Source organism: Atopostipes suicloacalis DSM 15692 (assembly GCF_900129085.1).
GTDB lineage: Bacteria > Bacillota > Bacilli > Lactobacillales > Carnobacteriaceae_A > Atopostipes > Atopostipes suicloacalis.
This window is the reverse complement of record NZ_FQUF01000013.1, coordinates 1-57,671: the sequence shown is the minus strand read 5'-3', so window position 1 is coordinate 57,671 and position 57,671 is coordinate 1. Positions and strand designations below refer to the sequence as shown.

General features: G+C 34.3%; 53 protein-coding genes (1 of these 53 running past the window's edge). 47 read left to right on the top strand and 6 right to left on the bottom strand.

Going from position 1 to position 57,671, the window contains the following annotated elements; all coding sequences use genetic code 11:
* Positions 1 to 1,299: the 5' portion of an FAD/NAD(P)-binding protein gene (locus BUB96_RS05215; protein WP_073297437.1), read on the bottom strand. 165 nt of this gene lie to the left of the window's left edge; the window shows 1,299 of its 1,464 coding nt (coding positions 1-1,299); the start codon lies at positions 1,297 to 1,299; its stop codon lies beyond the left edge, outside the window.
* A gap of 415 nt (positions 1,300 to 1,714) precedes the next feature.
* On the opposite strand from BUB96_RS05215, the gene BUB96_RS05210 reads away from it, so the two are divergent.
* The 8 genes from BUB96_RS05210 (at position 1,715) to BUB96_RS05175 (ending at position 8,410) form a co-directional block, all read left to right on the top strand.
* Entirely contained in the window at positions 1,715 to 2,071 is a 357-nt protein-coding gene (locus tag BUB96_RS05210) for a glycine cleavage system H family protein (protein ID WP_073297432.1), read from the top strand.
* A gap of 29 nt (positions 2,072 to 2,100) precedes the next feature.
* Positions 2,101 to 3,138, top strand: a complete 1,038-nt coding sequence (locus tag BUB96_RS05205; protein WP_073297428.1) for a lipoate--protein ligase — start codon at positions 2,101 to 2,103, stop codon at positions 3,136 to 3,138.
* 3 nt (positions 3,139 to 3,141) lie between these two features.
* Positions 3,142 to 4,143: a substrate-binding periplasmic protein gene (locus tag BUB96_RS05200; RefSeq protein WP_073297424.1), complete on the top strand. Its 1,002-nt coding sequence runs from the start codon at positions 3,142 to 3,144 to the stop codon at positions 4,141 to 4,143.
* A gap of 30 nt (positions 4,144 to 4,173) precedes the next feature.
* Positions 4,174 to 4,863: an amino acid ABC transporter permease gene (locus BUB96_RS05195; RefSeq protein WP_073297421.1), complete on the top strand. Its 690-nt coding sequence runs from the start codon at positions 4,174 to 4,176 to the stop codon at positions 4,861 to 4,863.
* A gap of 24 nt (positions 4,864 to 4,887) precedes the next feature.
* Entirely contained in the window at positions 4,888 to 6,246 is a 1,359-nt protein-coding gene (locus BUB96_RS05190) for a class-II fumarase/aspartase family protein (protein ID WP_073297418.1), read from the top strand.
* A 9-nt stretch (positions 6,247 to 6,255) separates the two neighbouring features.
* Entirely contained in the window at positions 6,256 to 7,158 is a 903-nt protein-coding gene (locus BUB96_RS05185; RefSeq protein WP_143274282.1) for a glutathione S-transferase C-terminal domain-containing protein, read from the top strand.
* A 185-nt stretch (positions 7,159 to 7,343) separates the two neighbouring features.
* Positions 7,344 to 7,772, top strand: a complete 429-nt coding sequence (locus BUB96_RS05180) for an acyl-CoA thioesterase (protein ID WP_073297409.1) — start codon at positions 7,344 to 7,346, stop codon at positions 7,770 to 7,772.
* Positions 7,773 to 7,867: 95 nt separating this feature from the next.
* Positions 7,868 to 8,410, top strand: coding sequence for a GNAT family N-acetyltransferase (locus tag BUB96_RS05175; protein WP_073297406.1), 543 nt, complete (start codon positions 7,868 to 7,870; stop codon positions 8,408 to 8,410).
* 64 nt (positions 8,411 to 8,474) lie between these two features.
* Here the strand turns inward: BUB96_RS05175 and BUB96_RS05170 are convergent, their stop codons facing one another.
* Positions 8,475 to 8,732 (bottom strand): DUF2188 domain-containing protein, encoded by a 258-nt coding sequence (locus BUB96_RS05170; protein WP_073297403.1) that lies wholly within the window; start codon positions 8,730 to 8,732, stop codon positions 8,475 to 8,477.
* A gap of 268 nt (positions 8,733 to 9,000) precedes the next feature.
* Positions 9,001 to 9,741, bottom strand: a complete 741-nt coding sequence (locus tag BUB96_RS05165) for an alpha/beta fold hydrolase (protein ID WP_073297399.1) — start codon at positions 9,739 to 9,741, stop codon at positions 9,001 to 9,003.
* Between the two features lie 142 nt (positions 9,742 to 9,883).
* Between BUB96_RS05165 and BUB96_RS05160 the strand changes: the two genes are divergently transcribed.
* Together BUB96_RS05160 and BUB96_RS05155 are read left to right on the top strand one after the other, a co-directional pair.
* Positions 9,884 to 10,915 carry an MBL fold metallo-hydrolase gene (locus BUB96_RS05160; RefSeq protein ID WP_073297396.1) on the top strand — a complete coding sequence of 344 codons (1,032 nt, stop codon included), beginning with the start codon at positions 9,884 to 9,886 and terminating at the stop codon, positions 10,913 to 10,915.
* 92 nt (positions 10,916 to 11,007) lie between these two features.
* Complete coding sequence (locus BUB96_RS05155) at positions 11,008 to 11,502, top strand: thiol peroxidase (protein WP_073297393.1); 495 nt, start codon at positions 11,008 to 11,010, stop codon at positions 11,500 to 11,502.
* A gap of 90 nt (positions 11,503 to 11,592) precedes the next feature.
* Here BUB96_RS05155 and def read toward each other — a convergent pair whose 3' ends face one another.
* Positions 11,593 to 12,159: a peptide deformylase gene (def, locus tag BUB96_RS05150; RefSeq protein ID WP_073297389.1), complete on the bottom strand. Its 567-nt coding sequence runs from the start codon at positions 12,157 to 12,159 to the stop codon at positions 11,593 to 11,595.
* A gap of 442 nt (positions 12,160 to 12,601) precedes the next feature.
* Here def and pdhA point away from each other — a divergent pair, with 442 nt between their 5' ends.
* From pdhA to cls, 23 genes are all read left to right on the top strand, one after another.
* Entirely contained in the window at positions 12,602 to 13,708 is a 1,107-nt protein-coding gene (gene pdhA, locus BUB96_RS05145) for a pyruvate dehydrogenase (acetyl-transferring) E1 component subunit alpha (RefSeq protein ID WP_073297387.1), read from the top strand.
* A gap of 2 nt (positions 13,709 to 13,710) precedes the next feature.
* Positions 13,711 to 14,691 carry an alpha-ketoacid dehydrogenase subunit beta gene (locus BUB96_RS05140; RefSeq protein ID WP_073297385.1) on the top strand — a complete coding sequence of 327 codons (981 nt, stop codon included), beginning with the start codon at positions 13,711 to 13,713 and terminating at the stop codon, positions 14,689 to 14,691.
* Positions 14,692 to 14,811: 120 nt separating this feature from the next.
* Positions 14,812 to 16,128, top strand: coding sequence for a dihydrolipoamide acetyltransferase family protein (locus tag BUB96_RS05135; protein WP_073297383.1), 1,317 nt, complete (start codon positions 14,812 to 14,814; stop codon positions 16,126 to 16,128).
* Between the two features lie 12 nt (positions 16,129 to 16,140).
* A complete protein-coding gene (lpdA, locus tag BUB96_RS05130) occupies positions 16,141 to 17,550 on the top strand; it encodes a dihydrolipoyl dehydrogenase (RefSeq protein ID WP_073297381.1) in 1,410 nt (469 codons plus the stop codon).
* Between the two features lie 309 nt (positions 17,551 to 17,859).
* Positions 17,860 to 18,645 (top strand): inositol monophosphatase family protein, encoded by a 786-nt coding sequence (locus BUB96_RS05125; protein ID WP_073297378.1) that lies wholly within the window; start codon positions 17,860 to 17,862, stop codon positions 18,643 to 18,645.
* Positions 18,646 to 18,810: 165 nt separating this feature from the next.
* Positions 18,811 to 20,646 carry a translational GTPase TypA gene (gene typA, locus BUB96_RS05120; protein WP_073297374.1) on the top strand — a complete coding sequence of 612 codons (1,836 nt, stop codon included), beginning with the start codon at positions 18,811 to 18,813 and terminating at the stop codon, positions 20,644 to 20,646.
* A 95-nt stretch (positions 20,647 to 20,741) separates the two neighbouring features.
* Positions 20,742 to 21,008, top strand: coding sequence for a DUF1507 family protein (locus BUB96_RS05115; RefSeq protein ID WP_073297370.1), 267 nt, complete (start codon positions 20,742 to 20,744; stop codon positions 21,006 to 21,008).
* 130 nt (positions 21,009 to 21,138) lie between these two features.
* Entirely contained in the window at positions 21,139 to 21,498 is a 360-nt protein-coding gene (locus BUB96_RS05110; RefSeq protein WP_073297367.1) for a DUF2129 domain-containing protein, read from the top strand.
* Between the two features lie 9 nt (positions 21,499 to 21,507).
* Positions 21,508 to 22,065 (top strand): 16S rRNA (guanine(966)-N(2))-methyltransferase RsmD, encoded by a 558-nt coding sequence (rsmD, locus tag BUB96_RS05105; RefSeq protein WP_073297364.1) that lies wholly within the window; start codon positions 21,508 to 21,510, stop codon positions 22,063 to 22,065.
* Between the two features lie 16 nt (positions 22,066 to 22,081).
* Positions 22,082 to 22,573 carry a pantetheine-phosphate adenylyltransferase gene (gene coaD / locus BUB96_RS05100; protein ID WP_073297361.1) on the top strand — a complete coding sequence of 164 codons (492 nt, stop codon included), beginning with the start codon at positions 22,082 to 22,084 and terminating at the stop codon, positions 22,571 to 22,573.
* A gap of 19 nt (positions 22,574 to 22,592) precedes the next feature.
* Positions 22,593 to 23,696 (top strand): SepM family pheromone-processing serine protease, encoded by a 1,104-nt coding sequence (locus BUB96_RS05095; protein ID WP_073297358.1) that lies wholly within the window; start codon positions 22,593 to 22,595, stop codon positions 23,694 to 23,696.
* 391 nt (positions 23,697 to 24,087) lie between these two features.
* Positions 24,088 to 25,827, top strand: coding sequence for an ABC transporter ATP-binding protein (locus BUB96_RS05090; RefSeq protein ID WP_073297355.1), 1,740 nt, complete (start codon positions 24,088 to 24,090; stop codon positions 25,825 to 25,827).
* Positions 25,824 to 27,572, top strand: a complete 1,749-nt coding sequence (locus tag BUB96_RS05085) for an ABC transporter ATP-binding protein (protein ID WP_084136878.1) — start codon at positions 25,824 to 25,826, stop codon at positions 27,570 to 27,572. Before BUB96_RS05090 ends, BUB96_RS05085 begins: the two co-directional genes overlap by 4 nt.
* Positions 27,573 to 27,791: 219 nt before the next feature.
* Positions 27,792 to 28,475, top strand: a complete 684-nt coding sequence (locus tag BUB96_RS05080) for a helix-hairpin-helix domain-containing protein (RefSeq protein ID WP_073297349.1) — start codon at positions 27,792 to 27,794, stop codon at positions 28,473 to 28,475.
* Between the two features lie 98 nt (positions 28,476 to 28,573).
* Positions 28,574 to 29,047: a ComE operon protein 2 gene (locus BUB96_RS05075; protein WP_073297346.1), complete on the top strand. Its 474-nt coding sequence runs from the start codon at positions 28,574 to 28,576 to the stop codon at positions 29,045 to 29,047.
* A gap of 20 nt (positions 29,048 to 29,067) precedes the next feature.
* Entirely contained in the window at positions 29,068 to 31,398 is a 2,331-nt protein-coding gene (locus BUB96_RS05070; RefSeq protein WP_073297343.1) for a DNA internalization-related competence protein ComEC/Rec2, read from the top strand.
* An 8-nt stretch (positions 31,399 to 31,406) separates the two neighbouring features.
* Positions 31,407 to 32,447, top strand: a complete 1,041-nt coding sequence (gene holA, locus BUB96_RS05065) for a DNA polymerase III subunit delta (protein WP_073297340.1) — start codon at positions 31,407 to 31,409, stop codon at positions 32,445 to 32,447.
* Between the two features lie 154 nt (positions 32,448 to 32,601).
* Positions 32,602 to 32,859 carry a 30S ribosomal protein S20 gene (gene rpsT / locus BUB96_RS05060; RefSeq protein WP_073297337.1) on the top strand — a complete coding sequence of 86 codons (258 nt, stop codon included), beginning with the start codon at positions 32,602 to 32,604 and terminating at the stop codon, positions 32,857 to 32,859.
* A 155-nt stretch (positions 32,860 to 33,014) separates the two neighbouring features.
* Positions 33,015 to 34,997, top strand: a complete 1,983-nt coding sequence (gene uvrB / locus BUB96_RS05055; protein ID WP_073297334.1) for an excinuclease ABC subunit UvrB — start codon at positions 33,015 to 33,017, stop codon at positions 34,995 to 34,997.
* Positions 34,998 to 35,172: 175 nt separating this feature from the next.
* Positions 35,173 to 35,442, top strand: coding sequence for a 30S ribosomal protein S15 (gene rpsO, locus BUB96_RS05050; RefSeq protein WP_073297331.1), 270 nt, complete (start codon positions 35,173 to 35,175; stop codon positions 35,440 to 35,442).
* Between the two features lie 194 nt (positions 35,443 to 35,636).
* A complete protein-coding gene (gene pnp, locus BUB96_RS05045; RefSeq protein ID WP_073297328.1) occupies positions 35,637 to 37,766 on the top strand; it encodes a polyribonucleotide nucleotidyltransferase in 2,130 nt (709 codons plus the stop codon).
* Between the two features lie 249 nt (positions 37,767 to 38,015).
* A complete protein-coding gene (locus BUB96_RS05040) occupies positions 38,016 to 39,677 on the top strand; it encodes a ribonuclease J (protein WP_073297325.1) in 1,662 nt (553 codons plus the stop codon).
* 89 nt (positions 39,678 to 39,766) lie between these two features.
* Entirely contained in the window at positions 39,767 to 41,230 is a 1,464-nt protein-coding gene (gene cls, locus BUB96_RS05035; RefSeq protein ID WP_073297322.1) for a cardiolipin synthase, read from the top strand.
* 81 nt (positions 41,231 to 41,311) lie between these two features.
* On the opposite strand, the gene BUB96_RS05030 is transcribed toward cls, so the two are convergent.
* Positions 41,312 to 41,632, bottom strand: a complete 321-nt coding sequence (locus BUB96_RS05030; protein WP_073297319.1) for a hypothetical protein — start codon at positions 41,630 to 41,632, stop codon at positions 41,312 to 41,314.
* A 286-nt stretch (positions 41,633 to 41,918) separates the two neighbouring features.
* Here BUB96_RS05030 and gmk point away from each other — a divergent pair, with 286 nt between their 5' ends.
* From gmk to BUB96_RS04975, 11 genes are all read left to right on the top strand, one after another.
* Positions 41,919 to 42,536 carry a guanylate kinase gene (gmk, locus tag BUB96_RS05025; RefSeq protein WP_073297316.1) on the top strand — a complete coding sequence of 206 codons (618 nt, stop codon included), beginning with the start codon at positions 41,919 to 41,921 and terminating at the stop codon, positions 42,534 to 42,536.
* Positions 42,537 to 42,767: a DNA-directed RNA polymerase subunit omega gene (gene rpoZ / locus BUB96_RS05020; RefSeq protein ID WP_073297313.1), complete on the top strand. Its 231-nt coding sequence runs from the start codon at positions 42,537 to 42,539 to the stop codon at positions 42,765 to 42,767. It begins immediately after the preceding gene.
* A gap of 241 nt (positions 42,768 to 43,008) precedes the next feature.
* Positions 43,009 to 44,223 (top strand): bifunctional phosphopantothenoylcysteine decarboxylase/phosphopantothenate--cysteine ligase CoaBC, encoded by a 1,215-nt coding sequence (gene coaBC, locus BUB96_RS05015; protein WP_073297309.1) that lies wholly within the window; start codon positions 43,009 to 43,011, stop codon positions 44,221 to 44,223.
* A 40-nt stretch (positions 44,224 to 44,263) separates the two neighbouring features.
* The gene (gene priA, locus BUB96_RS05010; protein ID WP_073297304.1) at positions 44,264 to 46,684 is read left to right on the top strand and encodes a primosomal protein N'; all 2,421 of its coding nucleotides are present in this window, start codon (positions 44,264 to 44,266) and stop codon (positions 46,682 to 46,684) included.
* A gap of 46 nt (positions 46,685 to 46,730) precedes the next feature.
* The gene (gene fmt, locus BUB96_RS05005) at positions 46,731 to 47,672 is read left to right on the top strand and encodes a methionyl-tRNA formyltransferase (RefSeq protein ID WP_073297301.1); all 942 of its coding nucleotides are present in this window, start codon (positions 46,731 to 46,733) and stop codon (positions 47,670 to 47,672) included.
* Positions 47,673 to 47,828: 156 nt separating this feature from the next.
* Positions 47,829 to 49,187 carry a 16S rRNA (cytosine(967)-C(5))-methyltransferase RsmB gene (gene rsmB / locus BUB96_RS05000; protein ID WP_073297298.1) on the top strand — a complete coding sequence of 453 codons (1,359 nt, stop codon included), beginning with the start codon at positions 47,829 to 47,831 and terminating at the stop codon, positions 49,185 to 49,187.
* Between the two features lie 97 nt (positions 49,188 to 49,284).
* On the top strand, positions 49,285 to 50,052 hold the full coding sequence (locus BUB96_RS04995) for a Stp1/IreP family PP2C-type Ser/Thr phosphatase (protein WP_073297295.1): 768 nt from the start codon (positions 49,285 to 49,287) through the stop codon (positions 50,050 to 50,052).
* On the top strand, positions 50,049 to 52,022 hold the full coding sequence (gene pknB / locus BUB96_RS04990; RefSeq protein WP_073297290.1) for a Stk1 family PASTA domain-containing Ser/Thr kinase: 1,974 nt from the start codon (positions 50,049 to 50,051) through the stop codon (positions 52,020 to 52,022). Before BUB96_RS04995 ends, pknB begins: the two co-directional genes overlap by 4 nt.
* Positions 52,023 to 52,043: 21 nt before the next feature.
* Entirely contained in the window at positions 52,044 to 52,943 is a 900-nt protein-coding gene (gene rsgA, locus BUB96_RS10560) for a ribosome small subunit-dependent GTPase A (protein WP_073297286.1), read from the top strand.
* 30 nt (positions 52,944 to 52,973) lie between these two features.
* Positions 52,974 to 53,627 carry a ribulose-phosphate 3-epimerase gene (rpe, locus tag BUB96_RS04980; protein ID WP_073297283.1) on the top strand — a complete coding sequence of 218 codons (654 nt, stop codon included), beginning with the start codon at positions 52,974 to 52,976 and terminating at the stop codon, positions 53,625 to 53,627.
* 1 nt (position 53,628) lies between these two features.
* Positions 53,629 to 54,279: a thiamine diphosphokinase gene (locus BUB96_RS04975; RefSeq protein WP_084136875.1), complete on the top strand. Its 651-nt coding sequence runs from the start codon at positions 53,629 to 53,631 to the stop codon at positions 54,277 to 54,279.
* Between the two features lie 55 nt (positions 54,280 to 54,334).
* Here the strand turns inward: BUB96_RS04975 and rpmB are convergent, their stop codons facing one another.
* Positions 54,335 to 54,523: a 50S ribosomal protein L28 gene (gene rpmB, locus BUB96_RS04970; RefSeq protein WP_073297280.1), complete on the bottom strand. Its 189-nt coding sequence runs from the start codon at positions 54,521 to 54,523 to the stop codon at positions 54,335 to 54,337.
* Positions 54,524 to 55,209: 686 nt separating this feature from the next.
* Between rpmB and BUB96_RS04965 the strand changes: the two genes are divergently transcribed.
* The 3 genes from BUB96_RS04965 to BUB96_RS04955 form a co-directional block, all read left to right on the top strand.
* Positions 55,210 to 55,575 carry an Asp23/Gls24 family envelope stress response protein gene (locus tag BUB96_RS04965; protein ID WP_073297277.1) on the top strand — a complete coding sequence of 122 codons (366 nt, stop codon included), beginning with the start codon at positions 55,210 to 55,212 and terminating at the stop codon, positions 55,573 to 55,575.
* A gap of 39 nt (positions 55,576 to 55,614) precedes the next feature.
* On the top strand, positions 55,615 to 57,276 hold the full coding sequence (locus tag BUB96_RS04960) for a DAK2 domain-containing protein (RefSeq protein WP_073297273.1): 1,662 nt from the start codon (positions 55,615 to 55,617) through the stop codon (positions 57,274 to 57,276).
* Between the two features lie 132 nt (positions 57,277 to 57,408).
* Positions 57,409 to 57,671, top strand: a 263-nt coding sequence (locus BUB96_RS04955; RefSeq protein WP_143274280.1) for a helix-turn-helix domain-containing protein, incomplete at its 3' end; no start/stop codon positions are given.

Below are 57,671 nucleotides of genomic sequence, written 5' to 3'. Positions count from 1 at the left end.
GAGACCTCTTTTATCTTTATCTAAAAGAAATCCTTTGTCTAAAAGTCTTGCAAGGAGAGGGTTATCATCGCCAATCTGATCAGTATTGAAATCAAAACCAGAAGCATTAATAACAACATCTGCTTGATAAGACTTACCACTTGCGCTCTTCAACATAAAATTTTCATGCTTTTTAATCTCCATCAAATCAGGTTCAATAAAAAGCTGATCTTGAGTCATGAGTTGATACATATTTGACACAGCATCAGGTGCTAATCGAACTTGGTAGTGGCTAAAGATTGCAGCATAATCTGAATGGTAGCGGGCTTGATCTTTCCTAGATAAGGACATATAAAGATCACCTAAATTCCCAGATAAAAGAGCAATATAGCCTTGAAGTTTTGAAAGCTCAGGATGGTCTTGTCCAAAATAAGTACGATAAGTACCCTTTAAATCAGTAGGATCATATTTTTCACGAATAGCTGCTAGGTCAATATGATTCGCTTTTAAATCCTTACCAATCACTTTGACCATCCGATTTAAGGGAATGACTCCTTTGTTTTTATGCCGTTCTTTTTCAATCCAATTTTTGTCTAAAGAATATTCAAGCGCAGGTCCTTGATAAGGAGGGACTCGCAGGGAATTAAAGTAAGGAATAATCGTAAAAATGCCCATTGGATATTTCAAATCTTTTTCATGGCTAAGGTAGTTCACTAAATCAAAAGCAGTTAGTCCGGATCCAATAATTGCAACTCTTGTTTCTTTGTTGATATGATTTAGTTTTTCGACAACTGGATAAGGATTATGTATATAATTTTTAAGACCCTGTAGATTATAAAAATCTTGGTAGGAGGGAGTTCCCAGTGCTAAAAAGAGATAATTATAAGAACCATGCGGTTTTCCATCAGAGTCTGTTAGTTGATAGACAGTAGCGGAATTTTCTTTTACTACAAGAGTGTCTATTATTTCTTTTTTATAATGGGTAACATTTTCTTCTTCTAATACAGGAATGATTCTTTCTTTGGCATATTCTCCAAAAATGGTTCGAGGCACTAAATCTACTTTTGCATCATATTCTGGGTAATGACGCGTCAGCCATTTTGAAAATTCAAATTTATCTTCAGGATTGATAGACATTGCGGTTGGAAAGGCATTTAGTAGAAGATGAGTATCGTCTTTTCCATAAGCTAAACCAACAGCGGGCTCATCCTTTGGATCAAAAATATCGACTTGTATATCAGTGTCTAATTTCCCTGAACTTTTTAGAGACATTAACAAAGCCGCTCCACTTATACCAAAACCGACAATCGCTATTTTCATTCATAATCACCATTTCTCTTTGTACTTATTCATTAGTTTATCATGAAAGCAATTTATTGTTAAAGTTATGCTTGTGATTACTCAACTACTATTCATAACTTTTCTAAGATGTAGATATGGATGACACATAAATAAAAGTTAGAGATGTAGTTACCAATGAGTATTTAAGTTAATTGGATAATTGAACCGAAAGAAGAAATGTTAATTATGTCGTTTCTTCTTTTTTAATTGACCAAAGATAGAAAAACTAAATTGTTTTTAATTCAGTAAGAAAATGGCTACAAATCAATCATTTCTATTTAAGGATTTTTTGCAATCGGTTAAAAAACCTCCGAAAAATTGAAAGTAAGATTCCTGTACGTATAATGAGACTGCTTGCTGAAAAAGTATTTATATAGAAATTGGAGGATTTTAAGTGAATAAAGTATTTACAGAAACAGGCTTATGGTTAATTGAATTTGAAACTGGAAAAATCAGAATTGGTTTGTCATCAAAAGGACAAGATGATTTAGGGGAGGTTAGTTTCTTTGATCCTTTCCCTATTGATACGGTCACTGAAGGAGAATCATTCTGTTCGATTGAAGCAGCAAAGGCTGTCACAGAAATGGAAGCTCCACTTACTGGAGAAGTTATTACATTTAATGAAGAATTGTTATCTGTTCCAGAGAATTTAAACGAAGAAGATGACGAGTTAAATTGGATCATTGAAGTATCTGTAGAAAATTTTGATAAAGAGGATTACTTGAAAGAAGATTTACCTATCGAAGAGTAATTCATATTTAATTGAAAGGATAGGACAATTTGTACTATATATTAAATGAGAGAAATGGCAAAGAGATTCATGATTCCAAAATAAACACAGCAACCTCTAACTATATTGTAAATCATTTAGATTTAGATGAGCCGGCTGTTTTCTTTAGTATTCATAAGCCGACAGTAATGGTAGGGCGCTATCAAAATGCATATGCTGAAGTTGATCAGCGGTATTTAGAAGAAAATAATATTTTCTTATTGAGACGCTTATCTGGAGGTGGGGCGGTCTATCACGATATGGGGAATATTATGTTTATGCTTACGGGACCTAGTGAAGGCTCAGGACAGAAGCATTTTGTAGAATATTCAAAACCTATTTTAGAAGCTATATCTGCTTTAGGTGTAGAAAATGTTCAAGCATCGGGTAGAAATGATTTACAAATTGGTGATCAAAAATTCTCAGGGACTTCTTTTTATTCGACAAAAGAACATTTTATGTTTGGAGCGACCATTTCATATGACTTAAATAAGGAAGTGGCTGAAAAGGTTTTGAAGCCAAACAAACGAAAATTAAAAGCTCACAGGACGAAATCGGTAAAGGGAAGAATGACGAATGTTAAAGAACATTTAGATTATCCCTATAGTGAATGGTCAACCAGTGAATTTCGAGATTATATTGTCTGTCATATATTTGATGTAGAGACTATTGATCAAGTAAAAACTTACGTCTTAACAGATGAAGATTGGGAACAAATTGATAAAATTGCGGATGAAACTTTTAATAATCCTGAGTGGAATTGGGGAAATCGTTCAGATTTTGAACTAAAGAATACAAGAAGATTTAAACAGGGTACCTTTGAATTTTATGCGGATATAGAAGATGGGAAAATTACGCGTAGTCAAATACTTGGTGATTTTTTTGCGAAAGAAGATTTCAATCGACTGACAATAGATTTGGAAGGAAAAGAATTTCAACCGTCTCAAATAGAAGAAGTCTTAATGAAACATGATTTAGAGAAGATTCTTTCAGATTTAACGGTAGAACAATTATTAACATTAATTTTTGATGAAGAAGAGGAAGAATAAAAAATGAATAGATTTAAAAAGATGGGTTTATTTACTGCAACAACCCTTATTTTAGCAGCATGTGGTGCTGAAGGAACTGAAAGTGAAGACAGAAGAGATTCAGCAGCAAATGAAGAGGTAGAAAATACACAAACAGTACAAGGTGGAACAAAAGCGACTGAAAAAGAAGCAATTATTGAATTTTCTGATGAAGATATCGACGCTTTAACAGCGGAAGAAGGCGAGGGCGAAGATCGTTTAGATACGATTTTAGAACGTGGTGTGATTAAGTTTGGTTATTCTGGTGGCTTTGCACCTTACAACTTTAAAGATCCAGAAACAGGTGAATTTACTGGTTTTGAAACGGATATTGCACATTTAATTGCTGAAGACTTAGGTGTAGAAGCAGAATTTGTGACGATGTCTTTCCAATCACTAGTTCCAGCAACGGATTTAAATGTTGATCATCCTGAGAGTATTGATGTGGCATTAAATAATCATGGACGAACTCCTGAACGTGCAGCAGAACATGACTTTACCTTGCCTTATTTAAACTCGGTATTTGGTGTATGGGTAAATGCAGAGAGTGATATTGAAACAGTAGAAGATTTAAATGGCTTAATTGCTGCCCAAAGTGCGACAGGATCAACAGGAGATGCAGCTAAAGAAGCTGGAGCGTTAGATTTTTTCCCGGTTACAACAGCGACAGACGGAAGAAAAATGGTAGAACAAGGACGTGCAGACTTCCATGTGATGGATTACAACGCAATACTTTGGACACTACAAAATAATCCAAATGATAAACTACGTGTCTTAGATGAAACACTTGAAAGACCTGATCCAGTAGGAATGGCGATTAGTGCAGGAAATCCAAAATTATTAAATGCGTTAAATAAATCCATTGAAGAACATACAAAAAATGGAAACTACAGCGAAATTTATGAGAAATATTTAGGAGAAGATATTTCAGTTGCTCCTGAAATGTTCGATTCATTTAAAGAACAAGCGAATATTTCTTGGGATTAATTATTTGTAAAAGTTGAAAGGAGCAAGGGTTTGGAAAGAAATTTGATGATACTTCGTCAAGCCATCGTTCCGATATTTAGAGGAATGGTCACTGTGACCATTCCTATCTCTATATTAAGCTCTCTAGCGGGATTGATGTTTGGAATTGTGTTAATTATCATGCGTTATAGTAAGTTTGGATTATTTCGTTTTATCTCAAAAAACGTTGTTTGGTTAATACGTGGAACTCCAATGCTTGTTTTGCTTTATTTTCTATTTTTTGGTTTAGCTGAATATAATATTTTACTTTCTTCATGGACGACGGCTTTAATTGCTTTTACTTTTTTTGGAGCAGCTTTTATGTCAGAAACGATTCGCGGTGCAATCCAAGCAGTAGACCAAGGGCAATGGGAAGCGGGACTTTCTTCCGGCTTACCTAAGTTTACCGTTTTTAGATGGATCATTCTTCCGCAAGCTATACCACCGATTATTTCTCCTTTAATAGGGCATTTTATTTCCACCATCAAAATGACATCTTTAGTCAGTAATATCGGTTTATCTGACATGTTATTAGAAGGTAAACAGTTTATTGATTTTTATTATGCCCCTTTTTTAATTTATGGGTTATTAGCTTTTTTCTATTTAATCCTTTTTGCGATTTTGACATTTATTCAAAAGAGAGTTCATCTCTATTTCAATAAAGAACGAGAAGATTTATTAGCGAAATTTTTAATGGAATAATGAAATTACGATAGGAGAATATACATGGGGTCTGGAGCACTAGGAATGGAAATGATGCAGAATGAATTTTCTGCTATTGGTATGCGAAACATTTGGAACGATGTGAATCGTTTAGAAAAAATCTGTGAAGTTGAGATTACTTTAGCAGAAGCACAAGCAGAGTTAGGAATTATACCAGCAGATAAAGCAAAAATTATTCGTGAACAAGTGAATGTAGAAAATATAGATATGCGGAAATTGCGGTTAAGTTATGGGAAATCAGGACATTTTCTTTCTGGTTTTGTGAAGTATTTTGAAGATATTCTACCAGATGATGCTGGAAGTTATCTTCATTATGGTTCGACCACACAAGATATTCTAGACACAGGCATGGTTTTACAGTTAAAAGAAGCACACGAAGATACATTAAAGCGATTAAAAAAGCTTATGCGACTCATTTCATCCAAAGCGAATGCATTAAGTGACGTTGTAGGAGTAGGTAGAGCACATGGAAACCATGCGATTCCTATTAATTATGGTTACAAATTAGCCATCTACCTGAATGAATTAATGGATCTATATCAACGATTGAAAGACTCAGAAGACTACGTGTTTACAAGTGCGATATCAGGCGCAGTCGGTTCTTATGCAGGATACGGTGACAAAGGCTTAGAAATGGCTGAATTAGTAGCGGAAAAATTACATCTATCTTTTGATAAAATTGGCTGGCACACCCAAAGAGGTCGTTTTGTAGAGTATACGCATATCTTAGCGATGCTTAGTGGTGTAATGGGGAAAATGGGCAAAAATTTGTTTGACCTCTCACGCTCTGAAATAAAAGAATTCGATGAATCTTATGGGAAGGGACGACAAGGTTCTACAGCAATGCCCACGATGCGTAATCCTTATTTATCTGAAGCAGTATATAATTTAGCAAATCTTATTCATAATGAAATGAACTTGATGTATCAATCAATGCTCGTCTCTCATGAAAAAGATACAATTGGATGGCGAAACCAGTGGGTAGCCATTCCTGAAATTACAATGTATTTATCCGGTCAATTTGCTTATTTAACAGCGGCCATGCAAAACGGAACTTTCCATTTAGAGGCTATCGAAAGAAACTTACACACGGAACAAGGAATGCTTGTTTCTGAACGGCTGATGATGGCTTTATCTTCAGAAATAGGGAAAAGTGCCGCTCACAAATTAATTTATAACATTGGAAATGAGAGTCGAGAAGAAAATACATCATTTGAAGAAAATGTAAGAGCAGATCAGGCTATTCAAAAAGCTTTATCAGATGAAGAATTAGATGAATTATTTAACGTTCATACTTATGTTGGACAATCAGAAAAATTAGGGAAAGAAATATTGAATAACTATGCGAATTTTAAATTTTAGAGGAGAATCATGTTGCTTGAAAAAATTAACCAAATAAATCTAACAAAATTTAATGAAAAGTTTTCTTTCAATCACACGATTCATACGACGAAAGAAGAGCTGCAGCAATTCATACAATTAGGAGATTTACAGTATGTTTGGTTGCCTGCTTGTCCACGAGCTAATCGGATTACCTCAGTCTTTAAATGGTATAAGCTAGATCATTCTATTACAGAACATCATTTATCGCCTTATTATAAATTAGGAGATAATTGGGTATTTGATGCAGAAGACGATATTTTTGAAGAGACATCGATTCAGGATTATTTTCCTAAAGATATTAAAGCGACACAACCTTTTTTATATGATCAATCAGAAAAAAAGATAATCTCAAATAATACGTATCATATGAGTATGCTAATGGCAGAACTAATGGATGAAATAAAAGATGTCGAAGCAGATAAAAGTCTATTTCCAATAGAGTATCGAGAAATGTTAAGAAAATGGAATGCCTGGCTTTATAAAAACGTGAATTTAAAAATTTATCAAGTGGCTTCAAAAACAGATGAAGATAAAAAAAGTGGAATGAAAGAACTTAAAACGGCTTATGATTTACTGAATAATTATTTATCAGAAACGGATTATTTATACGGCAATCAGTTGACAGAATCAGATTTTCGTTTATTCCATAATTTGATTCGACATCAAATTTACTTTAAACAGTTTAAAGTGTTTGATCGATCATTAGAAGAATGGACTTCTTTGGAACAATATGTTCAAAGAATTTTAAAAAAACATCCTAAGATATTTGATGATTTGTATTTTGATGAGATAAGAAAAACACATTTTCGATCAGAACATAATATTAAAAAATACGGTTTTGTTGAAGATATTCCTTCATTAGAAGAAGTTTTTCCATTTTCAGAAAAATAAATACCAAAGGAACGCCTTTTTAGGGGGTTCCTTTTTGATCGTTATCCATTTGTATAACTTATATTTGCTATACTAAAATATAAGGACATTTATCAAATGAGTATTAAATATATGGTAATATTGATTTCTTAGATAATAATAATTGTGATTTCAAAAAATATTATAAGGGAAAAGGATTGGATAAAATGATGAATTGGCAACATAAAGTTCAATATTACGAAACAGATCAAATGCAAATTGTGCATCATTCAAACTATATTCGATGGTTTGAAGAAGCTCGGACTTATTTAATGGATGAAATGGGCTTTAGTTATTTTCAAATGGAAGATGAAGGGATTATTGTACCTGTTTTGTCTGCATATGCTGAATACAAAAGTATGGTGCGTTTTGGAGAGACAGTTGAGATCGAAGCAAAAATTACAGAATTCACAGGCGTTAAATTAACGATCCATTATGAAGTAAGAGATATAGATACAAAAGAAATACGTTCGGTTGGTGAGACAAAACACGCTTTTTTAGATAAGGAAACGTATCGACCAATCTCTTTGAAAAGAAAACATAAATCTATATTTGAGTTGTTCAATCGCATGAGGGATATACATAAAGAAAAATAGAGAAAAGTAATAAATAGATTATATTGTCCTTCTTTTTTAGGTATTCTTCTCCTTAAATGCTAAAATATATTTATTCAAACGAAGAAAGGAATTGTATGTATAGAGATAATGAATTAATGATTAGACCTATAACGGAAAAAGATTTAATGGATATTTGGGAGCTTGTTTATAAAGAAGAAGCCCCTGAATGGAAAAAGTGGGATGCTCCTTATTATCCTCACACTACAAAATCATATGAAGAGTTTATGAAAGAAACAGATCATTGGGTTGGCCAGGAATCTCGATGGGCGATTGAAGTAAATGGTCATTTTATTGGGATGGTTTCTTATTATTGGGAAGATAAACCTTCTAAATGGTTAGAAATGGGAATTATTCTCTATCAATCAAATCATTGGGGAAAAGGGATAGGAACTCGTGCTTTAAAAATGTGGATGAATCATTTATTTAATACATTACCCATACAACGTGTTGGATTCACGACATGGTCAGGGAATAAACGCATGATTCAAGTTGGCGAAAAGTTGGGAATGAAGATGGAAGCTAAAATAAGAAGAGTGCGATATTATAAGGGTCATTATTATGACTCCATTAGGATGGGTCTTTTACGTGAAGAATGGGAAGATCGAAAAATATCTTAATCGATACAAAAAGTCAGATATTTTCTTCTGGCTTTTTTGTCTGAGTTCTGTATTTTAATAAGATTTACTTATCGTATTCATCTAGTTTTTCAATTTTTCCATGCTCATTATGGATAATTACTTTTGTACCAGCTTCTTTGGCTCTTTTTTCGGCTTCATCAACTGCTTCTTTTCGATCATCTGTTGTACAAACAGGATCCTCTTCGCCTTCTTTTTTTACTGCCCATTTCTTCTCATCACCAGGAACCACATGGAATCTTGCATCTTCTGTACCCGCTCTTTTTTCGAAATAATTTCCTCGTCCATCATCATGCTTTGCCATTTCCAATCCTCCTTGTATAATAACTTCACTTCATAGGCTTTTCTTAGATCAATTATTTATTTACATGAGAATCAATCTATTAACCTTATTTAGCCATTTTTACCTTTGAACTGTCAACTTAAATATCTTTGCTTTCTAAATTTTTGCTAACCTCTTCGTATTATGTATATAATTTTAGAAAGGGGATCTTTTCAAATTTAAATATAAAAATCCATCGTATTTATTAATACGGTGGATTTCATTTTTTATATAAAATTCATGCAAGAGATTAAAGCATGGCCTCTACAAAAAATTGCGTGATTTTTTCCATGGTCTCTGGACGAACAAGATGGGCTTCATCTTCTTCAATAAATTGAATATTTTCCTTGTCTCCATGTTCGGCTATAAACTCTACAACATGTTGATAGGGAACAACGACATCTTCTCGGCCGTGCCAAAAGAGAAGAGGGCGTCCATCTATTTTTTCAGGTTGTAAGGATAAATCGTATTCTGGAATCCATTTTAATAAAAGATTGTAATCATGAGGAAAGAAGCGATCCATTTGGCTAGCATGCTTGAAAATACGCTCTCGATAAGCAACTAGTTTTGGAGTACCCATTACACAAGCAGCAGCATCTATTTCGGGATGTTGTGTGAGCAAAGCAGTAGTTGTCATACCACCCATAGATAAACCACCTACACCGATTCTGTCATCGGCAAGTCCTTTTTTTTGTAAAAAATCTACAATATATCCAAATTCAAATAAATTGGTATGTATACTTTGCCAGAAGGTTAATGAAGGAATATCTGTCATCGGATTTTTACGTTTTCCATGATTAAAGGCATCCGGCAAGATGACTCGAAAACCTTCTCGAGCTAAATAACGTCCCTGTGTTAACGTGAGTTCTTTTGAAGACTGCCATCCGTGATAATAAATAATGAGTGGCAACGATTCGTGTTTGTTTTGTTCTGAAACAACTTCTAATATTGGAATGGTTCCTAATGTGTATTCTTCTATAGATAATTTCATTTCTGCACCTCTTTAATAGGATACCTAATTTTACCTCAAATTTCTACTTAGGGTATGTATAAGAAGAACTAATTTGACTTTGTAATCTCTGGCTCGCTATGATAATTAAAAGATAGCGCTTTAGTAAAGAGGGGGAGACATTTTGATAAAAGAAGTAGTGAAAGATATTTACACATTTCCAGTTACTTTACCGAATAATCTACTAAAAGCCTTAAATGTTTATGTTGTTAAAGGAGAAAATCGAATAGTTGTCTTTGATACAGGTTTTAATGCAGAAGCATCAAAGGAAGATTTGCTAAATGGATTAAAGGCTTTAGATGTATCTATAGAAGAAGTTGAAGTGATACTCACGCATTTGCATTCAGATCATGTAGGACTAGTTAACCTGTTTGCGGGTGCAGGTTGTAAAATCTATGCAGGAGAAGTAGATGGACAATTAATTAATGAAATGGTTACTCGAGAATATTGGGACTCTTTAGAAGCTTTAATTCCATTATATGGGATGGAAGAAGATGAGTTGATCACGGATGAGAATCCTGGATATAAGCACCGTTTAGAACGAACGATTGATTATATTGAACTAGAAATTGGCGAATATTTTGCTGTAGGGGATTATTGTTTTGAAATATTGGATTTAAGTGGACATACGCCGGGACATCTAGGATTTTATGATAAGGATAAAAAGATTTTATTAAGTGCCGACACAATTTTAGATCCGATTACACCAAATATTACTTTTTGGGGCTTTGAATATCCAGATATTTTAAATACTTATATAGAAACACTTTATTCATTAAAAGATTTAGAAATCGATTTAGCTTTAGCCACGCACCGAAAAATAATTGCAAATCCTCATGGACGTATAGATGAGCTTATTTTGCATCATGATGAAAGATTACAAGAAATATTAGATGCGATGGATTTTGGCAAAAAATATACGGTTCGTGAGATTTCTACAAATATTTCTTGGCGAATCCGTGCCGATAATTGGGATGAGTTTCCAAGAGCACAAAAATGGTTTGCGGCAGGAGAGACAATGGCTCATTTGCATCATCTAGCCAATACTAATTGCGTGAAGATGGATATGGGAGAGGGATCACTTAAGTTTACAAAACTTGAAGAGGAGATTGTACCTTTTAACAAAGAATCTGATGAATCGGTTAAATCTTTGTAGTACAATGCGAATCCTTTGTTATCTTAAGACATCCTTTATATACTAAAGATGGAAAACTACAGAACAACTACTTTAAGAAAGGATGTTTTTAGATGCAAGTAACATTTAAAGGAGATCCATTAGAAGTAAAAGGAACACAACCCATAGTCGGAGAACGAGCACCTGATGCAACATTAACGAATCGTCAAGGCGAAGAAGTAAAACTATCAAGTTTTTTTGGAAATCAACCTGTTGTAATAAGTGTGGTTCCCGATGTACAAACGAGAACCTGCGAACTACAAACGAAACGATTTTCTAAAGAACTTGCAGAAAAAGATGTCGTCTACTTGACAGTTAGCCGTAATACAGTAGATGAATTTAACCAATGGAATGACGAAAATGACTTAGATTTAACGACTTTATCTGACGCAAACCGTGAATTTGGGAAAGCGTATGGCTTAGGTGTTGATATGGGTGGCGATGAACGATTAGCTCGTTCAGTATTCTTAGTAGATCCGAAAGGGATTATCCAGTATGTTCAAATTGTGGAAGAAATTGCGGATGAACCGAATTACGATGCAACATTAGAAGCTATTGATAACCTCTAAGTTACTAATTTGTTATTAAGTAAAAAAAATAACTCCCTTAGTCAGCTCAATAGGCTGGCAAGGGAGTTATTGTTTTGTAAAATATAGGAATTACTCATCCTCTTCAAAAATATCCATATCTTCTGGAATCATAAATGGATCTTGTTCGTTAATATGGTCATAAAAAAGAATGCCATTTAAATGGTCAATCTCATGCTGGATAACAATTGCAGGGTATCCTTTAAAGCGTTTCTTAACTTTCTGGCCATCTAAATCGTAATATTGAACGGTAATTCGTTTATTACGGGGCACAAACCCTTCGTATAATTCATCAACAGATAGACATCCTTCACCATCTTGCAAAGCCGTTCTTTGGACTGAATGGCTCATTATTTTAGGATTTATCATTACCAAGCTAAGTGGCTCTGAACCTTCTAATTCAGCTGGAATATGAACGGCTAATATCTTTTTAGAGATATTTAATTGTGGAGCAGCAATACCGACTCCAGCTCGTAAATCATATTTTTCAGCTATTTCTTCATCCTGACTATTTTTTAAAAATTCAATCATATCGGATGCAAGATTTTTAAATTGATCATCTAATGGGAAAGAAACTTCTTCTGCTACTGTTCTTAAAGTAGGATGTTCATCCCTTATTATATCATCCATTGTAATCATTTAATCACCTCTCATACATGTACGTTTTATTATTTTAACATAATTGATTAGAAATGTATCAATAAAAGTTTATATTACAAAAAAGTTTTAAAAAATAATTATAATTATTTCCTTGCGACGAACTTCACTTACTCCTTCATTAGATTTTAATAATTTCGTCTTAATGGAAGGTTTTTTTAAAAAAAAAGACGGAGAAGCTTCAAATTATCATTTTACTTAAATGAGTTTTAAATGATTGTGAAAAAGCACTTTCATAATAAAAAAATCACAAGAAATCTAAAGCACTTAAAAACCAATAAAAAATTGATTTAAAGCGGTGAAGAAAGCTTGATTTTTTGTGAAATGAGTGTTATTTTTAAATGTGAAAAGTCATAAAAAACATAGTCACCTAACTATGATTTTGTGAATCATTTATTTTACTTAAGGAGAGGTATGGTTACAAATGGCAAAAAAACCTTTAGATTTTGACAAATTGGTCAAATCATATGGTGAACTATTCTCAATGGTTCAGATTCTTGATAAAGATGGAAAAATTGTAAACAAGAGCTTAGTTCCTGAATTATCTGATGAAGAACTTGTTGAATTAATGGAGAGAATGGTATTTTCAAGAGTACTACATGACCGTTCAATGGCATTGTCAAGACAAGGACGTCTTGGATTCTATGCTCCAACTGCTGGACAAGAAGCATCACAAATTGCTAGTCATTATGCTCTAGAAAAACAGGACTGGATTTATCCAGGTTATCGTGATATTCCTCAGCTAATTATGCACGGATTACCAATCTATAAAGCTTTCTTGTGGTCACGAGGACATGTAGAAGGAAATCATTATGATGATGATTTACATGTTATCCCACCACAAATTATTATTGGTGCTCAGTATATCCAAGCAATGGGGAATGCTGTGGGACAAAAGTTGGCTGGTAAAGAAAACGAAATAACAATTACTTATACAGGAGACGGTGGCTCTTCTCAAGGTGACGTTTATGAAGGAATTAACTTCGCAAGCCGTTACAAAGCTCCTGTTGTTTTTGTCATTCAAAATAATGGTTACGCAATCTCAACTCCACGAGAAAAACAAACTGCCGCAGAAACACTTGCACAAAAGGGTGTAGCAGCAGGTATTCCATCTATTCAAGTAGATGGTATGGATCCGTTAGCTGTTTATACAGTAACAAAGGCTGCACGTGATTGGGCAGTTGCTGGAAATGGTCCTGTATTGATTGAAACAATTACTAACCGTTTTGGTCCACATTCAACTTCAGGAGATGATCCAACTCGTTACCGTTCACAAGAATCATTTGACTACTGGGAACAACGAGACCCACTTATTCGTTTCCGTAACTATCTAACTGAAAAAGAATTATGGACAGAAGAACACGAAGAAGAATTAATTGAAAAAGTTCAAGAAGAAGTCCTGGCAGCAGCAAAAGAAGCTGACCAAGTAGAAAAAATGTCTGTTTCTGATAGCTTGAAATGGATGTATTCTAATCCTGGACAAAACATTCAAGAACAAATTGAAAAATACGAAGCAAAGGAGAGTAAATAATCATGACACAACAACTTAATATGGTTTCAGCAATTACTCAGGCCTTAGATCAAGAAATGGAAAAAAATGAAAAGGTCTTAGTATTTGGTGAAGACGTTGGTGTTAATGGTGGTGTATTCCGTGCAACAGAAGGTCTTCATGAAAAATATGGGGATGAACGGGTAAGTGATACACCTCTAGCTGAATCTGCAATCGGTGGTATGGCCTTTGGTTTATCAGTTCAAGGCTTCCGTCCAGTTGCTGAGATTCAATTCTTTGGTTTCGTATTTGAAGTTATGGATTCAGTTGTTGGGCAAATTTCTCGTCAACGTTTCCGTATGGGTGGACACCTAGATATGCCTGTTGTTATCCGTTCGCCATTTGGTGGTGGAGTTCGTACACCTGAAATGCATGCAGATAGTTTAGAAGGCTTAATGGCTCAAGCACCTGGCTTGAAAGTAGTTATTCCTTCAAATCCTTATGATGCAAAAGGTCTATTAACAGCAGCCATTCGTGACAATGATCCAGTTGTTTTCTTAGAGCACATGAAATTATATCGTTCATTCCGTGAAGAAGTTCCAGAAGAACAATATGAAATTGAACTAGGTAAAGCAAATGTAGCTCGTGAAGGGTCTGACGTTACTGTTGTCGCTTATGGATATATGGTTCGAGAAGCACTAAAAGCAGCTGAAGAATTAGAAAAAGAAGATCTATCAGTAGAAGTAATTGATCTACGTACTGTTTCTCCAATAGACTACGAAACAATTGTCGCTTCAGTTGAAAAAACAGGACGTATGGTGTTTGTTCAAGAAGCACAACGCCAAGCAGGAGTTGGGAACACAGTAATCTCTGAAATTTCTCAACGTTCAATTCTTTCATTGAAAGCTCCAATTTCTTTTGTATCTGCTCCAGATACTGTTTTCCCATTTGCACAAATGGAAAATCTATGGTTACCATCTGCTGCTGATATTACAGAAGCTATTAAAGAGACTGCGGATTTTTAATCGCATTTAAAAAATAATACGTGAGTAAAGAGATACTTCATTGTATCTCTTACTTACTGTAAAAAAGAAACAATTTCTCGAAGCAAAATTTATTTATGAAAAGAAGGGAAGAGTTATATAATGGCTTTTACATTTAAATTTCCTGATATGGGAGAAGGAATTGCTGAAGGTGAAATCGTTGATTGGCTAGTTGCTGAAGGCGACGAAGTTGAAGAAGGCGATTCAGTTGCTGAAGTTCAAAATGATAAATCCGTTGAAGAATTAGCAGCTCCTGTTTCAGGTAAAATTCAAAGTATCGAAGTGGATGCAGGAACACTTGTGACAGTTGGTGACAATATAATGGTTATCGACGACGGTTCAGAAGGTGGAGAAGAAGAACCAGCAAGTGATACAACTCCAGATGAAGAAGATCCTGTAGAAGAAGTGAGTGAAGAAACAGCGACAGAAGCTCCTTCAGAAACAGAATCAACTGGTGTTGTTGCAACTTCTGATCCAAATAAAATGGTTCTTGCAATGCCATCTGTACGTCAATATGCTCGCGAAAAAGATGTGGATATTAGTTTAGTAACGCCAACAGGTAAATCTGGTCGCGTGGTTAAAGAAGATATCGATAACTACGTAGAAAATGGTGGGGCAGAAGCCGTTTCTACAGAAGAAACAGCAACACAACCAGCCGTTTCAGGTCAAACAGTAGGCGGAGTTGAAGTTACTCCATACAAATCTGGTCGAGAAGACGAAGAAACTCGCGAACCATTGACAATGACACGTCGTGCAATTGCAAAAGCAATGGTTAAGAGTGCAACAGTTGTTCCTTCATTTGCATTATTTGATGAAGTTGTGGTTGATGAATTATGGGCACATCGTAAGAAATTTAAAGATGTTGCTGCTGAACAAGATACTAAACTTACATTCTTGCCATACATTGTTAAAGCAGTTGTAGCAATGATGAAAGAATTCCCAGTATTCAATGCATCTTTAGATGATACTACAGATGAAATTGTCTACAAACATTATTACAACATTGGTATTGCTACAGATACAGATAATGGTCTTTATGTACCTGTTATCCAAGATGCCAATACAAAACCTATGTTTGATATTGCTGATGAAATTATTGAATTATCAGGAAAAGCACATGAAAATAAATTAAGTGGAAAAGATATGGCAGACGGCTCAATTTCAATTTCTAATATTGGTTCAGTTGGTGGCGCACACTTCACACCAATTATAAATCACCCGGAATCAGCAATTGTTGGGGTTGGAATCATTTCAGACAAAGCTGTAGTTAACAGCGAAGGTGAAATTGTAGTTTCTAAAGTATTAGATTTATCACTTGTTGTTGACCACCGTATTATTGATGGTGCAGTTGCTCAACAAGCGATGAATTACTTGAAACAATTATTGTCAGACCCTGAATTATTATTGATGAAAGGTTAAGGTGAAGCTCTAATGGTTGTTGGAGATATGTCAATTGAACTAGATACAGTTGTGATCGGATCAGGTCCCGGTGGTTATGTAGCGGCTATTCGTGCAGCACAAATGGGCCAAAAAGTTGCAATTGTTGAGAAAGAATTTATTGGGGGAGCTTGCTTAAACGTTGGATGTATTCCTTCCAAGGCTTTAATTACAGCAGGTGAACGATTTAGCCAAGCAAAAGATTCAGAAATTTTTGGTGTTTCAACTGAAAATGTAACTATTGACTGGGCTAAGACACAAGAATGGAAACAAGAAAAAGTTGTTAATCGTTTAACTGGCGGAGTTGAAATGCTCTTAAAGAAAAATAAAGTTGAGATTCTTGAAGGAGAAGCGTTCTTTGTTGATACACATAATTTACGTGTAATGCAAGATGATGGCGCACAATCTTATTCTTATAACAACGCAATCATTGCTACAGGTTCTCGTCCAATTGAACTAAAAGGATTCGAATGGAGCAAACGCATTCTTAATTCAACTGGCGCATTAGCTTTAGAAGAGATTCCTGAAGCACTTACCGTAATCGGTGGTGGATATATCGGTAGTGAATTAGCTGGTGTATATGCATCTTTAGGAACTAAAGTAACGATCCTTGAAGGTCTTGACTCCATCTTAAGTGGATTCGATAAAGACATGGTAAAATTAGTTGAAAAAGAATTCAAAAATAATGGTACTGAAATTCATACAAAAGCTATGGCAAAAGGTGTTGAAGAAACAGACACTGGTGTTACAGTAACTTATGAAGTAGATGGTAAAGAAAAAACTGTCGAATCTGACTATGTATTAGTAACAGTGGGTCGTCGTCCAAACACAGATGAATTAGGTCTAGACATCGCTGGTGTTGAAGTTGATGATCGTGGTTTAATTAAGGTCGACGAACAAGGCCGAAGTGTAAGTGCTGATAGTATTTATGCTATCGGAGATGTTGTTCCTGGTGCTGCTTTAGCTCATAAAGCTTCTTATGAAGGGAAAATAGCTGCTGAAGCTATTTCCGGTAAAAAAGTAGCGGTTGATTATCGTGCCATGCCAGCCGTTGCTTTCACACATCCAGAGATTGCTTCTGTTGGTTATACAGCAGACGAAGCAAAAGAAGCTGGATTAGAAGTTACAGCTACTAAATTCCCATTAGGTGGGAATGGTCGTGCAATTTCTCTAGATCGTACAGAAGGTTTTGTCCGATTAATTACGACTAAAGAAGACAACGTAATTGTAGGTGCACAAGTGGCAGGTGTAAATGCCTCTGATTTAATTGCTGAATTAAGTTTAGCAGTTGAAAGTGGTATGAATGCTGAAGATATCTCTTTAACTATTCATGCTCATCCAACACTAGCAGAAGCTGTAATGGATACAGCAGAAGCTGCTCTTGGATTACCTATTCATATGTAAGAATTTAATCTAAAAGATTTAATCTAAGGTATGAAACCAAAAGCGTCACGACGTGTGCTGCTTTTGGTTTTTATCTTTTTATTTTAATAAAAGCTGTGTATTTTTTAGAAAAAATACACAAAGAAAGTAACGGGTTATTTTTTGAAAAAAGTATGCAGCCTACTAAATAAAAAATAGTTTATTCCATTAAAAATGAAATAAGAACCCATTAAACTGGACATTTTAACGTGTAGTTTTTTACTTATTGCGATAATTATGCTATCTTTGATAGGAATCGTATGGATTTTTTAGATGAAGGGGGATGTTTGAATGCAAATGACCGAAAAAAGAGATGTTTTGATAAAAGAATGGTTAAAAGAAGCTGCAACAGAAATAAAAGAGGCTCTACAACATGATTTAGAAGTAGAAGTTAAATCGAGAGCAAATGATTTAGTCACTCAAATGGATCGCAAGATAGAAAAAGAACTTGTACAGAAAATCAATCAGCATTTTCCAAATGATCTAATTATAAGTGAAGAAGGTTTTGGAGATCATGTTAGTAGAGAAGATTTTGAACAGCAGACTGTTTGGTTTTTAGACCCAATCGATGGAACTTTAAATTTTGTTTTACAAAATGAAAACTATGCGGTCATGTTGGCCGTGTATGAAAAGGGAATAGGAAAGCAAGCGTATATTTATGATATAACCCATAATAAATTGTACTGGGGAATAAAAGATAACGGGGTCTATTGTAATGATCAGCCGCTTCCTAAGATGAAGGATTTACCCCTGGACAAAGGACTTTTTGCTTCAAATAGTATGTTTTTATCGGACCAACAAGTTTCTTTTAACGCTGAGATTACAAAACGTGCAATGGGTGTTCGTACTATAGGCTCAGCAGGACTTGAATCTGTTGAGTTAACCAAAGGAAGCACCGTGGCTTATGTCTCTTATGGGTTAAAACCATGGGATATTGCTCCGGGGTTATTCCTAGTTGAAGAGAATGGCGGCGTGGTTACCCAATTTGATGGTTCTCGTGTTGACTTATTGAACACAAATCCGACAATAATGGCCACTCCAACTGCCCAAAAAGAAATTACTAAATTATTGTCATAAAAAATGAACTTTTTTCATTGAAAATTTAACTTTATTAAAGAATAATTTTGATAGGAACTATTTATTTCACATAAACATTGTTTTAATAACTAAATACTGGTAAAATACCTTAGTATTTTTTTGATACAACAAAGCGTAATCAGATTGAGGAGATTTTGATTAAAAATGAATTTTAGAGAAGATATTCGAAATATAGCAATTATTGCCCACGTTGACCATGGTAAAACAACTTTGGTTGACCAACTATTGACACAATCAACAACTCTCGATGAACATAATCAACTAGAAGACCGTGCAATGGATTCAGATGCGATTGAAAAAGAACGTGGAATCACTATTTTATCTAAAAATACGGCAGTAAATTATAATGATGCTGTTATTAATATTTTAGATACCCCAGGACATGCGGATTTTGGTGGGGAAGTAGAACGTATTTTAAAAATGGTTGATGGAGTCATCCTTGTAGTGGATGCTTTTGAAGGACCAATGCCTCAAACGCGTTTTGTTTTACAAAAAGCACTTGAGCAACAACTAAAACCAATTGTTGTTGTTAATAAAATTGACAAACCAACAGCTAATCCAGAAAAGGTTATTGATGAAGTTCTTGATTTATTTATTGAATTAGATGCAGATGATGACCAACTAGAATTTCCTGTAGTTTATGCTTCAGCCATTAATGGGACAAGTAGTTATTCATCGGATCCAGCTGATCAAGAAGAAACGATGGCACCTGTTTTTGAAACCATTCTAAAAGAAATTCCCGCACCAGTTGACAATACAGATGAACCTTTACAATTCCAAGTCTCTTTACTCGATTATAATGACTATGTAGGTCGTGTTGGGATTGGTCGTGTATTTCGTGGAGAAATTAAAGTTGGCGATAATGTAACTTTAAATAAACTCGACGGTTCCACTAAGGACTTCCGAGTAACGAAATTATTTGGATTCTTTGGTTTGGAACGACTTGAAATAGAATCAGCTAAAGCAGGAGATATTGTTGCTATTTCTGGTTTTGAAGATATATTTGTTGGAGAGACTGTTACACCAACGGACCATTTAGATCCGCTACCTATATTACACATTGATGAACCAACCCTTCAAATGACCTTTTTAGTTAACAATTCACCTTTTGCAGGTCGTGAAGGTAAGTGGGTAACAGCAAGTAAAATTGAAGAACGACTACAAACACAATTACAAACAGATGTTTCGTTAAAAGTAGAACCGACAGAAGCTCCGGATGCTTGGGTTGTTTCTGGTCGTGGAGAATTGCACTTATCTATTTTAATCGAAAATATGCGTCGAGAAGGATTTGAACTTCAAGTGTCTCGTCCGAAAGTTATTTTAAGAGAAGTAGATGGGGTTACTTGTGAACCTTTTGAATCTGTTCAAATTGATACACCAGAAGAGTATATGGGTTCTGTAATTGAACGTTTAAGTCAACGTAAAGCAGTGATGCAAGATATGGAACACACTGGAAATGGACAAGTTCGCTTACATTTTCTAGCTCCTTCCCGTGGATTAATTGGCTTTACTAATGAATTCTTATCTATCACTCATGGTTATGGAATTATCAATCACTCATTTTCAGAATACTTACCTGTTATTAAAGAACAAATTACAGGTAGACGAAATGGTTCATTAGTTTCATCAGATAATGGACGTGTGACCACTTATAGTATTATGCATTTAGAAGATCGTGGAACTATTTTTGTAGAGCCAGGGACTGAAGTGTATGAAGGAATGATTGTTGGGGAAAATAACCGCGACAATGATTTATCCATTAACTTAACGAAAGAAAAACAAAAAACAAACGTACGCTCTGCTAATAAAGACCAAACCAGTGTAATTAAAGAACCAAAAATCTTAACCCTTGAAGAGTCCATGAATTTCTTAGCAGATGACGAATATTGTGAAGTAACACCAGATTCTATTCGTTTACGTAAAGTTATTTTAAATACGAATCAAAGAGATAAAGCTAGAAAAAATAAAGAAAAAAAATAAGATTAACATGATTTCGTTTAAGAATTTAAGGAAGTTTCCAACATTCTTAAATTTTCTGTGTTATAATTTAACAGAAGAATAAGAGCGTGATAATTATGGAAAATGAAACAATCTACGATTCAGCTACTCAGTTATTATTAGATGAAGCAGAACAAATTCTACAAACAATAAAAAATCAAGAAGTTGCTTGTACGTCGTGTCCAATATTTGAAGAAATTATGGATACAAAGCTATTTGGCTTTTCAGAAAAAGTTAAGTTCGCTATTGAACTAGGTGTTATTGAAGATGACTTAGGTCAGCTAATGTTGAGTAATTTAGAACGTGCAATGAGCGAAGTATATGAAAGCATAGCTGAAAAATAATAATATATTGAAAGAATCTCTTGTTAAGTCATTCGTTTCCATCTTTTTTGGAAAGCAATCACTTAATCAAGAGATTTTTTATATGGTTTGTTATAATAATGAGAGATTATTTTGGAAATGAGCGATATGGATGAATGATTTAAAAAATATTAATACAGATTCTGATTTTGAAAAGCGTACGGGTTTAATTGTATGGTTGCATTCTAAAAGAAATATTAAACGCTTGATGAATTTTGGCGTTTTGCATTATGTCTCTAGGAAGATGAATTATGCAATTTTATATGTATCTACAGATAAAGTTGAAAAGATAGTAGAACGATTAACCAAAGAAAATTATGTTAAATCTGTTGAAATTTCTCAATTGAGAGATTTACCTATTCATTATGATGATGTGTTAGAAAATATGAAACAAGAAATTGAAAATAAAAAGCGTCAAGAAAAAGTAAAGAATTCTGGAATAGATAGTGAATTAGATTATAAAGTTTGGTAGGGAGAGTCTATGCGAATTATATCAGGGGTTTACGGTGGACGACCATTAGAAAGTTTACCTGGTCGAAATACTCGACCAACAGGAGATAAATTAAAAGAAACTTTATTTAACATTATTGGCCCATATTTTAAAGGGGGCAAGGTATTAGATTTGTATGCAGGAAGCGGTGCTTTAGGGATTGAAGCTGTCTCTCGTGGAATGGATGAGGCTGTTTTAGTCGATAGTAACCACACAGCTACTCGAGTAATAAATGAGAACATTCAAATAACAAAAGAATCCTTTAAATTCGAAGTACTCGATACTTCTTCTGACGCAGCTGTCAATCTATTGGCTAACCGCTATGAAAAGTTCCGTCTGATCTTTTTGGATCCTCCATATGCGAATCACTCCATTGAAAAAGATATTGAACAGATTATTAATCAAGATTTATTAGATGAAGTTGCTTTAATTGTCTGTGAGGTAGCTAGTGAAGTCACTTTACCAGAAGAAATAATGGGGATTCAGTTATGGGATGAGCGAAGATTTGGTAAATCGAGACTTTATATTTATCAACAAATTAATCAATAGATAAGAGGTAGTTAGGATGACAAAAGCAATTTATGCAGGTAGTTTTGACCCATTTACTTTAGGACATTTAGATATTGTGAACCGAGCTTCAATGATGTTTGATGAGGTATTTATAGCTTTAGGTACAAATACTTCGAAAAAGTCTCTCTTTACTGCAGATGAAAAAGTCGAAATGATCCAAGAAGTCATTGATAAATCCTCAAAGAGTAATGTAAAAGTAATCCAATTTACAGATGGGCTGATTGTAGATTTAGCCAAAAAACTGGAGGCAAATGTAATGCTTAGGGGATTACGATCTGCTACAGATATGGAATACGAAATGAATATAGCTTCTATGAATAAAACACAAGCTCCAGAGATTGAATCTGTTTTTTTAATGGCGAATGAGAAATATCGTTTTATAAGCTCTTCATTAATTAAAGAAATTGCGCAATTTGATGGGGATATTTCAGGAATGGTTCCTGAAAATATCGCAAAGCGTATGAAAGAGAAATATATTAAGAAGTAAATGGAAGTAGGATGATGAGATGAAAAAATTATCTAAATGGATTAAAGCTCTTTTAATATTAGGCGTTTTGTATCTATTTTTCTTTTTACCCCTGCCTTTATATTTGGAAGTTCCTGGGAGAGCTTTTGAATTAAATGATATGGTAGAAGTTGATGATGAATATTTTACCGATTCTGGTGAGTTTTATATCACAACGGTTGGTATTCAACAAGCCACACCTTTTACAGCTTTATCGAGTGTCCTTCCATTTAGAGATTTAGTAACAGAAAAAGATTTATTTGGTGATATTGACAACTATGAAGAATACGATGTTATTCAACAATATTATATGGATAGTTCAATAAATACTGCTATACAAGTGGCCTTTGAAGCGGCAGATAAGGATTATGAGCTTCATTATAACGGTGTATATGTCCTTCAAGTTCTAGATAATTCTTCCTTTGCCGGAGAATTGAAAGTAGGGGATACGGTAAAATCGGTAGATGGCCATTCTTTTAACAACTCACATGATTTTATTGAATATGTTGCCGATAAAGATGTTGGAGAAAAAGTAGATATTGAATTTGAGAGAGAGGGTCAGCTATTAACTGCCTTTGGTGAATTAGTGCCTTTAGATACTGGGATAGCTGGTATTGGAATTGGTTTAGTTGATAATACAAGCATTGAGACAGTACCCGCAGTTTCTATTCATTCCGGTGAAATTGGAGGTCCTTCTGCCGGCTTAATGTTTTCATTACAAATCTATAGCCAATTAACGGGAGAAAATATTCATGGATCACACAAAATAGCAGGGACAGGAACGATTTCTCCGGATGGTTCAGTCGGAAGAATCGGGGGCATTGCCAAGAAAGTTGTCGCAGCAGACGAAGAAGGAGCGGAATATTTCTTTGCTCCAGATGATGAATTAGATGAGGATGTTCGAAAGTTGTATCCCGAGTTACAGTCTAATTACCAAGAAGCGCTAGATGCTGCAGAAGCGATAGACACGGATATGGAAATTATCCCCGTTAAAACTATAACCGATGCGTTAGATTTTCTTAAAGAGTTGAAACAAGAAACAATAGCTCTAAGTATTCAGCCATCTCTTGGAAATATCGGCGATTGGGTACCTGCAGCGGATTAATAGTCAATTGTAAAAAACAGATCTTATCCTTAAAAAGGTGTAAGATCTTTTTTTGTAGTTTACTGTATATAGGAATTAAATTTAAAGATAAACAAAAAATTAAAATAAAATGAATATTTTCCTCATTTTGTCTTGTAAAAAAATTAGAAAACGGTTAAAATACAAATATCATATTTGAAGGGGGTCTTTACAATGAAAATCATTGTGAATGAACATTTACAAATTAAATATTTATTAACCTCCTGCTTTAAGGCTATTTGAATACATTTTTCGAATAAAATGTAACTTTTGCGCAATCTGTCTAATGCTGGATTGCGCTATTTTTATGTTTAATTATAAGAGATGTCATTTGTTTATAGTTTTTAGTGGGGTGAAATGAGGGAATTATTATATGTTTGAAGTCATGTTAAAATTAAAAGACTTTTTTAATAAAAATAAAAAAGATTACATCCGATCATTTATAACAATGATTGCGAGTAATTTATTTAGTGTTTTTATTCCTTACTTAATTGGTCAATTAATTGATTATATTGTCCAAGATGAACTAACTTATCGTTTACTAATAAAAGTAATCAGCGCTTTTTTATTTAGCTTAATCGCTGCTTATATCTTTGAATTTATTTGGTCGTACTACCTTTTTACTGGTGCTGCTAAGTTACAGCGAAGTATGCGCGATAACCTAATGGCACATTTTTTAAATATGCGTTCGATTTTCTTTGAGAAATTTCGAGTAGGAGATTTAATGGCAAGATCTACTCAAGATGTTCGAGCCATTGCAGATACTGCAGGGTATGGGATGATGGTTTTGATGAATGCAACCTTATTTCTTACAACCATTGTTGGTATGATGGGTTTTTCAGTATCTTGGCGTTTAACAATCTTTAGTTTATTCCCTTTAATCATATTAGCTTATACTTTTGATAAGTTAGGAAATGAATTAGAAAAGAGGTTCAGTATTGCGCAGGAATCTTTTTCATCATTGAATAATGATGTATTAGAAGTAGTGGATGGGATTCGTGTCATTCGTGCTTATGTTAAAGAAGAAGATTATCTTGATAAGTTTCGGAAGCAAACGGAAAGTATGCTTGTAAAAAATAATCGAGTAGCGGATATTAATGCGATGTTTATGCCTTTTGTTAAGATCATTACAAGTATTTGTACAGTGATTTCTTTTGGATATGGTACTTTTTTAGTTTATGAAGGAACGTTATCCGTTGGAAATATTGTGGCTTTTCAAATGTATTTAGGGATGATTATCTGGCCCATTATTTCAATTGGTGAGTTAACCAATGTCCTTCGTCAAGGAAGTGCAGCAATGATTCGAGTGGAAGATGTTTTAAATACAACAGATGAGATGGAAGAAAATGGTTTTAAGGATATTGAAGATTCTAATGACATAGTTATGCAAAACTTGAATTTTCAATATCCTACAAGTCAAGAGATGAACTTATCTCAGATTAATATTGAAATTCCAAAAGGAAAAACAATGGGGATTGTAGGGAAAACTGGTGCTGGAAAAACAACGTTACTTCGACAATTTTTAAGGCAATATCCTTTAGGGGACGGGGACTTTTTCTATGGGGATGATGGAGTATTGGATTACCAAAGAAATCAAATCCAGCATCTAATTGGGTATGTGCCCCAAGATCATATTCTGTTTTCAAGGAGTGTGCGCGATAATATTGCTTTTGGTAAAGGACAGGCGTCCGATCAAGAAATATTGGAGAGTATAAAGATTGCAGCTTTTGATGAAGATTTACTTCAAATGAACAAAGGCTTAGATACGATGATTGGCGAGAAAGGGGTCTCTATTTCTGGGGGACAAAAACAACGGATTTCATTAGCGCGAGCCCTAATTAAAAATCCTGAAATTCTTATTTTGGATGATGCTCTATCAGCTGTAGATGCTAAAACAGAACAGAGAATTATCTCCAATATTCAACAAGTTCGTACGAACAAAACTACATTGATTTCTACGCATCGTTTATCGGCTGTTAAGGAAGCAGATGAGATTATTGTTCTTGAAGAAGGACAAATTGTCGAGCATGGAAATCATGAAGAACTTTTAGCATTACAAGGTTGGTACTACAAGCAGTATCTTCGTCAAGAGTTGAAAGAAGGTGACGCATAATGGCTACAGTCAAACGTTTATTATCTTATATGAAATACAGTAAAGGAAGTTTTGTACTTGGTTTTATCTTTTTAATTATTGCAGTTATCACGGATTTATCCGCCCCTTTGATTGCTCAGCAAGTTATTGATTATGTGATTACACCAGCAGCAGAAAATGGCGAAGTCTTTACAGATGATTTAGTACGTTTATTGGGGATATTTTCAGTATTAACGTTAGTAACTGCGGTATTACGATATTTTAGCTATCTTATTTTAACCAAAGCCGCAAATGGCATTGTAAAAGTATTGCGTGACCAATCGTATAAACATCTCCAAACGTTACCGATTAGTTATTTTGATCATTTACCTGCAGGAAAAGTTGTGTCAAGGATTACCAATGATTCAGAAGTTTTAAGGCAACAATTTTATGTCGCAACCATCAGTAATGTGATGCTCAATTTTGCTTATGTTATTGGGACTTATACCGCTATTAGTCGTTTACATCGTGGTTTAGGAGTAGCATTGCTTATTTTAATACCTTTGATGTATTTATGGCATAAATTTTATAGCAAGTATGCGGGAGCCCTTAGTCGCAAAGAACGAGAATTAAACAGTGAACTCAATGCAAAAATTAACGAATCTGTTCAAGGAATGTCTATTATTCAAGCTTTCCAACAAGAAGAGAAAATAAAAGAAGAATTTGATGAAGTAAATCAAGAATGGTTTGATACGGAAAGAAAATATGTCATCCTTGACTCAGCTGTTCAATTTACTTTAGGAGGATTATTAAGACACATTGCTTTATTACTAACTATGGTTTACTTTTCTACACAATATTTAAATGGTATTTTAGGAATTTCCATTGGGACATTGTATGTGTTTGGTGATTATATCACTCGGCTATTCGACCCTATCCAAGGGATTATTCAACAAATGGCTTTTGTTCAGCAGGCCATTGCTGCTGGAGAACGTATTTTTGAATTGATGGATACGCCAGGTGAGATTGAAGAAGAGAAAAAATTAGCTATAGAAGCAGGAAAAGTTGATTTTAATCATGTTTCATTTGGTTATGAAGAAGACAAAAAGGTATTAAAAGATATACATTTTACCGCAAATTCTGATGAAACTGTTGCTTTAGTTGGACACACAGGGTCTGGAAAAAGTTCTATAATGAACTTATTATTTCGATTTTATGATCCTATAGAAGGACAAATTTTAATTGATGGGATGAATACAGTGGAATATACCCGCCAAAGTGTAAGAAAAGGAATGGGCATTGTTTTACAAGATCCCTATCTATTTACTGGAACACTTTATTCCAATATAGCTTTAGATGACCCGACAATTTCGAAAGAAAAAGCTGAGGAAGCATTAATTAAAGTCGGTGGAAAAAAGATGTTAGAAAACTTTGAGCATGGTATTTTTGAACTTGTTGTTGAAAAAGGTAGTACGCTAAGTTCTGGTCAAAGACAGTTGATTTCTTTTGCAAGAGCTTTAGCATTTGATCCGAAAATTTTAATTTTAGACGAAGCAACATCTTCAATTGATACAGAAACAGAAGAACTTATTCAGCAAGCTATGGAAGTATTAAAAGAAGGAAGAACAACTTTCATTATTGCACATCGGTTGTCAACGATTCAACATGCTGATCAAATTTTAGTATTATCAAATGGTGAAATTGTTGAACAAGGAACGCATCAAACGTTACTAGAAAAAGATGGACAATATGCAGAGATGTATCATATGCAAAGACAGAGACTTTAGAACCTAATAGGTTAGTGAGTATATTAAATGAACCTAGTATTTTAGTTTTAATATTTAAGGAGTTGATGAATTCATTAACTCCTTTTTCTTATATCTTTTCATTATAAAAAAATAGAATTATGACCAGTAACAAAAAACATTAAAGTTTTTTCGAGAAATTTCATTTTTTTGGCTAATTATATATATAGGAGGAAATTTAGGGAAAGCTAGGTGAAGTCCATGGAAAAAATTAGACGAAAAATTGAAAAGCATTGGCAAGCATTGATTATTTTATTAATTAGTTTAATCCTTGGATTAATTATTAGTTTGTTTTTTTTAGCCCCATCTTTCAGAGGAAAAGAAATCAATCAAGGAACGGATTTAATTGAAGAATTAATGAATGAGGATGAAGAAGACATTTTATCAGAAGAAAGTGAAGCCTCAACTGATAAAGAAGAGCAAATAGCTGAATCACTGAAAGAAATCATTGTAGATATTAAAGGGCAGGTAAAAGTTCCAGGAGTTTATCATATGGAAGAAGGAAGCAGGATTATTGATGTTATCGAAAAGGCAGGAGGATTATTGGACGAATCCGAAACAACTGCCGTTAATTTTGCTCAGCTTCTTTCGGATCAGATGGTTATTTATGTTCCGAAAATAGGCGAAGATATACCAGTAGAGTCTACAATATCGCAGGAGATAGCGGAAGGAGGGGAACAAGAACAATCAAAAATAAATATTAATGAAGCCGATAAGGAAGCTTTAATGACTCTTAATGGCATTGGAGACTCAAAAGCGGAAAATATTCTTGCTTATCGAGAAGAAAATGGATTGTTTAAAAGCATTGAGGATATAAAAAATGTTTCAGGGATTGGTGAGGCAACGTTTAACAATTTAAAAGATTCAATTGTAGTAGGTTACTAATGAGATATACCCTCAATCAAAATTGCTTCCCTTTATAACGTTTAGTATAATTTAAATATTATAATCGAGAATTAAAATGATAAATGGAGGATTTATAAATGACAAAACGTATTCCTTGGAATCAGTATTTTATGGCTCAAAGCTTACTGATCTCTACACGAAGTACTTGTACAAGATTAGCTGTTGGTGCAACCATAGTGCGCAATAAGCGTGTGATTTCAGGTGGTTATAACGGTTCGGTAAGTGGCGATATCCATTGTTCAGAGGCGGGCTGCAAATTGGTAGATGGACATTGTGTACGGACGATTCATGCAGAAGCTAATGCCATTTTACAGTGTGCTAAATTTGGTATTCCGACTGATGGTGCAGATATTTATGTTTCTTATTTTCCTTGTCTACAGTGTACAAAAATGATTATTCAAGCAGGGATTAAAAATTTATACTACTTACATGATTACAATAATAACGAATATGCCAAAGAATTATTGGAGCACGCTGATATTAAAAGGATAAAAGTAGAGATGCCGGAGGACTTTTTCCAAAAGGTCCAAGTAAGTTTCTCAAAAGAATAAATAGTAATCGAGTGATATGAATGACAAAAAGACGATGGATTTTCCCAGCGATATCTTGTATTCCACTATTAATAATTGGAGTGAGTAATTATTTTTTATTGGGAATTATTCTCTATCTATTCTGGTTAATTCGTATCCTCTGTTTAAGACACAAAGAAACATTCGTTATCACTATTGTTATTAACGTACTATTTTGTGGATCTTTACTTTTTCATCAAGAAAAAAATCGAACGAAATTAGATCCTTTAGAACATGAATTTTTAATTTTTCCTAAGGCTTCATCAATAAAAATCGATGGAGATAGTCTTCAATTTGAGGGGATTATCCAATCAAAAAATGAGACAGAGAAAATTATTGTCCATTATCAATTGAAAACAGAAGCTGAAAAGAAAAGATGGAGTCAAAATTCGTTAGAAGATTATCTATTCATCAAAGGAGAACTAAAGGAACCTTCTGAAAATAAAAATTTCTATCAATTTAATTACCGTGATTATTTAAGCCATCAAAATATTCATTGGCAACTAGAAGCTGAGCATCTCCAACCCCTCGATTCAAAAGAATTGGCTAAACCAATCTATTCTTTTATCGAATCTTTGCGGGTTAAAATTTTTCGTTATATTGATGAGACGTTTAATTCAACTATTGGTTTGTATCTAAAAATATTATTATTTGCGGATAAACGTGATTTTTCTGAATTCACCCTGCAAAATTATCGTGCAATAGGTATTATTCATTTATTTAGCATTTCAGGATTTCATATTACCTATTTAATCCATTTTATTCGGCGTTTATTCTTACGGCTGGGTATTACACATGAGCGGACCAATCTTTCAATCTTACTTATAATACCTTTTTATTGCTTGTTAGCTGGTTTAGGAGTCAGTATTTTCCGAGCGACCCTCCATTCATTTATTATGCTGGTGGGGCAAGTAAGAAAAACAAAAATAAATTCTTTAGATGCTTGGTCTTTTACGATGCTTATTGCTCTTTTTTTGAATCCTTATCAAGCGTTAGAACTCTCTTTTCAGTTAAGTTACTTATTAAGTGGCTTATTTATTCTATTAAGCAATCAAGAATGGATACGGAATTTACATGTTATCCTGCAGAATTTAATGTTCTCTTTGATGAGTACATTAGCCAGCTTACCAATTTTAGCTTATCATTTTTTTGAATTTACGTGGATAACTATTTTCGCAAATCTTCTATTTATTCCTTTTTTTACGTATATATTTTTCCCGTCGTTGCTTATTCTTTTTTGCCTGTCTCCCTTTATAGGTTCGACGTATATATTTTTCTTTTTTAATGATATCCTAACGGCTCTGATTGTTTTTATAGAAAACGGAGTAGTTTTATTAAATAATACATTTGATTTTTCGTTTGTTATTGGTCGACTACCTACTATTATTACTTTATTATTTGTTTGGTGCATATTTAAACTTCTTTCAAATATAGAAAATAAGAAAATACCATCTTTTGTTTCTTTAGGCGGAATCTTGTTTAGCTTGTTTTATTATCAAATTTCTCCTGTTGGTTATGTCCTTATGTTGGATGTCGGACAAGGAGACTCTCTTTTAATTAAGGAACCGATAACTGGAAAAATTACCTTAATTGACACAGGAGGACAGATTAGTTGGGGAGAGAAGGAGAGTTGGCAAGAAAAAAAGAAGAATTATTCAATTGGAAGCCAAACGATAGCTCCGTCATTAAAATCCTTAGGTATTTCAAGTGTTGACTGTTTATATATCACTCATGCGGATGCAGATCATGCAGGAGAAATTGAAAGCCTTGGTAGCTCTTTATCTATTAAAAAAATAATAGCAACTAAAGCAACCTTTAGAGAAAAAATGGTTCGAGAGCAAATTCAGTCTTTAAAGAACGTTCAATTACAAATAATTGATCCACCAGCAGTCCTAGAGTATCCTACAAAAGATACTTTGGCTATTCATCCCATAAATGAAGAAAATAGTAAAAATAATGATTCTTTGACTTTGTATGTTAAAATAAGGGAAGACACTTGGCTTTTTACGGGAGATATAGAAGCAGAGGCTGAACGAGAAATACTAACCCGTTATCCCAATTTAAGAGTAAATAATTTAAAAGTTGCTCATCACGGAAGTAAAACATCTACTACTCAAGAACTATTAGATCAGATTCAACCTACAAAAGCATTTATTTCCGCAGGGCGAAACAATTCGTATGGACATCCGAATGAAGAAGTTTTAGATCGATTAAAAGAGATGAACATTCATACATTTAGTACAGTTGAAGAGGGAGCTATAATGATTAAATATTATAAATTACCTCTTTTAAATCATTGGTTTATGAAAACTTATACAGTATATAAAAATTAGGTGAAGAAATGAAAAATATTCAAAAAGAACTTGCGAATATTCGAAAAGGAAATTATGCTCCAATCTATTTAGTCCTTGGAGAAGAGCGCTATTTTATTGAACGAATACGTGAAACAATTATTGAACAAGCTTTAGATGAAGAATCAATAGATTTAAACTTTTCTAGTTTTGATATGGAAGAAGATACAATTAATGATGCCTTGTTTGAAGCCTCTTCCTTTCCGTTTTTTGGTGATCGCAAAGTGGTCTTTGTGCAAAATCCCTATTTTTTAACGGGGAAGAAAATTAAAAGTGCACCCAAGCATAATATAGATGAATTAGAAGAGTACATAAAGAATCCAGCTGAATTTACAATTTTGGTCTTATTTGCACCTTATGAAAAATTAGATCGACGCAAAAAAATTACGAAGACTCTGGAGAAAAACGCGCAATTAATTGATGTCTCATCACCTTATCCGAATGAAGTCAATCGCTACGTTAAAGAAATAATAAAAGAAAAAGGTTATCAAATGACAGACAGTGCCTTTCAATTATTTACGGAACGAACAGACGGTCATTTAACAGATATGATGCATGAATTAAATAAGTTGTTTTTATACCATGTAGATTCGAAAAAAATAACAAAAGATTCAATCCGTTATTTAGTTCCAAAATCGTTAGAACAAAATGTCTTTGAATTAAATACTTTAGTTCTTAACAATCAAGTAGAGGCTTCCATTGAAGCTTATCATGATTTATTGGTGCAAAAAGAAGAACCTATAAAAATAGTCGCTTTACTTATTTCACAATTTCGTTTGCTTTTGCAGGTAAAGATCCTACAAAAACAAGGCTATCCTCAAGGGGATATTGCAAAGGTTCTTAAGGTTCATCCCTATCGAGTAAAATTGGCCTTACAAAATGTTCGACGTTATGATCAAAAGCTGTTATCTAAAGCTCTAGATTATTTAATTGATGCCGATTATAAAATGAAAACTGGACAAATTGACCAAGAATTACAGATTGAATTATTTATTATGCGTTTTGCCCAACAAAGTAAAGTTCCTAGTTAATTTTTACTTCAAAAGGGCCGATTAAATCATCCTAATAATTGCTTTTTGCTCAAAAGTTTTGTATACTATAAAATGTTAAAATATTAGGGTACTTTATTTGATTACTCAATGAATAATATTTAAATGATAGATTATCTGAAAAGGAGTGTTTTAGATGGCAACATCCGCACAAGCTAAAAAACGTGTACGTCAAAACGAAAAAGTTAGAGCGCGTCAACAAGGACAAGCAACTGCAACTCGTTCAGCCATTAGAAAAGTTATCGTAGCTGCAGAAGAAAATGCAGAGAACACAAACGAATTATTAAACGATACACTTGGTCTAATTGATTCAGCAGCAAGCAAAGGATTAATTCACAAAAATAAAGCTGCACGAGAAAAATCACGTTTACAAAAAATAGTAAACAATCAATAAAACAATGAATCAAACATAAACGAAAAGCTCATCTGATGATTGTAAACTGTCCGATAACCATCTGTTATTTGGAAAGTAAGGCAATCAATCAGAGGGCTTTTTTACTCTTGATATGTTATGGTTTTAATGGAAATTATTATGGAAAGGAATCGGTTATGGAAGAAGCAAAATTTAAATTACATTCGAAATATAAACCTAGTGGAGACCAACCAACAGCCATTAAAGATATTGTGGAAGGTATTGAAAAAGGCGAAAAAGAAATTACACTACTAGGTGCGACAGGAACAGGTAAAACATTTACCATGTCGAATGTAATCGAACAAGTAAATAAACCAACATTAGTGATTGCACATAACAAAACCTTAGCGGGGCAGTTATATTCAGAGTTTAAAGAATTTTTTCCGGAAAATGCGGTAGAATATTTTGTAAGTTATTATGATTATTACCAACCAGAAGCTTATGTCCCTTCAACCGATACTTTCATTGAAAAAGATGCAAGTATTAATGACGAGATAGATAAACTTCGTCATTCAGCAACGAGCTCATTAGTTGAACGTCGAGATACTATTGTAGTAGCTTCTGTCTCTTGTATCTACGGATTAGTTAACCCTGAAGATTATAAAAAGCATGTTAAATCACTACGTGTCGGAGCTGAAATGAGTCGAGATGAATTATTGCATATGTTAGTGGATATGCAATTTGAACGAAATGATATTGATTTTCAACGAGGACGTTTTCGTGTTCGTGGAGATAGTGTCGAAATTTTTCTTCCTTCTAGAGGAGAAGTTACAGTACGTGTTGAGTTTTTTGGAGATGAAATTGATCGTATTCGAGAGATTGATTCTTTAACGGGGGAAATTCAAGCGGACTTAGATTACGTCGCTATCTTCCCAGCGACTCACTTCGTCTCTACAGATGAACAAAATAGAGCAGCAATGACCTCTATTAGCGAAGAATTAGAAGAGCGATTGCAAGTCTTACAAAAAGAAAACAAATTATTGGAAGCTCAAAGACTAGAGCAAAGAACAAACTATGATTTAGAAATGTTACTGGAAATGGGGTATGTTTCTGGAATTGAAAACTATTCGCGCCATTTAGACGGTCGAAAACCCGGAGATCCTCCCTATACTTTATTAGATTTCTTTCCATCGGATTCTTTGTTTATTGTCGATGAGTCACATATTACTATGCCACAAATTCGTGGAATGTATAAAGGTGACCGTTCGCGTAAAGAAATGCTTGTCGAGCATGGCTTCCGTTTGCCAAGTGCCTTAGACAACCGCCCATTAACGATTGAAGAATTTGAAGAGCGTGTACCTCAAATTGCTTATATTTCAGCAACACCTTCAGATTATGAAAAAGAACGTTCCTCTAGAATTGCGGAGCAAATTATTCGTCCAACGGGCTTATTAGATCCAATAATTGATGTTCGACCAATTGAAGGACAAATTGATGATTTAATTGAAGAAATCAATCTTCGAGTAGAGCGAGATGAACGAGTATTTATTACGACATTAACTAAAAAGATGGCAGAAGATTTAACCGACTACTTTAAAGAAGTTGGGATAAAGGTTGAATATTTACACAGTGATGTAAAAACCCTTGAACGAACTGAAATTATTCGTAATTTACGAATGGGAGAGTTTGATGTTTTAGTAGGAATTAACCTCCTTCGAGAAGGACTGGACGTTCCGGAAGTTTCTCTGGTCGCGATACTAGATGCAGATAAAGAAGGCTTCTTGCGTAACGAGACGTCATTAATTCAAACGAGTGGCCGGGCGGCTCGAAATGAAAATGGTCAAGTCTTAATGTATGCAGATCATATTACACGATCGATGCGTGTAGCCATTGATGAAACAGAAAGACGTCGAGCCATTCAAAAAGAATATAATGAAAAACACGGAATTACTCCAACAACTATTCATAAAGAAGTACGAGATCTTATCAGTATATCTACCATTGTTGAAGATATGGATTCAGATTTCTCTATTGAAAATATTAACAAATTAACTCAAGCAGAAAAACGAGAATTGGTTGAGACACTAGAACTTGAAATGCGCCATGCCGCAAAAGAATTAGAATTTGAAAAAGCAGCGTCTATCCGAGATGCCATGCTAGAATTACAAGCAAATTCTTAATCAAAAATGTAATCAAATAGAGGATCTATTTAATTTAAATACTTGATTATTCAAGCCATGTCTAGTATATTAATTAAGGTATTTGATTTATAAATACTATGACCATTACTTGGATGATAGAATCACCAACGTTATCTCGGTAAATGGATTCGATAAATAAAAAGGGGTGAAGAACATGACATTAACACAAGATGAAAAACAAAATATCATTGAAGAGTATGCACGTCATGAAGGAGATACTGGTTCTCCAGAAGTGCAAATTGCTTTATTAACAAACGAAATTAACAATTTGAATGATCATATGCATACACATAGCGGAGATTATCATTCACAACGTGGTTTAATGAAAAAAATTGGTCACCGTCGTAATTTACTTGCTTACTTACGTAAAAAAGATATTACTCGTTACCGTGACTTAATCCAAAAATTAGGCTTACGTCGTTAATTAATATAAGTATTAATGAATGCGGGATTCTCTTGAATCTCGCTTTCTTTTTAAAGAAAATAAAGAGATAAAAAGAACCAGGAGGTATACAACTACTATTCAAATGTGAAATTTTAACTGCACAGGTACTTTTAAAATTTGACCTTTGTTTAGTAGTAACCTCCCTGTTTCTGAATGAGAAAAAGGAGAAAATTATGTCCGAAAAAAAAGTATACACAACTCAAGTAGCAGGACGAGAATTAGTTGTTGAAATTGGTCAAGTAGCGAAGCAAGCTTCAGCTGCTGCTTTATTACGATATGGAGAAACGGTTGTTCTATCTACCGTAGTTGGTGGAGAAAAACCTTCTACCTTGCCATTTTTTCCGTTAACCGTAAATTATGAAGAAAAAATGTATGCAGTAGGTAAAATTCCTGGTGGTTTTCTTAAACGTGAAGGGCGTCCATCTGAGCACGCAACCTTAACTTCTCGTTTAATTGATCGTCCAATTCGTCCTTTATTCCCTGAAGGTTACCGAAATGAAGTTCAAATCATCAATACAGTGTTATCAGTAGATCCTGATAACACTCCAGAAATGACTGCTATGTTAGGTTCAAGTTTAGTTTTAGGAATTTCAAAAATACCTTTTGCCGGCCCAATTGCTGGAATTAACGTAGGACGCGTAAATGGTGAACTTGTTTTAAATCCTACTGAAGAACAGACAGCGGCTTCCGATATGAATGTGACAGTTGCTGGGACAAAACAAGCGATAAACATGGTGGAAAGTGGTGCGGAACAAGCATCAGAAACTGATTTATTAGAAGCTTTATTATTCGGTCATGAAGCCGTAAAAGAATTGAATGCGTTCCAAGAAAAAATTATTGCTGAAATTGGTAAAGAGAAGATGGAAGTTGAATTATTACTTCCAAGCCAAGAACTAACAGACGAAATTACCGCAGCATACAATGATAGCATGAAAGAAGCTATTCAAATTTATGATAAACAAGAACGTGCGGAAGCTACTGAAGCTTTAAAAGAAGCAGTAGTTGAGGCCTATGAAATAAAATACGCAGAAGCTGATTTATCAACAGAAGAATTAGGAAAACTATTAAAAGATGTAAAAGAAGTTATGAACAATCTTGAAAAAGATGAAGTTCGTCGCTTAATTACAAAAGAAAAAATTCGTCCGGATGGTCGAGGCGTTGATGAAGTCCGCCCACTTGAATCTATTGCTGGTTTATTACCACGAGTACATGGATCAGGATTGTTCACACGAGGACAAACACAAGCCTTATCTACTACAACATTAGGCCCATTGAACGAATATCAAATTATTGATGGATTAGGTAGTGAAGATAAAAAACGATTTATTCACCAGTATAACTTCCCGAATTTTTCAGTTGGAGAAGCCGGAAGAATTGGCGCACCAGGTCGTCGTGAGATAGGACATGGAGCACTTGGAGAAAAAGCATTAGAACCAATTATTCCAAATGAAGAAGAGTTTCCATATATGATTCGAGTCGTTTCGGAAGTTTTAGAATCAAATGGGTCTTCTTCACAAGCAAGTATTTGTGGAGCAACCCTTTCTTTAATGGATGCTGGAGTTCCAATCAAAGCTCCTGTTGGTGGGATTGCTATGGGTCTTGTAATGGACGATGAAGATTACACGATCTTAACAGATATTCAAGGCCTAGAAGACCATTTAGGAGATATGGACTTTAAAGTAGCAGGAACCCGTGACGGAATTACTGCTTTACAAATGGATATTAAAATTGAAGGAATTACGACTAAAATACTTGAAGAAGCTTTAGAAGCCGCTAAAAAAGCTCGCTTGCTCATTCTAGATAATATTGAGGCTGAAATTCCTGCACCGCGTGAAGAGTTAAATGCATATGCACCGAAGATTGAATCAATGAATATTAATCCAGATAAAATTAAAGTCGTTATTGGTAAAGGCGGCGAAACCATCAATAAAATTATTGATGAAACAGAAGTCAAAATTGATATCAATGATGAAGGATTAGTTTCAATTTATGGTGAAGATGCTGAAATGATTGCTCGTGCCAAACAAATTATTGAAGAACTCACAGAAGAAGTAGAAGTTGGAAAAATTTATAATGGTACGGTTAAACGTGTGGAAAGCTATGGTGCTTTTGTAGAAATTTTCAAAGGAACTGAAGGTCTATGTCATGTTTCAGAAATTTCAGATCGCTTTGTGAAAAATACATCTGATGTTGTTTCTGTTGGCGATCAACTGGAAGTTAAAGTGTTAGAGGTCGACAAACTTGGAAGAGTTAATTTATCACATAAAGCAGTGATGGAAGAACAGAAAAAAGAAGAAAAGTAATTTTTATTTAATGACAAAATAATTATGGTGTAGCAGGGATTCTGTTTGCTTAAGTCAATTTGTTGGTATAATAAATACTTGAAGTGAATCATTCTGCTACCTTTTTTTATTTAGAAAATAGTTTAACTAAAATAAAAATATATTGTTTGTTTTATTGAAAGAACTCGTATTTCAAAATGTTTTTTACTTATGCTATACTTAATCTCAATAAAATGAACGTATAAAAGATATATTAGAAGGTGGTTTTGTTTGAATAACCTAAAAATTATTCCTTTAGGTGGAGTTCGAGAGAATGCACGGAATATGTATGTTATCGAAATAGATGACACTATATTTATTCTAGATTGCGGTCTAGCCTATCCTGAGGATCAATTGTATGGGATAGATGCTGTCATTCCTGACTTTACCTATTTAGAGAAAAATGCAGACAAGATAGCGGGAGTCTTTTTAACGCATGGACATGAAGATGCGATTGGAGCTTTGCCGTATTTCTTAGATAAATTTGATGTGCCCGTATTTGGTTCGGAATTAACTATTTCATTAGCTAAATGGTATGTTGAAGAGGCTGGATTAGACGTTCAGTTTGATAACTATCATGCGATTGATGAAGAAGTAGAAATTGATTTTGATGGAACTGTAATTCGATTTTTCAGAACAACACATACTATTCCAGATTCTATGGGGATAGCTGTTCATACAGATAAAGGAAATATTGTATATACTGGAAACTTTAAATTTGACCAAACGGCTGTTGGGGACTACAAAACAGATTATGGTCAGATTAGTGAAATTGGAAGAGAGGGTGTCTTAGCCCTTTTAAGTGATTCAATGGATGCAGAAAGTTTATCAGAGAATGTTTTAGAATCTGATATCCAAGAGGAAGTGTTTAAAACCTTTCAAGAAACAAAAGGTCGAATTATTGTAGTCGCTGTTGCTAGTAATATTTTACGGATTCAACAAGTATTAAATGCGGCGAGTCGCTTTGGACGAAAGGTTTTTATTTCTGGTCGACATATTGAATCCGTTATGCAAATTGCTTTAGATTTAGAGAAACTGACTTTACCTGAAGAAGATTTATTTATCCCTATTGATAAAATAAAAGATTATGAGGATGAAGAAATTGTTATTTTAGAAACAGGTGGAGCGGGCGAACCTATCCAAACCTTAGATGAAATGGCTCGTGGATTGCACAACCAAGTCGCCATTAAAAAAGGAGACTTAGTCTACATTGTAACGAGTCCTTCTTCAACAATGGAAGTTACAGTAGCAAAAACTGAAAACCAAGTCTATCGTGCGGGTGGGACAGTTAAAACGATCTCAGATAACCTAAAAGCTTCAGGCCATGCGACACCGAATGATTTACAGTGGATGATTAATTTATTAAATCCTACTTACTTTATTCCTATTCAAGGAGAATACCGTATGTTGGCTGCTCATGCAGATTTAGCTCACCAAACAGGTATTCCTTATCGAAATATTTTCATTGTCAGTAATGGAGATGTTTTAGAGTATACAGAGGGAACGATGCGTCAAACAGGGCAAGTTCCAGCTGAAAATACCTTCATTGATGGGATTGGTATTGGAGATGTAGGAAATATTGTTCTTCGTGATCGTAGAATTTTAGCGGATGATGGGATATTTGTTTCTGTTTGTACAATCAATCGTCGCCAGAAAACAATAACCTCTGGCCCTTATACGGTTACTCGAGGCTTCGTATTTGCGAAGGAAAGTCAAGAACTAATTGATGAAGGAAATAAGATTGTAGCTAAGGTTGTCAAGGACACAATTCAGGATAAAAGTTTTTCATGGAGTACTTTAAAATCCAATGTGCGAGATGAATTAGGATCTTATTTGTTTAAAGAAACGAAAAGAAGACCTATTATTTTACCGGTTATTATGGAAGTCAAATAAAATAGAATGAACTCAAATACTCCCTTTTCATTGATTTTTGAGAAGGGGGTATTTTTAATAAATCTTATTTATAATGCTGGAGGAAATTGATGAATTATTTTTATATATTTTTAAGCGCAATTATAGCAGTTAATACTTTAATCTCTGTAATTACTGTTTTTTCAGATAGAAATCGAGACATTGCAGCAATCTGGGCTTGGTTACTTGTATTAAATATTTTTCCAGTTATTGGTCTAATTATTTATTTATTTTTAGGAAGAAAAATTTCTAAAGAAGATATATATAATTTAAGAGAGCAATCCAAAGTAGGCTTGCCAAAATATTTGGAAATTCAAAATAATATAAAAATAGATCAGTTGGAATACATAGAGAAAAAAGATTTCAATGACCCAAAAAACAAAAAATTTGAAATGGCAAAAATGTTAATGAGAATCGAACAGCCACCGATTTCTTTAGATAACGAAGTGGAATATTTTGTAGACGGTCGTGAAAAATTTGATCAATTAATTGCAGATATCAAAAAAGCAGAACACCATGTGCATGTGAGCTACTATATTTTTAAGGGCGATAAAATAGGTAAAAGAGTAGTAGCGGCGCTTGAAGAAGTGGCTAAAAAAGGAGTGGAAGTAAGAGTCCAATATGATCCAGTTGGAGGACGCACATTAAAAAAATCTCTATTCCAACAACTTGAATCTTATGGAGGCGAGACGGACACCTCTTTTGGTTCGAAGTTTCACCTTTTAAATATCCGACTAAATTATCGAAACCATAGAAAGATTGTCGTCATTGATGGAAAAATTGGGTATGTAGGCGGCTTTAACGTAGGAGATGATTATTTAGGGGAATATGAGAATATGGGCTATTGGCGGGATACCCATTTGCGCATTGAAGGGACTGCAGTCCATCAACTGCAAGAACGTTTTATAATTGACTGGAATGCTTCGAAAAAAGCAGAACTTATTGCTTATGAACCTTATTATTTTCCGGTAGTAGAATCCAGAGGAGATACGAAAATACAAATTGTGTCAAGTGGTCCCGATTCTGAATTGCAGCAGATTAAAACGGGATTTTTGAAAATGATTAACTTAGCAAAAGAATCAATATATATTCAAACGCCTTACTTTATTCCAGATGATGCTTTAAAGGAAACCATCGAGTTAGCTGTATTATCAGGAGTAACTGTTCGTCTGATGATCCCAAATAAACCGGACCATCCATTTATTTATCAAGCTACCTTAAGTTATGCAGAAGAGTTGATGAATATTGGCGGAGAAGTATATATTTACGATAAAGGTTTTATGCATGCGAAAACGATTGTAATTGATGATGAAATTACCTCTGTAGGGACAGCGAATTTTGATATTCGAAGTTTCAAATTAAATTTTGAGGTCAATGCTTTTCTATATAATAAAAAGACAGCTTTAGAACAAGTTGAATACTTTGAAAAAGATATGAAAGATTCTTACTTATTGACAGAAGAAATAATTGAAGCTTATTCACTGTGGGATCGATTTAAACAACAGTTTAGTCGTTTATTGTCTCCTATCTTATAAAAAAATAAAAAAACTCAGGGAATCGATTAAGGGGATCGACTTCCTGAGTTTTAAATTATTTATAATTTTAGTTAGAAAATTTTAAATGATTCGTATATGACGAATATGTGCTTGTTGAATTAAATGATAAGTATTCCCATCTTTAGGAGATAAAATAATATGTCCTGAATGAGGGGAGATTGAAATTTTCCCAAATATTTCGCTTGGGTTATCAGAGAATGGGGATGGATTTAATTGAATTGCAATGTCTAAGTTTCGATCGGTAGCTTGTTTTACAAATTGTTTTATTTGATTGACGGGCATTTGCGGATAGACTTTAAAATGAGGGCGATTGCGGACTGTTTGATAATTATCTAGAAAATTCATAAATAAATTGCTTGTAGATTCTGTAACTCTTTCCATGAACTCAACCTCCGAACAAATGTTTGTGTTTACATTATAGCGAACACACATTCGCCTGTCAATAAAGAATCAAACTATTTACAGAAATAAAAATGAATAATCACAAGTTCTTCACTAGCAAAAACAAATATTTATATGAGGAAAAGTAATTATCTATCGTATTTTGAGAAATAAATCGCTTATTTAAAATGGAATAGCTAAAAAGTATTCACAAATAGCTAAAATATGTTATTATTGAATGAAAGGTACAAGCTAGATAGGTATCTGTAGTAGAAGGGAAATGAAAATGGAGGAGCAAGGATTACTAATCGTACTTTCTGGTCCGTCTGGAGTTGGAAAAGGAACCGTACGAAAGCACTTATTTGATCATTATAATAATGACTTTGACTTTTCTATTTCGATGACCACACGTTTAAAACGTGCTGGAGAAGTAGAGGGAGTGGACTACTTTTTTAGAACTAAAGAAGAGTTCGAACAATATATAAAAGAGGGTAAGCTTCTAGAATATGCGAATTATGTAGGGAATTATTATGGAACACCTATTGACTATGTTCGTGAAACCTTGGATTCAGGTCAAGATGTTTTCTTAGAAATTGAAGTCCAAGGGGCATTAAAAGTAAAAAAACGTATGCCTGAAGGGATTTTCATCTTTTTATCACCACCTGATTTAGAAGAATTAAAAATGCGAATAAAAAATCGAGGAACAGATAGTCCAGAAGTTATTGGACAACGAATGGAAAAAGCTGTTGAAGAACTGCAACTCATAAAGTACTATGATTACGTTGTTGAAAATGATTCTGTTGATGAAGCAGCACGTAAAATACGTAGCATTATTGAGAGTGAACATTTGAAAGTTGAAAGAAACATTGATCGATTCTCAAAAATTATAGAGGAGATGAAGTAATTGTTAATCCGTCCATCAATTGATAAATTATTAAAACAGGTAGATTCAAAATACTCGCTCGTTATCTTAGCTTCTAAGCGAGCGCACCAACTTGAAGAGAAAGAAGATAAAAATCATCGTGAGTTATTAGATGACTACCAATCTATTTCATATGTTGGGAAAGCATTGGAAGAAATTGCTTCAGGAGATATTGTTATTGATCCGGAAAGCGTCAAAGGTTCAAATCTATAACAGATTTAAAATATATAAATAAAATCTTTCATATCGCAACTGGGTGAATCGTTGTTTTATGAAAGATTTTATTTTTCTGTTTGTATAGTTTTTAAGTCAAATCGTGCGAATTGAATCCAAGCGTTATTTGGATCATTTATTATTTTGAAAATAAATTTTGAACAAATTTCAACATATCCCTCAGTTGGTATAAATTTCTGATAAAATAGAAGAAATATATAAATAAGGAACGGGGTCTATCATGTTAAAAGATAAAAAAATTGCTCTTTATGTTACGGGAGGAATCGCTGTTTATAAAGTGGTAGATTTAATGCGTAGTTTTATAAAAAATGGAGCTGAGGTACGGGTGGCTATGACAGAATCCGCGACGAAGTTTGTAACGCCGATGACTTTTCAAATATTGAGTAGACATGAAGTCTATGTGGATACTTTTTGTGAGAATAATCCATCACATGTTGCTCATGTTGACCTTTCTGACTGGGCAGATATTTCTGTAATCGCTCCTGCAACAGCAAATACGATGGCGAAAATGGCTTACGGTTTAGCTGATAATTTTGTAACATCTGCTCTCTTAGCGACAGCTTCTCCGCTTTTTGTTGTACCAGCGATGAATACGGATATGTTTGAAAATCCGGCCACTCAAGAAAACATCCAAACATTAAAAAGCAGAGGAATTTATATAGTAGAACCAGATACAGGTTTTTTAGCTGAGGGATATGAAGGAAAGGGACGTTATCCAGAAAACAAACGTATTTTAGAAGAATTGGAAAATTTTATAATCACTACAGAAAAGACACTGCCTCTTCGCGGTTATAAAATACTAATTAGTGCAGGTGGGACGAAAGAACGGATTGATCCAGTACGCTATATTACAAATGATTCATCAGGAAAAATGGGGCATTCTATTGCAGAAGCAGCCTATCAATATGGTGCAGAAGTGACATTAGTCACAGCAAGTACTTTAGAGTCTTCAAAAGCGATTCATCGTATTCAAGTAGACTCAGCGAGTGAAATGTTTGAAGCGATTGATGAGCGCTTTGAAGATGTAGATATTTTAATCATGTCGGCAGCTGTTTCGGATTATGGCGTAGCGGATGCTGCAACATCTAAAATGAAAAAGGCAGATCTCAAAGAGCCACTAACCATTGAACTACAAGAAAATCCTGATATTTTAAAAACCATGGGAGCAAAAAAGGAAAATCAATTTCTAGTAGGCTTTGCAGCTGAAACTAATCAGTTAGAAGATTATGCACTGAAAAAGTTAGCTGAAAAGAATTTAGATTTGATTGTCGCAAATGAAGTAGGAAAAGAAGGTACAGGTTTTGATTCAGATGATAATCAAGTTGTCATCTTTACAAAAGAACACCAACGCCTTGATATTCCAAAAACTTCAAAAACAGAGATTGCTAGACGCATATTAGATAAAGTAATAGAAGAACTTGATCACCATTCCTAATATTAATTCAAGAAAAGATTTAACGGAAAGGAAGAAAATCGTGCAAGAGATTGCGGATGTAATTGTAGATGTTCCAACACTTCAAACAAATATCCCTTATGAATTTAAAATTCCTAAAAAATTTCAAGAAGATATCACCATTGGGATGCGCGTGATTGTTCCTTTTGGAAAAGGAGATCGTCGGGTACAAGGCTTTATTACAAAACTTAAAGATGAACAGAGCTTTGATGGAGAATTGAAAGAAATTTTAGAACTGATGGATTTAGAGCCGGTCTTGAACCAAGAATTGATTCATTTGGGGGAATGGATGGCTCAAACAACCTATAGTTTCCGTATTAGTTGTTATCAGACCATGTTACCGGCTGTTTTAAGAGCTCGCTATCAAAAAATAGTAAAGTTAATGGATAAAGAAATAGCAGACAGCGAATTATTTGATATCTTTCAAGGAAAGAATTGGTTAAGCTGGGAAGATGTTGAAGAAAGAGACTTAACAAGCAAAATGTTAAAACTTAAAAAAGAAGGAAAAATTGAAGTCAATTATTTGGTAGATGATAAAGCTAATAAGAAAACAAAAAAAGTTATTTATCGGAAATTACCAATCAATCAATTGAAAGAGATTTATGACAAAATCAGTAATAGAGCCCATCGACAAAAACAATTGATTGAACGACTCCTTCTACTAGCCGACGATGAAAAAATAGAACAAAAAACATTAAAGCATACTTATGAAATAGACACGCCAGTCATTAATCGAGGAGTTGAGGAAGGTTGGTGTGAGGTAAAAGAAGTTGAAGTCTATCGAGATCCCTATGAAAAATCAGATTTTCAGCATACGGAACCTCTAAAGTTAAATCAAGAACAACAAGTTGCTTACGATAAAATTAATGGCACGATTCAAAAAGACAAACATGAAGTATTTTTACTAGAAGGTGTTACAGGCAGTGGGAAAACGGAGGTATATCTTCAATCTATTGCAGAAGTACTAGAAAAAGATCAAGGTGCACTCGTATTAGTTCCTGAAATAGCTTTAACTCCGCAAATGGTTCATCGATTCAAAGGAAGATTTGGCGAACTTGTTGCTGTTTTACACAGTGGTCTTTCTGATGGTGAAAAATATGATGAATGGCGAAAAATAGAAAAAGGCGAAGCCAAAGTCGTAGTAGGTGCTCGTTCTAGTGTATTTGCTCCTCTAGAGAATATTGGAATTATTATTATTGATGAAGAGCACGAAACAACATATAAACAATCAGATTCTCCAAGATATCACGCACGTGATGTCGCAATTTGGCGAGCGAAAGAACACCATTGCCCAGTGGTGTTAGGAAGTGCGACCCCATCATTAGAATCTAGAGCGCGTGCTTCTAAAGAAGTCTATACGTTACTAGAGCTCAAGGAACGAGTCAATCGTCAAGCTTTACCCAGTGTAGAAATCATTGATATGCGGGAAGAAATGAAAGAAGGAAATTCTTCTTTATTTTCAAAGCCGTTAAAAGAAGCTTTAGTTAAACGATTAGCCAATAAAGAACAGTCTGTACTGATGTTAAATCGCCGCGGATATTCTTCTTTTCTAATGTGTCGAGATTGTGGTTTTGTATTGAAATGCCCGAATTGTGATATTTCACAAACCTTGCATATGGATACTCATTCAATGAAATGTCATTATTGTGGCCACGAAGAAGCGATTCCTAAAATTTGTCCTTCTTGTCATAGTTCTAAAATACGTTATTTTGGAACAGGTACACAAAAAATAGAAGAAGAATTAAATAAATTACTGCCAGAAGCGAATATTATTCGTATGGACGTAGACACTACCCGCCGAAAGGGAGCACACGAACGACTGTTACAAAAATTTGGAAATCAAGAAGCCGATATTTTATTAGGAACCCAAATGATCGCAAAAGGACTAGACTTTCCAAACGTCACTTTTGTAGGGGTCTTAAATGCGGACACGGCATTAGGTTTGCCAGATTTTCGCTCTGCAGAAAAAACTTTCCAACTATTAACGCAAGTTAGTGGACGAGCTGGCCGTGGAGAAATAAATGGTGATGTCGTTATTCAAACTTATAATCCAGAACACTATGCGATTCAACTGGCCCAAAATCATGATTATGCCACTTTTTATTTAAGAGAAATGAAATACCGCCATTTGAGTGACTATAGTCCTTATTACTTTTTAACAAGTATTCAAGTTAGTCATGAAAATGAAGTAACCGCAGCGAAAAGAATTCAACAAGTGGCTGAGTTTATTAACCCTTATCTAAGTGAACAAGCTATTATTTTAGGGCCCACACCAAGGTTTGTCGCAAGAACGCACAATAAATATCATTTTCAGTTAATTATTAAATATAAAAATGAAAAAGGTTTGAATGAAGGTCTGCATAAATTATTGAACAGTACACAAAAAGAACAAGCACAAGGTCTAACGATAAAGATTGATCCACAACCAAATCAGTTTTTATAAGTTGAAAAAGAATAAGATTAAAAGCAAAGCAAGGAGTTATTCAATCATGCGAAAAGTTATTTTTATGGGAACACCTAGTTTTTCAGTGCCTATTTTACAAGCTTTAATTGAAGAAGAAACCATTGAAATTGTAGCGGTGGTCACGCAGCCTGATCGTAAAGTAGGACGCAAACAAATCCTTACACCTTCTCCAGTAAAAAAATTAGCGACTGAACATGAAATCCCAGTATTACAACCTGAAAAGTTATCAGGGTCTTCCGAAATGCAACAAATAGTAGAGATGGAACCTGATCTGCTCATTACGGCAGCCTATGGGCAATATGTACCGACTAAGTTATTAAATATCCCAACTTACCGTGCAATTAATGTTCATGCTTCACTATTACCAAAGTATAGAGGAGCAGCTCCTATTCATTATGCCGTTTTAAAAGGGGATGATGTTACAGGAGTTACGATTATGTATATGGAAAAAGTAATGGATGCGGGAGATATTATTGCGCAAAGAGAAATTCCAATTACAAAAGAAGACGATACAGGAACCTTATTTGAAAAATTAAGTCTGCTTGGTCGAGATTTATTAATGGACACTTTACCTAAAATATTTGCGCGTGAAAATGCATCTATTAAACAAGACGAATCAAAAGTTTCTTTTTCTCCAATGATTTCTAAAGAACAAGAGAAAATTGACTGGGAACAAACAGCAAAGGAAATATATAATCTAATTCGAGCCTTGCGACCAGCCCCAGGAGCTTATACATTAATTGAAGAGACTCGATTTAAAGTTTGGGATTCTGAAGTGATTAATCAAGGAACCTCTAAAGACCCAGGAACTATTATAAAAATAGATAAAGAGCACTTATATGTTGCCTGTGGTGAACAAACTGTATTGTCTCTTAAAGAAGTCCAACCTGCTGGAAAGAAGAGAATGGGAATTGACGATTATTTAATTGGTACAGATTTAGAACTTGATGACCATTTTACAGTATAAGATAAATATAATGATTGAGTAATTTCTAAATTCGTTCACTAAATTCATTGAAAACATTCAAATGCAGAATGTACATTGATTTTAAATGTTTAAGTTAATATACTAGTGATGTTGTTGTCTGAAAATATCACCCATAATATATAGGTAGGTGCTAAATTGGCAAAAAAGAAAGAAATTCTACAGAGTAGTCGATATTTAGCTGTCGAAATTTTAGAAAAAATTGAACAAGAAAATGCATACAGTAATCTTTTATTGCGTGAAGTGATTAATAATCAGGAACTGTCTAAAGAAGAAGCAAATTTACTCACAGAGTTGGTTTATGGCGTATTACAGAGAAGGATGTTATTAGATTACCAATTGGAACCTTTTTTGAAGAAACAAAAGAAATTAGCCCATTGGGTAAGACAACTTCTTCGTCTTTCATTATATCAAATGGAATTTTTAGATCGAATTCCTGATCATGCCATTATTAATGAAGCAGCTAATATCGCACGAGTTAAAGGACATCGCGGTATTGTAGGATTAGTAAATGGTGTTTTAAGAAACATTCAAAGAAAAGGCGTGCGTGAAACTACCCATTTACAACCGCTTAATAAGCGGTTGAGTATTCAATATAGCCTTCCACAATGGTTAATTGATGAATTTATCAAACAACACGGCGAAAAAGAAGCTGAAGCATTCGCTAAGTCATTCAGTGAACGCCCGAAACTCAGTTTACGAGTAAACCTTCGTAAAATTTCACGAGAAGCAGCTATTGACGAATTAAAAGAAGAAGGATTTGACGTTACAGAAAGTACGATCTCTCCTTATGGTATTATAGTAGAAAAAGGAGTCCCTATAGAATCTCGTTTATTCAAGGAGGGGTATTTAGCGGTTCAAGATGAAAGTTCCATGCTGGTTGCTCCTGCCTTAAATGTTAAACCTTCCCATTATGTTTTAGATGCTTGTGCAGCTCCAGGCGGGAAAACAATGCATATAGCAACTAGTTTTTTGGATAAAGAAGAAGGTGGAAAAATTGTCGCCTTAGATATTCATGAACATAAAATAAATTTAATCAAAGATAATGCCAAAAGACTAAAGGTAAAAGAAGTTGTAGAGGCCAAACATTTAGATGCGCGTCAGGTTTTAAATGAATTTAAGCCCGAAACTTTCGATCGTATTTTAATTGATGCGCCTTGTTCCGGGCTGGGATTAATGCGACGCCGACCAGAAATCCGTTACAATAAAACAAAACAAGATATTTTATCTTTACAAAAGTTACAACTTGAAATATTGAATGAGGCAAGTAAAACATTAAAATTGGGTGGAGAGCTTATTTATTCAACGTGTACAATTACCCAAGAAGAAAATCAAGAAGTTGTTCGTCAATTTTTAGAAAAAAACAAAGAATTTTCCAGAGCAAAAGTTGAGTTACCAGAAAGCGAATTGCAAGTAAGTAAAGATGGCTCATTGACCATTTATCCACATCAATATGGTACGGATGGTTTTTTTATTTGTCGATTAAAGAAACAATAAGACATGAAGTTAGAGCTTCTTTAGATAACCTTGTCTTTTTTTGAAAAATGTTAGATACTTGTTATAAATAAATGTTTAGAATCGTTGAGGTGGATATATGAAGTATAGTTTAAAAACTCACCAAGGAAAAAGAAAAGATAACCAAGATTACGCAGGTGTGTTTTTTAACCAGTCTGGTTTATTGTTAGCCGTATTATGTGATGGGCTAGGAGGACATCAGGCGGGAGATATTGCAAGCGAAATGGCAGTTTCTCAGATAGGAAACGGATGGGAAGGAACAGATTTTTCTTCTCAAGACACGTACCTTGTTCAAAATTGGTTAAAAGAAAAAATTAACAAAGAAAATGCTCGAATTTATGAAGCAGCTAGTACGTATTCGGATTTAGAAGGAATGGGTACGACTTTAGTGGCGAGCGTTATTTTGAAAGAAAACGTACTGTTTTCTAATATTGGGGATAGCCGTGCGTATACTTATTTTAATAATCAAATTGAATTGGTCACAGAAGACCATTCTTTTGTTTCTGAACTGCAGCGAAAAGGGGCTTTAACAGACTTAGAAGCCTTAACCCATTATAATCGAAATGCTTTGACACGATCGTTAGGTGTTGAGGGGCAAGTGGATGTTGATTTCTTTAAACGATTAATCAATAAAGTAGATGTTATTATGCTTAATTCAGATGGTCTATCCAATGCAGTTAGTGAGACAGAAATGTTAGAAATTTTAAAACAAACTGATCTATCATTAGACCAAAAATCAGAAATGCTCGTGAATAAAGCAATAGAAAATGAAGGATCTGATAATATAACCGTCAGTTTAATTGATGTAAACATGACGCCAGATCATAAGGTAGGTGAAGACAAATGAACCAAGGTGAACGTGTGAGCGGACGTTATAAGATAATTGAAAAAATTGGCTCCGGTGGAATGGCTAATGTATATCTAGCAATGGATTTGATTCTTGAACGAGAAGTTGCTGTTAAAATGATTTCATTAGATTTTCAAAACGATAAAGATAGCTTACGACGTTTCCAAAGGGAAGCTTTATCTACTACAGAATTAACCCACCCAAACATAGTAACCATTTACGATGTAGGAGAAGGAGATCGACCGTACATTGTAATGGAATATGTGGATGGAATGGATCTGAAACAATACATCCGGGAAAACCATCCGATTCCTTATAAAAAGGTAATTAACATCATGGAGCAGATATTGGATGCGATTGAATATGCACACAAAAATGATGTAATTCACCGAGATATAAAACCTCATAATATCCTAATTGATAAAAACGGGAATGTAAAAATAACAGATTTTGGGATTGCAGTAGCCCTCTCTCAAAACTCTATTACACAGACCAATTCCTTGTTAGGATCTGTTCAGTATATTTCTCCGGAACAAGCTAGAGGAAATGTGGTGACTAAACAATCGGATATTTATTCTTTAGGGATTGTTTTGTATGAATTATTGACGGGAACTGTTCCCTTCCAAGGAGAATCCGCGGTTTCTATTGCCTTAAAACATTTTCAAACACCAATTCCTTCCTTGCATGAATTTGATTCTCGAATTCCTCAACCTTTAGAAAATGTTGTTTTAAAAGCAACGGCTAAAGAGCCTAGGCACCGCTATGCAACAGTAGGTGAAATGAAAGAAGACTTAAAGACTGTATTATCTCCTTCTCGAAGAGGTGAAGAAAGATTTGAACCTCCTGCTGAAATTGAAGAAGATACATTAGTTCTTGATGCAAGTGCCCTGAATGCAAGTTCTGAGGCTATGGCAGCTTCTCCGATTAGTGATGAAACCATTAACTTATCAAAAGAAGAAGAAAAAGAGACTTCTAAACCAAAGAAAAAACGACGTTGGTGGTGGTTACTCCTTCCGGTTATCTTGGTGGTTGTGTTCGTTGCCTATTTATTATCTAAACCCGTCCAAGTCATTATACCGAAAGAACTTGTAGGTCTTGAACAAGAAGAAGCAGTTAAACTTTTAGAAGAGAACTCTTTAGAAGTGGGAGAAATTATTACTCGCCCCAATGATGACTATGAAGAAGGGATTGTATTCCGCGTAAATCCAGATATAGAAGCTAGCGTTTTAGAAGGGTCAGAAGTTGACTTATATGTAAGTTTAGGAGAAGAAACCTTTAAAATCAAAGATTATGTTGGAAAGAGCTATGAAGAAGTTCGTGCTGAGTTAGATGAGTTAGGCTTTGAGGTTGAAAGTGAAACAGCGACCAGCGAAACTGTTCCAGAAGGGTCAATCATTGAGCAAGATATTGATTCTGGAGAAGAAGTGGTTCCTAGTGAAACAACGATTACTTTTACTGTAAGTTCTGGTAGACGCGAAATTTTCATGATTGATTTATCGGGTTTTTCTCGAGAAGAAGTGGATAAATATGTAGATGAAAATGGTTTATATTTATCTACTAGTGAAGAAGCCTCCGATACGATTCCAGTTGATCAAGTGATCCGACAAGAACCAGAAAAAGATACTTCTTTATATATTGGAGAACGAATCAAGGTGGTATTTTCTACAGGACCTGAAGAAGCTAAAACCGTTTCTTTTTCAGAAGAAGTCTCAATCCCTTATGAAGAGAATTTTGCAGAATCCCAAGACGATGAAGAAGACGAAGAACCAGAACTTTTGCCAAATAAAATAAAAATTTATATTGGTGATTATGAAAATGATATTGACACAGTATATGAAGAATTTACGATACAAGAAGATACTTCACGTAAATTAAGCTTTATCATCGAAGAAGGCGAATCTGCTGAATATCGAATAGAAAGAGATGACGAGCAAATTATTAAAAAAGTCGTGACTCCAGAACCAGAATAATTAAAAGAAAGAGGAGATGTTTTGCGAGAAGGGCAAATTACAAAAGCATTAAGTGGATTTTATTACATTACAGATGAAAAGGATGTCGTCTACCAAACAAGAGCACGCGGTGTTTTTAGGAAAAAAGGAATTACTCCCTTAGTAGGAGACTATGTGAAGTTTGAAAGTGAAAATCAAACTGAGGGAACACTTGTTGAAGTTAAACCAAGAAAAAATGAATTGGTGCGTCCTCCAATTGCAAACGTAGATATTGGCGTTATTGTGGCATCTGTTACGGGTCCTAATTTTTCAGTCCAATTACTTGATCGCTTTTTGATTATGCTTGAATATAAACATATTGATCCTATTATATATGTATCTAAACTAGATATAGCGGACGAAGAAACTGTGGAAGAAATTGAACAATATAAAGCAGTTTATGAAAAAATTGGTTATCCATTTATTACTCTAAATGTAGCTGAGACAGAAAATTTAAAAGAAGAAATAAAAAAAATCTTTACTAATTATTTTGAGAATAAGCTAGCCGTATTCATTGGTCAGTCAGGTGCAGGAAAATCAACTTTATTAAATTTCTTAAATCCTGCGTTTAATCTAATAACAGCCGAAACCTCTAAATCACTTGGCCGAGGAAAACACACTACAAGACATGTCGAGTTGTTACCTTTACTCGGTGGATTGTTTGCAGATACACCAGGTTTCAGTGCTTTAAGTTTTCCAGATATTGAAAAAGAAGAGCTATCCGATTGTTTTCCAGAAATGAGAAAATTAAGTCCTAACTGTAAATTTAGAGGCTGTTTGCACCAGAATGAACCAAAATGTGCAGTAAAAGATGCGCTAGAAACGGGTGAAGTTGCAAAATCACGTTACGAAAATTATCTGCAAATATTAATCGAGATTCAAAACCGAAAACCAATGTACTAATAAATTATGAATAGAAAGTTGTGGAATAGAATGGGGAAAATAGCACCATCGATTTTAAGTGCCGACATAAAAAAATTAGGCGAAGATATCCAAATGCTTGACCAAAGTGAAGCTGATTGGATCCATATCGATATTATGGACGGGCATTTTGTTTCTGATATTACGTTCGGTTCGAATGTTGTTGCAGCAGCTAAAAAAATCACAGATCTGCCACTCGATGTACATTTGATGGTGGAAGAACCTGAAAAAATAATCACTAAATTTATTGAAGCGGGGGCTACAGGGATCACTGTCCATGCGGAAACAACCAAACACCTTCATCGGGTCATGCAAGACATTAAAAAACAAGGTGCCTATCCTGGAGTCGTTATAAATCCTGGCACCCCTGTTTCATTTATTGAACCTGTTCTACCCATTGTAGATTTAGTTCTAGTAATGACGGTTAACCCAGGTGCAGGCGGCCAAAAATTCATTTCTGAAATGGTTCAAAAAATTGAACAACTAGCCAATTATCGTCGTGAACACGACCTTGACTTTCTTATTCAAGTGGATGGCGGTATTAATAATGAGACCATTCAAATTTGCCATGAAGCGGGTGCAGATGTATTTGTTGCCGGATCTAACATTTTTGGTGCAGCATCGCCTGAAGATCAAATTCAAACCTTAAAAAAATTGGTGAATTAATATGAAGGATATCCATATTATATTAGGAGCACCAAAAACAGAAGAGATTCGTCCTTTAATCAAAACGGAAGGAATTGTAATAGGGGTTGATCGCGGAGCTTTACTAGCGATAGAAGAAAATCTGAAAATAGATGTGGCATTAGGAGATTTTGATTCAGTCTCTCTGCATGAAAAAAAGATGATTGAACAGAGCAAAGCGAAAGTTTTAAATTTTCCGACAGATAAAGACGATACAGATGCGGAACTTGCTTTTGAATATGCTTTAAATCATTTTGATGCAAAGAATATCTATGTCTACAATTGGTATGGGGGTCGAATTGATCACTTATATAGTATTTTGATGATTGTATTACAAAAAAGATTTGAGACACTCATCCCAAAATTAAAATATATAGCCACAAATAATGTCATTGAATACTTTTTGCCAGGAGAGTATACAATAGATAAAATCAAACAAATGGATTATTTATCCTACATCTTAATGACTGAAGTAGAAGGTCTTACTCTTAAAGAAGTGAAATATGAATTAATAGAAGAAGATTTTGATCAGCCTTTAGCGTTAATTAGTAATGAATTTCTAAATAAGCAAGCGTCTTTAGCCTTTAAAAAAGGGATCATTGCAGCCGTCCAAAGTCGAGATAAAACAGAATAAAAAAATAAACGTTGGATTTACTAAAAAGTAAACCCAACGTTTATTTTTATTCAAATTAGACTCTTTGAACTTTTCCAGATTTAAGTGCTCTAGCAGAAACCCAAACACGTTTAGGTTTACCATCAACTAGTACACGAACTTTTTGTAAGTTTGGTTTAAAAGAACGTCTTGAAGAATTAAGTGCGAATGAACGATTATTTCCTCTGCTTGCTGTACGTCCTGTAAAGTAGCATTCTTTAGCCATCGTATTTCCTCCTTTGCAAACAGTCAAAATGACTATTTTCATACTTCAATACAATACCATAATATTTTTTAAAAAACAAGAAAAAAATAAATTTATTCAGCGATTATTATTAGTGACAGCTGAGTGGACCCACTTTTAATATAGAATAAACGACAGTTAGTGAGTACTGGTCACTTCTATCACGCACAAAAATCTATAAAGTGAGTGCTAATACTTCCACCACACATAAAATACGATTAAGTGTGCGCTGATCACTTCTACCACAAAAAAAATCTATAAAGTGGGCGCTAACACTTCCATCACACACAAAATACTATTATGGGTGTGCTAACCACTTCACCTGCATTCCTCCGCGCACAAAATATTATTAAGTGTGTGAAAAGCTCTCCAATGATTAAGCAGAATAATTACTTGTATATTGATATTCTACAGTAAATAAGGTAATATCAAGTCGTCTTAGCAATTAAACAGATTAAGACAACATAATGAACGATTGAGAAATTTGTTTAGTTTGATTAGAAGTAAATTAAAAAAACTATTACAACATGAATAGATCAACCTTTAGCCATGTCTAATGGTGGATTCATGTTGATAATTTTCATGTTTTTAGTTAATATTGTTAAAGTATGAAATAATTTGTTAGAACTAATAAAAAATATTACAACGAACGGAGAGGAGAACACATTATGTCCGTTACGGTAAATAATGAACATGGAACCATAGAAATCTCTAATGACGTTATTGCAACAGTTGTTGGTGGAGCTGCAACAGAAATACCTGGAGTGGTAGGTATGGCAAGTAAACACCAAGTAAGAGATGGATTAAACGAGATATTAAATAGAGAAAATTATGCAAAAGGAATAGTTGTTGATCAAGAACAAGAGGGTGTAGTCATTGGTGTCTACATCATCGTAAGTTATGGCACAAAAATTTCAGAAGTATCAAAAAATGTACAAGAGCGAGTTAGCTATCAGTTAGAGGCTAGTCTAGGCGTTCAAGCAGACGCAGTAAATATTTTTGTACATGGTGTACGTGTACAAAATGATGATTAGTCGGGTCACAGTTTGATTGTGACACAGGGAGGAAAGACAATGGAATTATCGAAATTAACGGGTAAAGATTTTAAAGATATGATAGTAGCTGGCCAATCGCATTTAGCCCAAAATGCTGAATATGTAAATTCATTAAATGTATTCCCCGTACCAGATGGAGATACAGGAACAAATATGAATCTTACTTTTTCAAGTGGAGCAAAAGCTGTAAAAGAAAATTCAGATACTGAAATAGGTAAAATAGGTCAAACATTATCTAAAGGATTATTAATGGGCGCACGAGGAAACTCAGGCGTTATATTATCTCAATTATTTAGAGGTTTTAGTCGATCAATTGAATCAAAAGCAGAAATTAATACAATTGAATTTGCACAAGCTTTCCAAGCAGGTGTAGATTCAGCCTATAAAGCAATTATGAAACCTGTGGAAGGAACTATATTAACTGTTGCTCGAGAATCAGCCGAAGCAGGGAAAAATAAAGCTCAAACCACAGAAGATATTATTGAAGTAATGGAAGAAATCCTTGCTGCTGCTAAAGTCTCATTAGATCATACACCGGAATTATTGCCAGTACTTAAAGAAGTAGGGGTAGTGGATAGTGGGGGTCAAGGATTAGTTTATGTCTATGAAGGCTTCTTATCATCTTTAACAGGTGAAGAAATTCAAGTAGTCGAAGAACCAGATTTAGATGAACTTGTTCGAGCAGAACATCACCGCGGAGCGGTGCATGACGCTATGAGCGCGGAAGACATTGAGTTTGGCTTTTGTACAGAGATCATGGTTCGTCTAGGTAAAGGAAAAACAGTAGACAGTGAATTTGATTATGATGAATTCCGTAATCATTTGAGTGAACTAGGAGATTCTTTATTAGTCATTGCGGATGAAGAAATTGTAAAGGTGCACGTGCATACTGAAAGACCAGGAGAAGTTATGAATTATGGTCAAAAATTTGGAACACTCATTCATATTAAAGTAGACAATATGCGAGAACAACATGCAGCACTCGATCATTCAGAAGCACCAAGTACAGAAAAAACGACTGAAAAAGAGGTCTCAGTTATCTCGGTAGCAGCAGGCTCTGGAATTAAAGATTTGTTTGAAAGCATGGGTGTTGATTATGTAATTGAAGGTGGTCAAACAATGAATCCGAGTACTCAAGATTTCTTGGAGGCCATGGAAAAAGTTCCTGCTAAAAATTACATTTTATTACCAAATAACAGCAATATCTTTATGGCAGCGAATCAAGCAACGGAAGTTTCAGAAGCAAATGCAGCTGTTGTTGAAACACGAACGATTCAGCAAGGAATAAATGCCATGCTAGCTTTCAATCCAGATATGGAATTGGAAGAGATTCAAGAATTAATGTCAGAAGAGATACAATATGTAACTTCTGGGCAAATAACATTTGCAATTCGTGATACAGAAATTAACGGTTTAAAGATTAAAAAAGATGATTACATGGGCTTAATTGATGGCGATATAGAAGTGACCAACAATGATTTAGAAACAGCCAGCTTAGAAACCATTAAAAAAATGATTACTGAAGATAGTGAAATAATCACCTTATTATATGGAGAAAATAGTTCAGAACAATTGGTTCATTCATTAATGGAACAATTAGCAGAACTTTACCCAGATATTGAAGTTGAGATACATGAAGGTGGACAGCCCGTCTATCCATTATTAATTTCAGTAGAATAAGTAAAACTCGCTAAATGATGAGTTTAAAACAAAGTGAAGATTGTATAATGAAGTTAGTCACCTAAAATAAAAAAGTCATGTGAAATTCATGTTATATTGAATATACCACTAACCAATATAAGGAGAATTCACATGACCCAAAATAATACTAACACAAAACCACACAAAGGAACACACCTTACAAAAAGTGAAATGGATAAGATTGAAGGTTATAAGGCAGAAAATCGCTCAAATAGGGCGATTGCTCGTTTGCTTGGCCGTAGCCCTCAAACGATTAATAATGCGATTAAAAAAGGGTCGTTTACTCAAAAACGTAAACAGATACAGAATGGGAAAACCTATACTTATTATGAGGAAGTTTATTCTGCAAGTCTTCATGAAGATGTTTATTTAGA

Excerpts from the sequence above, each read along its gene's own strand:
- BUB96_RS05200 (WP_073297424.1), top strand. The coding sequence starts at position 3,142 with ATGAATAGATTTAAAAAGATGGGTTTATTTACTGCAACAACCCTTATT.
- BUB96_RS05190 (WP_073297418.1), top strand. The coding sequence starts at position 4,888 with ATGGGGTCTGGAGCACTAGGAATGGAAATGATGCAGAATGAATTTTCT.
- BUB96_RS05185 (WP_143274282.1), top strand. The coding sequence starts at position 6,256 with ATGTTGCTTGAAAAAATTAACCAAATAAATCTAACAAAATTTAATGAA.
- BUB96_RS05180 (WP_073297409.1), top strand. The coding sequence starts at position 7,344 with ATGATGAATTGGCAACATAAAGTTCAATATTACGAAACAGATCAAATG.
- BUB96_RS05175 (WP_073297406.1), top strand. The coding sequence starts at position 7,868 with ATGTATAGAGATAATGAATTAATGATTAGACCTATAACGGAAAAAGAT.
- BUB96_RS05170 (WP_073297403.1), bottom strand. The coding sequence starts at position 8,732 with ATGGCAAAGCATGATGATGGACGAGGAAATTATTTCGAAAAAAGAGCG.
- BUB96_RS05165 (WP_073297399.1), bottom strand. The coding sequence starts at position 9,741 with ATGAAATTATCTATAGAAGAATACACATTAGGAACCATTCCAATATTA.
- BUB96_RS05155 (WP_073297393.1), top strand. The coding sequence starts at position 11,008 with ATGCAAGTAACATTTAAAGGAGATCCATTAGAAGTAAAAGGAACACAA.
- def (WP_073297389.1), bottom strand. The coding sequence starts at position 12,159 with ATGATTACAATGGATGATATAATAAGGGATGAACATCCTACTTTAAGA.
- pdhA (WP_073297387.1), top strand. The coding sequence starts at position 12,602 with ATGGCAAAAAAACCTTTAGATTTTGACAAATTGGTCAAATCATATGGT.
- BUB96_RS05140 (WP_073297385.1), top strand. The coding sequence starts at position 13,711 with ATGACACAACAACTTAATATGGTTTCAGCAATTACTCAGGCCTTAGAT.
- BUB96_RS05135 (WP_073297383.1), top strand. The coding sequence starts at position 14,812 with ATGGCTTTTACATTTAAATTTCCTGATATGGGAGAAGGAATTGCTGAA.
- lpdA (WP_073297381.1), top strand. The coding sequence starts at position 16,141 with ATGGTTGTTGGAGATATGTCAATTGAACTAGATACAGTTGTGATCGGA.
- BUB96_RS05125 (WP_073297378.1), top strand. The coding sequence starts at position 17,860 with ATGCAAATGACCGAAAAAAGAGATGTTTTGATAAAAGAATGGTTAAAA.
- typA (WP_073297374.1), top strand. The coding sequence starts at position 18,811 with ATGAATTTTAGAGAAGATATTCGAAATATAGCAATTATTGCCCACGTT.
- BUB96_RS05115 (WP_073297370.1), top strand. The coding sequence starts at position 20,742 with ATGGAAAATGAAACAATCTACGATTCAGCTACTCAGTTATTATTAGAT.
- BUB96_RS05110 (WP_073297367.1), top strand. The coding sequence starts at position 21,139 with ATGAATGATTTAAAAAATATTAATACAGATTCTGATTTTGAAAAGCGT.
- rsmD (WP_073297364.1), top strand. The coding sequence starts at position 21,508 with ATGCGAATTATATCAGGGGTTTACGGTGGACGACCATTAGAAAGTTTA.
- coaD (WP_073297361.1), top strand. The coding sequence starts at position 22,082 with ATGACAAAAGCAATTTATGCAGGTAGTTTTGACCCATTTACTTTAGGA.
- BUB96_RS05095 (WP_073297358.1), top strand. The coding sequence starts at position 22,593 with ATGAAAAAATTATCTAAATGGATTAAAGCTCTTTTAATATTAGGCGTT.
- BUB96_RS05090 (WP_073297355.1), top strand. The coding sequence starts at position 24,088 with ATGTTTGAAGTCATGTTAAAATTAAAAGACTTTTTTAATAAAAATAAA.
- BUB96_RS05080 (WP_073297349.1), top strand. The coding sequence starts at position 27,792 with ATGGAAAAAATTAGACGAAAAATTGAAAAGCATTGGCAAGCATTGATT.
- BUB96_RS05075 (WP_073297346.1), top strand. The coding sequence starts at position 28,574 with ATGACAAAACGTATTCCTTGGAATCAGTATTTTATGGCTCAAAGCTTA.
- BUB96_RS05070 (WP_073297343.1), top strand. The coding sequence starts at position 29,068 with ATGACAAAAAGACGATGGATTTTCCCAGCGATATCTTGTATTCCACTA.
- holA (WP_073297340.1), top strand. The coding sequence starts at position 31,407 with ATGAAAAATATTCAAAAAGAACTTGCGAATATTCGAAAAGGAAATTAT.
- rpsT (WP_073297337.1), top strand. The coding sequence starts at position 32,602 with ATGGCAACATCCGCACAAGCTAAAAAACGTGTACGTCAAAACGAAAAA.
- uvrB (WP_073297334.1), top strand. The coding sequence starts at position 33,015 with ATGGAAGAAGCAAAATTTAAATTACATTCGAAATATAAACCTAGTGGA.
- rpsO (WP_073297331.1), top strand. The coding sequence starts at position 35,173 with ATGACATTAACACAAGATGAAAAACAAAATATCATTGAAGAGTATGCA.
- pnp (WP_073297328.1), top strand. The coding sequence starts at position 35,637 with ATGTCCGAAAAAAAAGTATACACAACTCAAGTAGCAGGACGAGAATTA.
- cls (WP_073297322.1), top strand. The coding sequence starts at position 39,767 with ATGAATTATTTTTATATATTTTTAAGCGCAATTATAGCAGTTAATACT.
- BUB96_RS05030 (WP_073297319.1), bottom strand. The coding sequence starts at position 41,632 with ATGGAAAGAGTTACAGAATCTACAAGCAATTTATTTATGAATTTTCTA.
- gmk (WP_073297316.1), top strand. The coding sequence starts at position 41,919 with ATGGAGGAGCAAGGATTACTAATCGTACTTTCTGGTCCGTCTGGAGTT.
- coaBC (WP_073297309.1), top strand. The coding sequence starts at position 43,009 with ATGTTAAAAGATAAAAAAATTGCTCTTTATGTTACGGGAGGAATCGCT.
- fmt (WP_073297301.1), top strand. The coding sequence starts at position 46,731 with ATGCGAAAAGTTATTTTTATGGGAACACCTAGTTTTTCAGTGCCTATT.
- BUB96_RS04995 (WP_073297295.1), top strand. The coding sequence starts at position 49,285 with ATGAAGTATAGTTTAAAAACTCACCAAGGAAAAAGAAAAGATAACCAA.
- pknB (WP_073297290.1), top strand. The coding sequence starts at position 50,049 with ATGAACCAAGGTGAACGTGTGAGCGGACGTTATAAGATAATTGAAAAA.
- rpe (WP_073297283.1), top strand. The coding sequence starts at position 52,974 with ATGGGGAAAATAGCACCATCGATTTTAAGTGCCGACATAAAAAAATTA.
- BUB96_RS04975 (WP_084136875.1), top strand. The coding sequence starts at position 53,629 with ATGAAGGATATCCATATTATATTAGGAGCACCAAAAACAGAAGAGATT.
- rpmB (WP_073297280.1), bottom strand. The coding sequence starts at position 54,523 with ATGGCTAAAGAATGCTACTTTACAGGACGTACAGCAAGCAGAGGAAAT.
- BUB96_RS04965 (WP_073297277.1), top strand. The coding sequence starts at position 55,210 with ATGTCCGTTACGGTAAATAATGAACATGGAACCATAGAAATCTCTAAT.
- BUB96_RS04960 (WP_073297273.1), top strand. The coding sequence starts at position 55,615 with ATGGAATTATCGAAATTAACGGGTAAAGATTTTAAAGATATGATAGTA.